The sequence below is a fragment of the Mesorhizobium sp. ORS 3428 genome (assembly GCF_001854785.1).
Lineage (GTDB): Bacteria > Pseudomonadota > Alphaproteobacteria > Rhizobiales > Rhizobiaceae > Mesorhizobium.
Window position 1 is genome coordinate 115343 of record NZ_MDFL01000057.1, and the last position, 54057, is coordinate 169399.

Below are 54057 nucleotides of genomic sequence, written 5' to 3' on the forward strand. Positions count from 1 at the left end.
TTTGCGCAGGGGATCTTGCGGGAGCTTCGCCAAAAGGCCGAGGCCGATGGCGAAAAGCTTCTGACCTATCTCATAGACATGGCTTATCTCGAGGCCAGCGACCGCATCCGAGCCCATTGGATCGGCAACCACGAGAACGAGAATCGCCGGGCCAAGGGGTGAGTCCGCTTACCAGCAATCCGGAAAGCCAGCCTGAAACGCAAAAAGCCCGCCACGCCTTGCGGCGTGGCGGGCGAATTCATGGCCAAGGACTGCGGTGCGCAGTCGCCGATTTATGACGCTGCCGCCTTTTCGCGGGCCGGAAGTTTCCAGCCCGGCCGGACGAAATGGCAGGTGTAGCCGTTGGGATAGCGCTCCAGATAATCCTGATGCTCGGGCTCGGCCTCCCAGAAGGGACCGGCTGGCGCAAGCTCGGTGACAACCTTGCCCGGCCACAGGCCGGAGGCGTCGACATCGGCGATGGTGTCCTCGGCGACGCGCTTCTGCTCGTCGCTGGCGTAGAAGATCGCCGAGCGGTAGCTCATGCCGACATCGTTGCCCTGACGGTTCCTGGTCGTCGGGTCATGGATCTGGAAGAAGAATTCGAGCAGCGTGCGGAAACTGGTCCTGGCTGGATCGAAGACGATCTCGATTGCCTCGGCATGGGTGCCGTGATTGCGGTAGGTTGCGTTCGGCATGTCGCCGCCGCTGTAGCCGACCCGGGTGGAGATCACGCCGGGGAAGCGGCGGATCAGATCCTGCATGCCCCAGAAGCAGCCGCCGGCCAGGATCGCGCGTTCGGAAGAAGCCATCTCAAACCTCCTGTGGAATTCTCCATAGGTGGGGATTGTGGCTTGCTTCGTCCAGCCGCTCAAGCGGCTGGGGTGCTTAGGAGAACCGAGTGCGGCGCCGGCCCACAGCCGATGCTCGCCGGTCGGGCAGACCGGCGAGCATCGGTATTTCCTTGGATCAGCCTCACTTGGGCCCCTTGTCGTTTCCGCCCTTGTCGCCCCTGCCGGGGTTGCCCCTGTCATGGCCATGGCTTTCGCCACCCAGGCAGTTGGCATCGCCGACGCCGCAGCAGCGGCCGGCCCAGAGCATGTTGGTCGGCGTGTTGTCGCATTCGTAGACAGCCGCCCGCTGGCCGGCCATCGCGGAGCCGGCCAGGGCCGACATGGCCACAGCGGCAAGAAGTGCATTGCGCAGGATTGCAGTCATCGGAAAATCTCCATGGTGCATAGTGTTCATTTGCACTTATGCGTCGCCCGGCAGCGCGAATTGGTTCACGGGGTTTGGAGAATCTTTGCTGCCGGTTGAGATCGCCGGCGAGCGGACCTGGATGGGCGGCGCCCGTGCCGCGCCGGCTGCTATTCCTCGGACGCCGGCTTGAACCGTCGCACCACCACCTCGAAGACGATATCCGAGATCCACATGGCCGAGACGCCGATCAGGAAGGCGGCGGCGAGCGTGGTGGTGTCGTCGGCGGCGTCGGGCATCGGCAGGCCGCTCGCCTGGATCCAGGCGACCACGGGCAGCGTCAGATAGGCGGCGGCGAGCGCCCCGCAGATCGGCGAGGCCACCATCTCGCGCAGCTTGTAGCGATGGCGCGACAGCGCCCTGAGCACGCCGCCGGCAAGACCGGCGGCCACCACCTGGCCCTTGACTCCGAGCAGATCGAAGATGTCGTGCATCAGGGCCTCCAGCCGCAGAGTTTTTCGCCCTTGCGGTTATGGGCGAGTAGCGCCCTCGCCTCCTCGTCCGAGAGCGAATCGACAGCCTTGGCGGAGAGGCGCAGCGGCGCGGAAACGGCACAGAAGCCGCCCTTGGCCGTGGCACAGCCGCCTAGCGCGGCGACGAGGACGGCCGCGATCAGTCCCTTGCCCATGATTTCAGCTCCTTCTTGACCGCATCGGCCGGCAGCGCGCCGATGTCGTTGTCGACCTGGTCGGCGAGCGCGCGGGCGGCCGCTTCTGCTTTGGCTTGCCGCTCGCGCTCGGCCCGCGCCCCGGCCTGCCGCTGGTGAAAGCCCCAGCCAAGTGCGGCGATGAAGGACGCCAGCACGCCGAGGATCGCCGGATTTCCGGAGAGGAAGGACAGCAGCGCCGTCATGACAGCCACCAGACGACGAGGGCGGCGACAAGGAGCAGCGCGCCGATGACCCAGGGCAAGGCCCGGCGGATGAGTTCGGTGAAGACCTCGACCATTTGCCCCTCCTACTTCGACCAGGGGAATTTTCGGGCGAGCGCGTACCAGGCCTCGGTGGCAAGGCTGACTGCCAGGCCGATACCGGTTTCGAGCGCCATCTGGATGTCGGGATCGGCCGAAAGCGCCGCGGCGTCGCCGGCGCCAAGCAGGCCGCGCGCCACGAGGATGCCGGCGCCGTAGCGCAAGGCGATGCGGATGATGACGGCGATCATTGGCAGCGCACTCCGAAGAGATTGCAGGGAAGATGCGCGGCCCAGGCGGCGGCCGAGCCGAGCGCCAGAGCGATGAGCACGAGCACGCCCGTCTTGCCGGACGACGCCGGCGCCGCCGGAACGGCCGGTGCGGCGCCATCGCCGTCAGCGGTGCCGGCGGCAGGCTGTTCCGTGGCGGATGCCGGCGCCTGCGACGAAGGCTGGACGATCGCATCAGGCTGGGCGGAGATGAGCAGCGCCTGTGCGCGCACGGACGCAACGCGCGCGCTCCAGCCCTTGCCGAAGGTCGGCCAAGTGGGCAGCCGCTGGAGAAAGGCGAGCCGCGCGTCGCAGAGCGCGTCGATGACGAAGCCGGCGGGCTTCGCCCGGGCCGCCACGAGAGTGACTGGGCCGATCCTGCCGTCCTCAGCCACGCCGAGCGCGGCCTGCAGGTATTTGGCCGCCCTGCCCGGCCCGCTGTTCACAGCGAAATCGAAGACGGCGTAGTCGATGCCGTCGGGAAGCCCGGCGCCTTGCACGGCGTCCCAATAGAAGCACCAGACGTGGAGCGTCGAAAAAACCTTGAAGCGGCCGGATTGCATGCGGTCGAGCATCTCCATCAGTCCGGCCTCGACCGAGACCGAGCCGTCCGCGAAGCGGGCGTGGCCCGAAAGCATGTTCAGCCCATGTGCTTCATATTGCTTGGCCAAAGCCACGCCGGCGCCTTCCAGCGTCTCGCGGCGGCCGTCGCGCGGCCAGGCGAAGGGCAGCCATTCGCCCCAGGCTTTCAGCGCCAGCGCCTGCATCGCCGGCGTCTGCTGCGCGGCGCGATGGGCCTTGGTGACGTAGACGATATCGGCTTCGGTATCCCAGGCGAGTTCGACAGCGGCGGAAGGGTGATCCCAGCCGAAATCGAGCGCGCCGATGCGCGGCCACCAGCGCGGCAGCTTGAAGGGCTCGCAGGCAATCATCTCCTCCGCCACCGGAAAGATGCGGCCGGAGCCCAGCACCGGAATGYCTTTCGCGCGCGCTTCCCGCTCATGCTCGGGATAGGCGGCGATAATCTCGGCACGCTGCTCGGGGCTATAGTGGCCGGCATCGTCGATGGTCATGAAGGTGACGTGTCGGGACATATTAGCGTGCCGTAATTATCTGCCGTGATGAGCAACTGCCATTGATAATACTGTTCATCAGTGCAAAGCTGCTGGCGGCTTGGGGGGAGATACATGATCCGCATAGCAGTCATCGTGGCCATTGCAGCCAGTGCATCGRCATGCGTCAATCAGTCGAATGTTCCGTATGATACGAGTAAAAAGACCTGCAGAATGGTCGCAAATGGATGGGCTGGATACAAACGAGAAGTTTGTATTCCTGATACTCCAAATAAGTCCTGCATGATCTATTTCAATCGGTATACAGGCGCGGAAAGTATTTTGTGTGGTCCGCTAACTCGTAAAGCAACCACTCCTGAGGGCCGGGCCAGGCAGCTCGCGGGCAGCAAATACCCCTGATCGGATCTCATCCGTCTTTTGCTCCGGTATCCTCGCCCCCTGCGCAAGTGGGTGAGAGGTGGCGCGGCGCAGCCGCGACGGAGCGGGGCAGCGCCGGCGTTTTGGTGAAAGGGCCGGAGGCTATTCGTCAAGCGAATCTCCCCACGAAGACCCCTCTCCGGCCGCTGCGCGGCCACCTCTCCCCCCGCTTCGCGCGGGGCGAGGAGTTGGAGACCTCACGTCGCGATATCATTCAACGCCGGCAGCGGCGCCGGCAGGCTGGTTTCCCCAAGCCCCCTGCGCAGCTCGATCTCGATGTCGCGGCAGATCTGCGAGATGGGCACGTCGTTGGCGCCGCCCTCGAAGGGATTGGCGCTGCTCTCGCCGACCAGGTCGAGCGACATGTAGACCCATCCCAGAAGCGCGCTGAACGGGATGGTGAGCCAGATCGAAACCGCGCCGAGCACGCCGCCCAGCTTCGCCATATCGGCAAAGACCGGGACGATGCCGAACGGCAGCAAGGTGCAGAAGATGATCATGAAGATCGAGCTGACGATCGCGTATTGCCGGGGATAGGGATTGTTCTTGATGCGGTCGCAACGCGCCTGCTGGTCGTGGAAGTCGCGAACAAGTTTCATAAGCTCGGAATAGACCTGCGTCGGAATGGCGGATCCCTTGAGCAGCCCGTTGACCTCAGCCGATTGCATCTCGAGAAGGGCTATTGCCGGCTGTGGCGATTTKAGCACGCTGTCAGCTTCCTCGCCCAGCAGAGCGCGCAGTTCGTCGGCAAGCGAAGTCTTGTCTTCCTGGATGTKATAGCGCCGCTTCCGGAACTCGATATTGGCTGCTTTCGCCAGCGATTCCCACGGCATCGGCCGCCGCAATGCGAAGCGCAGCGCCGTCAGCCAGGCAAGGTGGCGATGGATGAGCCGCCTGGCCATCGCGGCATCCATGAAATCCCGGCACAAGCCGGACCACATCCGGCTGCTCGCGGTGATCTGCGAAAAGGACTGCAGGGCCTCATTAGCGCGGGTGAACACCTGCGAATTCTTGAAGCCGGCGACGAGCGACACCGTGGTGCCGAGCACCAGCACGATCGACCATGGCACGGAAAATCCGGCGGTCGCCGGCAGGCGGTAGGCCGCGATCGCCAATCCGCTCACCACGACCATGTAGATGACGCTGCGCCGCGACCAGAGCGCGAAGTCCAGCAACTTATAGGAACGGCCTACATACATTCTCGACCCCTCACGGCAGGCAAATCACGTGCACCATAAGGGGTCGAAAGCGTTTTGACAGCCGGGCGTAGTGGCTGCCTTTTGGTCAACAAGCGGCAGAAAGCGCCAACGCCGGCGCTGCCCCTCACCTGCCTGCCGGCATCCTCTCCCCGTACAGTGACGGGGAGAGGGACGATCTCGCCGATGGTTTCGCTAATCGCCGGCGGTGCAGAAGGTGGCGCAGGCGTCGCTTCCAGCCCCTTCTCCCCGTCACCATACGGGGAGAAGGTCGCGGCATGAGGGGCGGCRCAAACGCCAGAAGCGTCGAACTCAAACCTTGGTTCTTGTCTCCACCTCTTCAGCCGACAAAAACCGCAACACCACATCCGACATGCCGAGCAGCGGCGTGAAGGTGACGATGGTGATGCCGCCCGTTGCGTTGGTGCGGGTGAGGCCCTCGGAATAGATGTCGAGCGGCGGCTCCTCGTCGAACCAGAGGCCGTGCAGCGTCTCGCCCTGCCATTTCTCGCGGCCCTTCTCGTAGGACTTGAAGGAGAGCACGCTTTCGCCCGGCTGCACGTCGCCGCCCCCGCCCCAGCGCAGGACGAGGCTGTCGATCGCACCGGGAACATTGCGGCCCATCACCGTTTCGGCGATGGCGTCGGCCGGGATCATGCCGGTTCCCCAAGCGGCCTGCTGCTGCGGCGGGCCGACCAGCACGCGCTGCGGATTGTCGCGCGTGCCTTCCCCAGTGACGCCCGCCGCCCAGAGCCGGACCGGGGTGTCGAATACCTTGCCCACCCACCAGTCGGGGTAGCGGCCGGTAAGGTGCATGGCCCATTCGGCGCCCCCTGCCCTGGTCTTGCCGAGCTGGTTGCCGGCCATGAACAGGCGCTCGCGATTTGTCGCGCCCGCGGCATGGAATTCGGCCTGCCTTTCATAAGGCGCGTAGGCGGCCAGCTGGTTACGGCGACTTCGCCGGTCCAGTTCCTCCAACAGCGCCAGATAGGTCCGCATCATCGAGGAACGGCCGGACGATCGCTTCGAGGCCGCGGATGCGGCTGCGGATCTCCTCATCGCTCAACCGCTCGAGACTGTTACTGTTGACATCGAGATCTTGTGAAAAATCCTTGGGCAGCATCGACAGCACGACCTTCAGATACTGGTCGGGCTTTTCCGCCCGCACCGCGGCGATGACGCCGGCGCCATGGGCGCGGAAATCGGCGCGAAGGGCAATGGCGAAATCGTCGCCCAGCGTCTTTTTGGAGCGCTTGGGCCGGGCAGCCGTTGCGGCGGCGGCAGGCTTCGCTCTTGCGGTCCTCGCACCGGCGCTCTTGCGCCGGGCCTTGCCTGCGCTGTCAGCCATGGTTCGCCGCTTCGGATGTTGATGCTCTTGCGGAACAGACCTTCCGCACCTTGGCGGCCTTGCGCGCCGGCTTCTTGCGCGTCTTTGCGCGGGCTGGCTTTTTGCGCGTCTTGGCGCGGGCTGGCTTTGGCAGCGCGGCCTGGTGGGATGCAGCCGTGCCTATTGCCGAGGCTGGCGGGACAGCGCCCCCCACTTGGGGGGAGATCGGCAGCTTCGGCGCTGGTGCTACTCCTGTCTTCAGCTTCGCCGTGGCGGCCGCGATCGCCGAATGGTCCGGGCCCTGGCGCGGAAAGCCGAAGCCGGCGACGGCATCGACCGGGCCGCCGCGCACCATGCCGATGCGCACGCCCGGTGGGACTTCCTCGACGCGGCCGGCACGACGCGGCAGGCCGAAAGACTCGAACTCGCCGATGGCGCTGACGATCTCCGTACCGTCGTCGCCGGCGATGATGGTGGCATAGCGTGRCATGAGGCCTCGGGCGGTGCTGGCAAATCGGAAGCGTCGCGTTGCTTCCCGCCCCCCTCTGGCCTGCCGGCCATCTCGGGAGATTGCCGGCTTCGCCGAAGGCGCCATTCCTGCAACGTTGGCGATCGGCGAAAGCCGCGCGACATCCGATCTCCCCCCAAGCGGGGGAGATGTCCGGCAGGACAGAGGGGGGCGCTGTCCCGCCGATGTCTCCTGCTTGAAAAATTGCGAATACGAAAAACCCGCCGGGGCGGCGGGTCGTCGGCGCAAATCAGCACCATAGATAAAATCATAGCAGAGCTGCCCTCACCGGGCAATAGCAATTAGGCAAATTTTCCTAGCTCGCGGCCTAGCCGGCACCTGCAACGAAAACGCCTGACCGGGACAGGTCGCCGCAGGGGCGCGGTTTTGTCGGAACCATGGCCGGCCCGAGCGGTTGGCTCTCGTCGCGCCGCGACGATCCCTTTGCGACGCGACGACCTTTCGTCAAGAAAAGGAGAAAAGCATGTTTAAAACTATCCTTGCGGCTTCGACGCTCACGATCGGTCTTGCCACGGCGGCGATGGCCCAGAGCAGCGGCCACATGGGTTCAGGCATGGGCTCAGGCGACACAAGCGGCACGTCTGGCAGCAGCCAGACGACGACCGCTCCCAATAGCGTCGATCCGAGCACGACCGGCAGCATCACCAGTGGCCCGGCCGTGAACGACGACATGAACTCGAACGCCGACCGCAACTGCGCGCCAGGCCCGCAGGGTGCTCAGCCCGATGCCWGCAACCTGTCGCCCGGAACCAGCGCGCCGACCGTCAATGACAACCATTGCGGCAAGTAGCATTCGAGTTTCGTTGGATCAGAGGGCCGTGGAGTTCGCTCCACGGCCCTTGTCTTTCGCGGTCTGGCACGCTTGCGGGAACCATGAGGGACCTCAGCCGTTGCATGAAGAAAAGGGAGAAAACCAATGGCAGACAATGATATAGGGACTGCCGGTCCCGCAAGAGGCGACGGCAAGGGCACGACGAATGCAGCGCGCAACAGAAGCGCGCCGTCTCGTAGCGCACGGTCTTCGGGCGCTTCCCAGGAGGCGATGAAGAAGCAGATCGCGGAGCTGAAGCGTGAAGTCAGCCGGCTCAACCGGATGCTGGCCGACCAGGCCGAGGAAAGGGCCTATGGCTGGTACCAAAGCGCGGCTGAGCGCGCCTCCGACATGTACCACGAGGCGGCCGACCGCGCCTCCGACTTGTACCACGGCGCTTCCAAACGCGCCTCGCGCACGGCCAAGCAGCTGCGCACCCAGGCGCAAGGCGTTTCCGAAACCGTGCAGGAGAACCCCGGCACGATTTCGAGCGCGGTGGTGATGGGTGGACTGGTCGGCGTGCTGATCGGCCTCGCCATGGCCAGAAGCGCGCGGCCGGACCCCGACTGGTTCCGCCACTGGAACCGCTGAAGCGCGAGACGGCTTGCCGTCTCGTCGCTTCCGTGTCGACGCGGCAGATAAGGCGCGAGACGGTCTGCCGTGTCGTCGCCGCCACATGGATTTGCCAGGGAGGCCAGGCCCCGCGCCCGGCGTTTTCCACAGGCTGGCCATTAGCCGAACCTTATGGAATCATTCCCGCATTGGAATCGCGGAGAGCGGGCATGGACAAACCTGCCATGGCATCCGTCTTTCGGATGCGGCATGTGCCAGCAAGCATTTCGGGCGTACGCAGCCTCGGCCGGGGCCAGGCGGATCCGATCTTCCACTCAAGGCCGCTCGGTGAGGCGATCCGCTTCATCGTAGAGGCCGACGGCCAGTATGATCTGAGCGCCCTCGCCATTTCCTATGGCGACCGCTCGACGCCGCCGCTCGGCAGCCGCGAGGTCAAGCAGCTCTGGGCCGAATACGGCCAGCGCCTGATGGAGGCGTAGGGCTGAAGCGCGCCGCGCCGAAAGGGACTCATCTGGCGCGGCTCAATCCTTGTTTGCCCCGTTAAGCCAAGACCGCTTTTGGGCGACATGCAGCAAGTTCGCCCGGATCGGAAAAGCCGCTCGCGCGTTTCACACCGGGTCAAACGGGAACCAAAGCCATGAACGTAGCCAATCTGCAACTTGAGGGCCTGCTGATGGCCGTCGCCGCCATCAACCACCAGTTGGTGCGCAAGGGCGTGCTGTCGGTCRAGGAGATCGACATCGCGCTGCGCAAGGCCGAAGCCGTCGAGACCGGGGAAGAGCGGTCCGAGGGCATGTCGGCGTCGAGCCGTGACGCCGTCAACTTCCCGATCCGCCTGCTCGAACTCGCCAACCAGTGCCAGCCGGAAGCGGACATGCCGTCCTTCTCGAAGCTGGCGCGCCTGGTCGGGCAGATGAAGGAGCCCTACAACGATCAGATGTGACGCCTCCCCTCACCCAGCCTCCGCTTCGCTCGCTGACCTCTCCCCGAGGGAGCGGAGGCTTTCAGCGCTGACGCTGCCTCTTCTCCCCGACAGGGAGAGGGGGCCGCCTAGGGGCCGGATAAGGGGCCGCCGGCGATACTCACGCCGCGCCCGGCCAGCCCTGCCGGACGGCAAGCACGCTGCCCGGGCCGTGCACGGCGGCGAAGAACAGGCCGGCGAGGAAAGTGAAATGGTCGACGAAGAAGCCGAACTCGGCCTGGTTGCCGGCCCAGTGCGACGGGCCGTGGAATGCGAAGCCGAGGAAGATCACGTAGAGCGCGGCGACAAGCGCCGCCGGCGTGAACAAGGCGCCGGTGAGGAAGGCGATGACCAGCAGCAATTCGAGGATCGCCGCGCACCAGGCGAGGAACAGCGGGAACGGAAAACCGGCGGCGGCGATGTAGCCGGCGGTGGCCCCCATACCCATGAATTTGAAGGCGACGGCCATCGCGAAGACGGCGGCGAAGATCAGGCGAGCGATGAGAATGGCGGCGGTCTGCCAGGCCGATTGATTTTCCACGATGTTCCCTCCGGGTCCGATGCAGTTGATGTGCTCCAAGGACGGAGCAAGGGCCAAGGTTCCGACAAGGGTGGGAAATTTTTCTCCTTCCCTTCTCCCCTTGCGGGAGAAGGTGGATCGGCGCGCAGCGCCGAGACGGATCAGGGGTGTTGGAAGAAATGAGGGGCGGGAGATCCGGCACCGGCAGTCAATGGGCGAAGGCGCACTCGGTCCAACACCCCTCATCCGTCCGAGCTTCGCTCGGCCACCTTCTCCCGCAAGGGGAGAAGGAGAAGTGCCGCCCCTACCCCGCCTTCGCCTGCGGCGGATGGCTGATCGAGTCCCGCACCGTGCCGTAGGCGGCGCCCCAGCGGTCGGTCATGTCGCAGCGTATGTCCCAGAGCTCGGGGAAGAAGCGGTGGCGGGCGCCGCCTTCGAGGATTTCCACCGGGCGCCCCTTGAGCGATTTCGCGCCGAGCCCGATCGAGCGGTGGATGAGATAGAGGTGGTTGGCGCGGAATTTCTGGAATAGCTCGTCGAACTCGATCAGCGCCTCGGCCACGACATAGGCGTCGCCATGATCGTAGTGGGTGTCGTAGATGTCCTCGACGGAAAGCCCGCGGCCGTCGAGGTAAGCATGCTTGAAGGCCCGCCAGAGCTCCGGCGGCAGGCGCAGGATGAGCTTGAAGCCCGGCGATTCCTGGCCGCTGCCATTGCCGAGCTCGAGGCGGATCTGCTGGTACTCCTTGGGCGACATGGTCTCCAGAAGATCGAGCTGCGCCGTCATCATGCGCACCAGCCGGTGCACGCGGCCCATCAGCGTGACGATGCGGTGCGTATCCTCTCTCTCAAGATAATCGAGGACGTCGACCAGCGTGTAGGCGATGAGCTTCATCCACAGCTCCTCGATCTGGTGYACGACCTGGAACTGCAATTCGTCGGCGTTGACCATCTCGGCCAGCGGTTTCTGGCAGGCGAGCAGTTGGTCGACTTTCAAATAGACGCCGTAGTCGCGCATTTCCGGCGTCTCGATGCGGGCGTGATAATCCGATTTGTCCATGGCTCATCCTCCTCGCGCGGGCATGGTTCGGCAGATAGCCAAGGATAGCGCTTTCGGCTTGAACATTGTTCCTTTCTGTTATCCAAATGGCGGAAAGCGGAGGACATTTKTCGTCCATTTTCGCCAAATTGGAGAACGCGCCATGCTGGACGCCCTCGACCGCAAGATCATCGCCGCCTTGGAGCGCGACGCCCGCATTTCCTTCGGCGAGCTGGCCGAGGAGGTGGGGCTGAGCAAGACGCCCTGCTGGAAACGGGTGAAGGCGCTGGAGGATGCCGGCGTCATCCGCGGCTATTCCACGCGCATCGATCCGGCCGTGATCGGTTTCGGCATCGAGGCCTTCATCCAGGTGTCGATCGACTTCGAGGTGTCGGACGCCTTCGAGGCGGCGGTGAAGAGGCACCCGCTGATCCGCCGCTGCCACGCCACCACCGGCGAGGCCGACTATCTGCTGCAGATCGTCACCGTCGACATGAGGGCGCTGGACCGGATGCTGCGCGTCGAGCTCAGCCGGCTGCCCGGCGTGCGCCGTACAGTCACTTCCATGGCGATGCGCGAGATCAAGGGCGACATCTCGTTCGCCGATGCGGCGGCGCATGCGCTGAGATAGTCACGGTGCGGAATGGCGGGGCGTCGGAGCTGCCGATCTCCCCCTTATCGGAGGTGGTCGGCAAGCCAGAGGGGGAAGGCTACGGCAGATATTCGGAGGTTACGTCTGGCCGGGCTCCACGCGGGTAGCCGGCTCGGGCTCCGGCGCCACTCCTTCCTTCTCGGCGTCGGCCCTGCGCTTCGGGCATTCCTCGAAATCATGGTCGCGGCCGCCGCAATAGGAGCAGCATTTGGCAGGCGGTTCGGGGTGGAGCATCGAGGCCATTCCCAAGAATGCACGAAAAACTTTCCGCTTGCAGCAACCGCGTGAAGCCGCCGCAGCGCCCGTTCAGCCCGATGCCCCCGTACGAAAAATCAAAAGGAGCTCGCCGCTTGCGCGGCGGGCTCCAGGTCGATCACCGCTCACGCATGCGCGTGCGGATGGCGGACGTCCCACACGGCCCAGGCGGACGCCGCGACCACGAGCACGCCGAGAACGACATGCGTGATCATTACATTCCTGTCAGCCGCGAAATGCAGCAGCCAGGGCGAGACGACCAGCCAGAGCCCGAGGACGAGATTTACCCATTCTTCCCATTCGGCGAACACCGAAAGCGTAGCCACGGCGAGCGCGGCGAGAACAACGCCCACAATCCAGGCGTTCCATGCCGGCGTCGTCACAGCGGCGAATCCGATGACCCAGGGTGAGATGAACAGGCAGATCGCGAGGACCAGGGTAATCCAGTCCTTGCTCTTCCTTTCTTCCAACAGTTTGCTTGCCATCACAACCTCCTTAGAAGCTTGACCAAAGCAACTGCATTCGCGTGCTATGCGCACACTCTATTAATTGATGTAATACACTTTTACGGCGCTGCAAGGGATGGGTGGGCTTCGCAGGCGCCTCAACCGTTGAAATCATTTCCGTTCTCGGCGCCGAGCTGCGGCACGACGATGGCCTCGATCGGCGCCGTCAGCGACCATTTGAGCTCGCCGGGCGAGCGTTCGAGGAGGGAGGCGCCACGAAGCGACTGCGGCGCCACGCGCTGCAGCACAACCGTTCCGAAGCCTTTTCGCGCGGACCCGTTCGTCTCACCCTGCTCACCGCGCGCGGGCGACGTCTCCTGCCAGACAAGATGGAACTCGCGCTGCGCTTCCAGGCCGGTTTCGACCGTCCAGGTGATCTCGACGTGGCCGCGCTCGCCAGCCAGCGCGCCATATTTCGCCGAGTTGGTGCCGAGCTCATGGAACGCCATGCCGAGATTCTGCACCGCATTGGACTGCAGCATCAGCAGCGGGCCGGAGAGCGAGATGCGCTCCTCGTGGCCGAACGGCTTCAGATGTTCCTGGATGAGGTCGAAGAGGCTGGCGCCCCCCCATTCCGACGTGACCAGAAGATCGTGCGAGCGCGACAGCGCCATGATGCGCGAGCGGATCATCTCCTCGAACTCACCGGGATTGGCCGAGCGCTTGCTGGTTTCCCTGACCATCGACAGGATCACTGCGAACTGGTTCTTCACGCGATGATTGACCTCGCGCATCAAGAGCCGAATGCGGCGCTCGCTTTCCTTGGCGGCCGTGATGTCGCGGGCTATCGTGGACGCGCCGACAATCGTGCCGGAGTGGTTCCTGATCGGCGAAACCGTGACTGAGACAGCAATCAGCGAGCCGTCCCTGCGCTTTCTGGTGGTCTCTAAGCTAGAAATGCCTTCGCCCCGGCGGATGCGGCCGATGATGTCAGCCTCCTCATCGTGCAGATGCTCGGGGACCAGCATCAGGATCGACTGGCCGATGGCCTCCTCGGCGCTGTAGCCGAACATGCGTTCGGCCGCGTGGTTCCAGTCGGTGATGATGCTGTTCACATCCTTGCCGATGATGGCGTCGAAGGAGGAATCGACAATCGCCGCCAACCGCGCGTCAGTTAGAGCGTGTTCTGATGGCTTGCCCCCGGATTTCACCTTCCCTACCCCGCGATTTGACCAGCGCCTTAGTTAGCGCAGCCGTGGATCAAGGCAAGCGCTCAAGCTTTGGAACGATCGGGACTTTCGCCAGCCGCGAAATACTCTAAAGCGCGTCGCGCGGATTCAGGCGACGCGCTTTAAGCTTTGTATTACGCGTGCCGATTCTCCAAAACCGCTGCGCTTTGGGCAACATGCGTCAGCCGCCCGTCAGTTCGCCCAGCAGCCGCAGGCCCTCCTCGTACCTGGTCGGGGCGATGCCCGCCTGGTGCGCCTGCCAGAGATTGTCCTTGAGATCTGCCACCTTGACGGGCAGCGACAGCGGATTCGAGGCTGCGCGGCAGATGAAGGTGTGCTCGCCCTCGTCCATCCTTCTGGTCAGGGCATCGACCGCCACGACCACCCGCGAACCGAAGCCGGCCGCCTCCAGCCTGCGCAGCGACCAGCCCTCGCCTTTCTCCACCACGTCGTGCAGATAGGCGACGGTCTTCTCGTCGAGCGTTTCGACAGCGTCGGCCACGCGCCTCAGATGTTCGATATAGGGTCGGCCGGTCTTGTCCCGTTGGCCGCGATGGGCCTGCTTGGCGATCTTCGCGGCCCGGTGAAGCATGCTCATCTCGATCTTTTCATCCAAAAGCCCGCCCCGGCGGGGGACGACCGAGGCGGGCTGCTCGGGCTCTGGATACCCGATACATCAGCGCGCCTTTCGCGGGGGGRAGCGGGGGTGCGCGCCTTCCTCTCCAACATCGCAGCCGCGGGAATGTTCCGACCGACTTCACATTTTCCACCGGCGGCGCACCAAGCTTTCGTCGTGAGCCTGTCGGCATGCCGCAAAGCCGATGCAAGTCGCCCAAATGCCCTCGGGCTCGACCCGGGTACGCAGTGGTTTTGGCGACGTCAGACAATACTAGGGCACGTCGCCGGAATCCGATTCGTCGCAACGCGCTTCAGTGGCCGGCGCCRCCGTCGCCGGCGGCATTGGCCCCGGGCTGCTCGCGGCCGGCCGTCAGCTTGCCTGACTCAAACTCCTCGACGGCCTTGTCCCAGCAAGCCTTCTCGCGATCGGACGCAAATCCCTCCTTTTCCCAAAGCTCRCGCGCCCGCCTGCTGATGTGCTCGATGCGTTCGTGCTGGCTGATCATGACGTGCTCCTCTCGGTCACTGAGGAGCCAACAGGGCAATGCCGGAATTGTTCCGAYGGCCGCGAAGCTCTTGAATTCRCCAGGGCGCGTCGCATCGAAACGAATTCAGGCGCTGCGGCTTTTGCCGCGATGGCTTTGCCGTGAGCGCTGCTGGTGGCCATCTCGTGGGAGTTTGGCTACCCGGCCATGCGGCGCCTTGTTACCGGTCGCCACCCCGGAAGCGAGGTCCTTCCGGCTGCCCCGCCTCACCGAATAGGCGCGGGTGATCTCGGCGCCGAAGAGAAAGATCTGGGCCGAGTAGTAGACCCAGAGCAGGATCACCATCAGCGCGCCGGCTGCGCCATAGGAGGTCGCGATGGCGCTGGTGCCGATGTACCAGCCGATCAGGGACTTGCCGATGGTGAACAGGAGCGCGGTGACCAGGGAGCCGACGGCGACGTCGCGCCATTTGAGGCTGCGGTCCGGAAGGACCTTGTAGATCGCGGCGAAGAGCAGCGCGATCAGCGCGAAGGAGACGATGGTGTTGACGGAGCTCACAATCAGTTCGCCAAACGGCAGGCGCTGGTTGAGGAACTCAGCCAGCGCCGAGATCGCGGTGCTTGCGGCGAGCGAGACTAGCAGCATGAAGCCCAGCGCGCCTACCAAGCCGAGACTTGCCGCCCTCGCCCGCACCAGGCGAGAGAGCGACATAGCGCCTCGCTCGACTTTCCAGATCTGGTTCAGCGACTGCTGCATCTCGCCGAAGACACCGGAGGCGGTGACAAACAGCGTGACTAGCCCGACGAGCGTAGCAATCGTACCCGACAACCGGCGCGAGGCGCTCTCGATCGTTGCCTTGAGCAGGTCGGCGCTCTGCGCGCCCATCGCGCCGGATATTTCGGCAGAGAGCGCGAGCCGGGCGGCGTCGTGACCGACAACGAGCCCGGCGACCGCCACGACGATCAGCAGGATCGGCGCCAGCGAGGTCGTCGCGTAGAWGGCCATCGCCGCGCCATGGCTCAGCGCATTGTCGGCGACATAGCCGGTGATGCTTTCCTTTAGCAGAACCCAGGCTTCTCGCAACCAGCGCCGCATGACCTTCACCGTCTGTTTCGAACGGCAGCCGCGGTCCCGATACCGGACGTCTTGCAAATACATCGCCCTAGTCCGGGGGATTGGAGCGGGCCGGGTGGGACAAGAGCTCGGCTGCCGTTTCGTTGGCCAGGGCGTGAAGCCGGAGAAACCAACCCTGTTCTCTTTGCCACCACGTCCGGCTGACGCGGCCCGCCTGAGCACAACCCGTCGCGGTCGGGATGGTTCCGCAGCGCGGCGGCGGCAGGCACCGGCTCTGAGCCGAGATGAAAAAAGCCCCGGTCGGGAGAACCGGGGCTGCAATTTCGGGGAAGTAGCACGAAATTTCCGGAAGCTACGCTCCGGAAACTCGCACACCCCGCAAAAGTTCCGGCAAGACGATCCGGCAAGGATCCGGCCACGCTGTTTTCGCCGACCGCGGCGGCAGCCCTGGCGGGGTCACCGTGTGAAACGACCCGACGTCGTGCGACCCGTGTGCCCCATCGGCATAATAATCAATTTTTGCATTATCAAACAAAGGCCCTACATTAGCTGACTAAGCGATTCATGGCACGGGGAAGCCGATGGCCAAGAAGAAGAAGACCAGATCCGTCCAGACCGCTGTCACAGCGACCTCTCCCGCGGAGGCGTATGAGGCGGCCTACTTTGCCCGCAAGTGCGGCCTGACCCAGGAAGAGGCGCTGCGGCTGATGCGCGAGGCGCAGGACGCGGCGGGCGGCAAGGCGGCGTCCGGCGAGAAGCCGCAGGGCTGACCAGCTTTCCGGCCAGTGYGACTGGCGGACAAATTCACCTGTCGAGGCGAGCGAGTTCCCAGCCGGTTTCCAGGCCCGTTCATCCTTTCTCGGAAACGCAGGACCGTTGCATCTCCTTGCCTGGCGCAATTCCGGACGGAAAACCGCTTCACACTTTTCCTGGAATTGCTTTGTTTCGTTTGACGCAATTCCGGACGGAAAGCCGCTTCACACTTTTCCTGGAATTGCTCTATTTCGCCGTTTGCGGCGGCTTGATGATCGGCATCGGGCTGTTGTCGGCCGGCGGCAGGGTGGCGTTCTTGTCACCGGTGGGCGGTGGCTTCAGCACGCCGCCGCAAGTGTCGAGCGTCGCCGACAGCTCATTCGTTTCCGCCTGCGACTTCTGCTTTTGCTGCTGCTGGTCGTTGGTGTCGGGCCTTGCCTGGCAGTCCTTGAGCTGCTGGTCCTTCGGCTGATCGGCAGTCTGGGCCACCGCCGGCAGCGCCGACATCAGAATGGCGGCCGCTGTGAAAAGAATTYTCTGCATGGGATCCTCCTCTAGGTCCCTTCGGGAGGACAACGCATGCCAATAGAAAAGGCTGCCGTCGTGCGGCCGCGCGACGGCAAGCGCACTGGGCCAGCACCGCTCTGCGGCRCTGAGCCGATCAATTATCTTCACGCGATATCCTTACGGAATCGCCGCGCAGTTTTCCTGGAATTGCCTGGATCAGATCCCGTAAGCCAGGGTGAGATAGATAGCCGGCGCAACGATCAGGCAGAGCGCCATCACGATGACCACGGCATTGCCAAGACGCTCGGCGCGCCTTGCAATGTCGGCGACGTCTTCATCGTCCTGGATGCAGTCGAGGATCGATGTGGTGGCGACAGCAGAGAAATGATTGTCGTTGGCGGGTCGGTTTTCGATTTCCCGCAGGTCGGGCTTTGCACTGATAAAAGTCAAAACGTCGTCTCGCTTTCGAAACCGGCAATGCGGCTTCCTTTTTCGGTTGTTTTGGTTCCGACGGTTTTGGGTGCCCGCCTTTTACGCGGAACCGACGGGCACCCAAAAGCCGGCGATAGAGGGGGGGTCTATCGACGACCGCTCACCAACTCGATGCGCGCGGTTTGGTTGCCGCCGCAGGCCCAATGCGTGGGCGGCTCGGACTTCAGTCGTAGGAACCACTGCGACCGTGGCCCGCGCGCGCGCAGCGGCCTAGGGCGGTCCTGCTGTCATGGTCCGACCGCGAGCGTGCCCGAAGCCGGCCGCAGGGCGGCCTCAAGCCGGGTTGCTCCCATAATTGGAACTTCTGCAGCTTCCACTGGTTCCTCAAAAACATCCGGTGGTTCGCCGCCAGCAGGACGTTTCGACGGAGGCGCCAATGTCTGTGCACAGACTTCACCCCGAGCACATCGACGAGGCACGCATGCATGCCTATTCGACCTTTGCTCCGCTGCTGATCCATTCGTTGGCCCAGAGGCTGGCGCGCCAACAGGGCATGAGGGAACTGGACAAGCTCGAGGCCTCGCTCCTGCGCCTGATCGAGGAAACGGACGTGGCCGCGCCGCATGGCGAGGCGATGAAGGAGTTCGCGGTCGAGCTTGTGGTGTCGACGCTGCGCAATGTGCGCGAACTTCCCGACGCCAAGCACGATGTTGAAGAAATCGACGACCGCCGCGCGCAAGGGCGCTCGGAGATTGCGGAAACGTTGGAAGAGCAACTGCAGTCCGGTCTGGAGGACACCTTCCCGGCGAGCGATCCGCCGGCGGTCGTCTCCACCGCCATCACCGGCGGGTCGAAGGAAATCGTCGGAACCGATGAGGTGCTGCGCCGCAAGAAGGAGGCCGCGCGGCGCGAGCAGGAACAGCGCTCGAAATAGCGGAGCCGCCCGACGCCCACCAGCGGCGCTGCCGAGCGCCTTCCCTGGAAATCCGTGCTCGAGAAAAACGCGCCGCTGATCCTCGGCGCCGGATGCGCCGACAGCCAAAGCGCGTCGTGCGCTGAAACGGATTCAGGCGACACGCAAAGCCGTTGTTTTGACGCGTGTCGTTCTCCCAAAAGCGCCGCGCACCCCGGGGTCACGCCAGGGCACGCTTTGGGCGACATGCATTGGCCCGCGGCCAAGGGAACAAGTCGCATGCCTGAGGGTTGGTCCAGTAGCGAAGGAGAAGATGATGGACAGGAAGGAGCTTCCGAACCGTCCGGGGGCCGGCAATTCGCCCTCGTCCGGCAGGCTGCCGGCCAGGAGCGGCGAGGATCCCGACGTGCGGTTCCTGGCCGAGAACAGCGACCTCTCGACGAGGCAGGCGCGGGTGCTGGTTGGCAAGCATGGGCATGATCGCCACAAGCTCCTGAAACTCGCACGAAGGATGAAGAAGGCCGGAACCGGCCTCGGCCACATCTGAAGATCGCGACGGGTTTTCGAGACTCGCGCAGTGAGGGCTGAGCTTGCTCGGCCGCATCCAAATCGGCCGCATCCAAAAAAGAGGCGGCGTCAGCCGCCAACCGCCAAGGAAAAAGAAGGAGAAAACAATGYCACGCGGAGACAAATCGAAATATACCGAGAGGCAGGAACGCAAGGCCGACCATATCGCCGAGGGCTACGAGAAGCGCGGCGTTTCCGAAGAGGAGGCCGAGCGTCGCGCCTGGGCGACCGTCAACAAGGATGATGCCGGCGGCAAGAAGGCCGGCGGCTCCGGCCGCGGCAGGCATACCGGCAATCCGGCGGCGCACAAGGGCGGCCGGCTAGGCGGCAAGGCTTCTGGCGAACGGTCCGCAGCCGAGCGCTCGGCTTCGGCCAAGAAGGCCGCGGCAACCCGCAAGCGCAACGCGGCGCAGCACACCCATCATTGACGGGCGCGGGCAACTGAGGTGCCGATCTCCCCGCAAGGGGCGATCGGTCCAGCGACGCGGCCTTAGCGGATCGTAGAGACCGATCGTCCGGCCGGATCGAGGCGGTTTCCCCCTCGCTCTTGTCGTGCTCGCTCGGGCAGGCAGGCTGGCAGCGGCCAGCCTCAGCCGGCAGCGCAATCCGGCGTTCGGCAGGCCCGGTTCAGCCCTGACGATCAGTCGTCGCCGCCATCATGGCCGCCGCTATCATGGCCGCCGCCGGCTCCGCCATCATGGCCGCCACTGGCCCCGCCGCTATCATGGCTGGCGCCGGCCGTGCCGCCATCGCCGTCGTCGTCGCTGTCTTGATCGCCCTCGTCGTCACCCTGGTCGCCGTGATGCGAACCGGAATCGACGGCATCGTCATTCTCGTCGCCGGCGCTGTCGTCATTCTCGGCCGCGGCCTGACCGCCCCCGGTGGCAGATGTGACGCCCTGGTCGTCATCGTCGTCCGGCACGGGCGCAGTCACCTGGCTGGCGTGGTCCGAAAACTCGGTTGCGGAGGATTGCCCTGTTGCCATGATGCCGAGCAGGCCGATCGCGGTTGCCGCCAGCAAGGGAAGTTTCTTCATCGTTCGCTCCTATCCGGCGCAGGGCCGCATTTTGTCCAGGCGGATCATTGCCTTGCCGGATTTACAGCGCTGTTAAATGCGTGATTTCAATTTTAGCGATTGCTTATTTTCTGCCGCGCGAGCCTTGTCGCCGCCTTTCGAGCTGCACCGGCGCATCGACCGCCCGCGCCACAATGCCCTCCAGCGATTCCGGCCGGTGCAGGAAATAGCCCTGGCCGTAGGCGACGCCCATGCCGGTGAGGATCTGCAGCGCGCTCCTTTGCTCGATCTTTTCGGCCACGACGGCGGCGCCCATGCTGCGGGCGATGCCGGCGATCGCCGAAACGATCTCGCGGTCGAAACGGCTGTCGGCTATGTGCTCGACGAAGGAACCGTCGATCTTGATGGCATCTATGGGAAAGCGCCTGAGATATTCGAAGGAGCTCATGCCGGCGCCGAAATCGTCGAGGCTGACGCGGCAGTGGCGCTCGCGCGCCCTGCGCACGAATTGCTCGGCGGCGTCGAAATTGGTGACGGCGGCGGTCTCGGTGATCTCGAAGCCGATACCGGAAGGCGGCGCGCCGCTCTCGGCGATGGCAGCGTCGACAAAGCCCCAAAGCAACGGATCGGAAAGCGTCTGCGCCGACAGGTTGAAGTCGAGCGAAACCGCGCCGGAGCGCATCGCCTTGCCGTGGCGCATCAGCGCCGTACGGATGATCCAACGGTCGAGCCGGGCGGCGAGGCCGAAGCGTTCGGCCACCGGCATGAACTCGCCCGGCGGGATCAGCTTGCCGTGGCGCGCTTCGAGCCGCGCCAGCACCTCTACGTGACGGTTGTCTTCCCAGGGCCTGCCAAGTCGATGGATTTCCTGCCCGAAGAGCTTCAGCCGGCTGTCCTCCATGGCGTCGACCAGGTCGGCGGCGAGCCGCGCCGCGTTGAGACCGCCGGCTGCGGAAGCCGTCTCGGCCGAGAACACCGCGAAGCGATCGCGGCCGCCGGCCTTGGCGGCGTAGCAGGCATCGTCCGCGCAGGCGAGCGCGTCGGCGACCGTGATGTTGCGGTCGCGCACGAAGGCGATGCCGACGCTGGCGGCTAGCCGACGCGAGGTGACGGCGGTGCCGAGATCGACGTGACGCACGGCGGCGAGCACCGCGCGTGCCAGCCGCTCGGCGCGGGCATCCTCGCAGTTGGGCACCAGCAGCGCGAACTCGTCGCCGCCCAGGCGCGCGGCATGCGCCGAGGGCGGCAGGCTGGCGACGATCCCGGCAGCCACGTTCTTCAGCGCGAGGTCGCCCGCGGCATGGCCGGCATAGTCGTTGAGCGCCTTGAAGTAATCGAGGTCGACATAGAACACGGCGAGCGGCAGGCACTCCGCGGCGCCGATCTTCTCGGCCAGCAGCCGGTCGAAGGCGGCGCGGTTCAGCAGCCCGGTGAGCGGATCGTGATGGGCGGCGTAAGCGAGCTCCGCGGCACGCCTCTTGTCCTCGGTGATGTCGCGCACGGTGCCGAGGATCTGGCCGGCCGAGCCGACGCCGCCGATGAAGCGCACCAGCGACTCGATATGACGGACCTCGCCGTCGCGCCGGATGATGCGATACTGCGTGGCGGTGACGCTTTCCGAACCCGGAGGCGGCCGATGCGCTCGCTCGGTGGCCTCCTTGTCGTCCGGGTGGAGATAGGTGTGCCAGAGGCCGGCCGTCACCTCGTCGGTGTCGCTGACCAGGCCGAAGATTTCCCTGGTGCGCGCGTCCCAGTAGCTCTTGTTGGTGCCGATATCGTAGTGCCAGATGCCGGTGCCGCTGGCGGCGAGCGCGAGGCGGAAGCGGACATTGACCTGCTCCAGCGCGGCCTCGGCCTCCTTCTGTTTTGTGATGTCGGTCTGCACGCCCATCAGTCGCAACGGCTTGCCGTCGGCGTCGCGCTCGACGATGCCGCCGCGGTCGAGCACCCAGACCCAGTGGCCGTCCTTGTGCCTCAGGCGCAGTTCCGTCTCGATGGAATCGACGAGGCCAGCGATGTGGCGGTCGCCGCTCGCCAGCGCCCGCTCCCGGTCGTCGGGATGGGTAAGCGTCAGCCAGAGATCGGACGTGTTGGCGAGTTCGCCTTCCGCATAGCCCAGCATGCGCGACCAGGTCGGCGAATAGTAACAATCGCCGGTCGCGAGATTCCAATCCCAGACACCGAGTTGGGCGCGATCGAGCGCCAGCGCCCAGAACCTTCCGTTGCGTGTCTTGTCGTCCRCCATACCCTGTTTTGCCTGCCCCCGTTCGAGCAATACTGCACGAAAGCTGAGAAGAAAGGGTTACCGGGGTGGAGCTGCTAATCTCCCCCTCGTGGGGGGAGATGGCCGGCGGGACAGCGCCCCCCTCTGCCCTGCCGGGCATCTCCCCCACAAGGGGGGAGATCGCTAACCATCCACCGCCAGCCTTCGCCTCACAATCGCCACGTGGAAGCGGGCGCCCTGGAGCAGGCCTTCGTCGTTGAAGTCGTAGGCCGGGTTGTGCAGCGGCGCGGAGTTGCCGTTGCCGAGGAAGGCGAAGCAGCCGGGCACCGCGTCCAGGAAGCGGGCGAAATCCTCCGAGGCCGTCATCGGCTCCGCCGCGATGCCGACGGCATCGTCGGCCAGAACGGTGCGGGCCGCCGCAAGCGCCTCGTCGACGAGCGCCGCATCGTTGATCAAGGGCACGAAATCGCGCGTGTACGTGACTTCCGCAGCGACATTATAGGCCTGCGCGGTTCCCTCGGCGATGCGGCGCATCTCCTTCTCGATCGCGGCGCTCACCTCCGGGCGGAAGCTGCGGCAGTCGCCGAGGATGCGGGCGAGGCCCGGCAGCGCGTTGCGGGTGCCGTCGGTGATGAGTTCGGTGACCGAGACGACGCCGATATCGGCGGGGCTCAAGCGCCGCGCAACGATGGTCTGCAGGTTGACGACCAGCGCACAGGCGGCCACCAGCGTCTCGCGGCCGGAATGCGGCCGCGCCGCATGACCGCCCAGACCTTTGAGCACGATCTCGAAATTGTCCTCGGCCGACATGACCGGCCCGGCGCGCGTCTCGAAACGGCCGACGCCCAGGCCCGGCATGTTGTGCAGGCCGAAAATCTCCTCGAAGGGAAAGCGCTCGATGAGCCCGTCCTCCAACATGGCGAGCGCGCCCCTGCCCCATTCCTCGGCCGGCTGGAAGATGAAGCGCACCGTGCCGTCGAAACCGCCCTCGCCGGCCAACAGCTTCGCAGCGCCGAGCAGCATGGCGGTGTGGCCGTCATGGCCGCAGGCATGCATGGTGCCGGGGTTCCGCGAGCGCCAGGCTTGCGTGCCCTGCTCGGCGATGCGCAGTGCGTCCATGTCGGCGCGCAGCGCAWTCGCGCGGTTGCCGGTGCCGCGCTTCAATGTGCCGACGACGCCGGTGCCGCCGATGCCTTCTGCAACCTCCAGCCCGAAGGCGCGGAGCTTTTCCGCCACGAAAGCGGCGGTGCGCTTCTCCTCGAAGCCGAATTCCGGATGGGCGTGGAGGTCGTGCCGCCACGACGTCATCTCGCGGTGCAGTTCCTCCTGGGCGAGCTCGGCCATCGTCTTCCCAGGTCCTTGTCTTACGCAGTCTGCATGTGCACTTCGTCCGGCGCCATCCCGACCAGTTCGGCATAGCGGCCGGGGTCGGTGGCGCCCTCGGAGTTGATGATCAGTACGCGGGAACGGACATCGAGGCCGAGGGCTGCCCGCATATCACCATCCCCGGCGGCGCGGATCAGGCCGGCGAGCCCGGCGCCGCCGCTTTCGCCGGAGACGATCGCCGGATCGCTGCCGGCAGGCCGCGCCAGCCGGTTCATCACCGAGACCGCATCCTCCTCATCGACCGTCATGAAGGCATCGCCGACACGCGCCAGCACGCGCCAGGCAACCAGCGACGGCTCGTGGCATTCGAGCATCGCCATGACGGTCGGCAGGTCATGCGCGATCTTTACCGGCCGTCCGGCCTCGGCGCTGGCGTAGATGCAGGCCGCCCTCGCCGGCTCGACCACCACCATCTTGGGACGCTGCTCGCCGAGCACGATCGCCAGATGGCCGGCGATGGCCGCCGCGAAGCCACCGACGCCCGCCTGCAGGAAGACATGGGTGGGCGGCTCCGGCAGCCGCCGCAGCGCCTCGCGCACGATCACCGTGTAGCCCTGCATCACCAGGCCGGGAATGCGCTCATAACCCAGCCATGAGGTGTCGGAGACGACCGTCCAACCGCGCTCGGCGGCGATACGGGCGGCCTCGCGGACCGAATGGTCGTAGCCGCCTTCGACCCTGACCATCTCGGCGCCGTAGCGGGCGATCGCCGCGACGCGCTCACCACTGACGCCGGCGTGGACGAACACCACGGAACGCGCGCCGACGAGGCCGGCGCCCTGCGCCACCGAGCGGCCGTGATTGCCGTCGGTGGCGCAGCAGAAGGTCATTTGCGCCGCGATGGCGCGCACTCTTGCGTCCGCGATCTCGCCGACATCGACGGCGCGGCCGAGCCGCTTGCCGGCCTCCTCCAGCACCAGGCGGATCACGGCATATGCGCCGCCCAGCGCCTTGAAGCTGCCTAGGCCAAGGCGCCTGCCCTCGTCCTTCACATGCAGCGCGCCGATGCCGAGCTCACCGGCGAGCGCCGGCAAGGCCTGCAGCGGCGTCTCGGCATGGCTGTCGCGCGCCCGCAGGAACCGCTCGGCCTGCTCCGCTCCGGCAATGCCGAGCGCTGCGGCGTCGGCCGCGACCAGCGGTTGGTTGTGTTCGGGACGGCGGTTGAGCAGCATCATGGCGTTTTCCTGTGGCATGCTGAAATCTATTGCAGGGCAGACGAGAAAGGCGCTCTGTTTTGCCCATCTGATTGCAAGTTTGTTTCGCCAGGATGTCGCGATGACCGTTCCGCCAGAACTCGACGCGTTCGACCGCGCCATTCTTTCGATCCTGCAGAAGGACAACACCACGCCGCAGCGCGTGATCGGCGAGAGGGTGAATCTGTCGGCTCCGGCCGTGCAGCGGCGCATCAAGCGCATGGAAGAGGCTGGCGTCATCCGCGCCAATGTCGCGCTGGTCGACCCGGCCAAGGTCGGCCATCCGATCACGATCTTCGTCGAGGTCGAGGTGGAGAGCGAGCGCGCCRAACTGATCGACGCCGCCAAGCGCGGCTTCGCCGCGGTGCCGGAGGTGCAGCAATGCTACTACGTGACCGGCGAGGCCGACTTCATCCTCGTCATCACCGTGGCGACCATGGCCGACTACGAGGCGCTGACAAGGCGGCTGTTCTTCGAGAACAACAACGTCAAACGGTTTCGGACCTTCGTCGCCATGGACCGGGTGAAAATGGGGCTGGAGGTGCCGGTGATATGAGCTGCCAATCTCCCCACTTGTGGGGGAGATCGGACGTCGCCGCCGCTTTCGCCAACCGCAGAAGTCAGCCCCTGCCGCCCCTCGCCTTCAGCCCCAGCCACCTTGCATAAATCTCCCCGACGATGCCACGGCGGAAGATCAAGACGCAGATCATGAAGATCAGGCCGGTGGCGATGGTTACCGGGAAGCCGGAGGTGGCGAGCGTGTTCTCGAGCGCGACGACGAGACCGGCGCCGACCACCGGGCCGACCATGGTGCCGATGCCGCCGAGCAGCGTCATCAGGATCACCTCGCCCGACATCTGCCAGGTCACGTCGGTGAGGGTGGCGAACTGGAAGACGATCGCCTTCACCGCGCCGGCAAGGCCGGCAAGCGCGGCCGACATGACGAAGGCGGCGAGCTTGTAGCGGCCGACAGAATAGCCGAGAGAGATGGCGCGGTTCTCGTTCTCTCTTATCGAGCGCAGGATCATGYCGAAGGGCGAGTTGACGATGCGCCAGATGGCGAAGACGCCGATCAGGAAGATCGCCAGCACGAAGAAATACATATTCATCGCGCCATTGAGGTCGAGGACGCCGAAGAGATGGCCGCGCGGCACGCCCTGGATGCCGTCCTCGCCTTCGGTGAAGGGCGCCTGCACGCAGAAGAAATAGAACATCTGCGCCAGCGCCAGCGTGATCATGGCGAAGTAGATGCCCTGCCGGCGGATGGCGAGGAAGCCCATGACGAGGCCCATCAGGGCCCCGCCGGCGGTGCCCAGCAGAATGCCCGCCTCCGGCGGCCAGCCCCAGGCTTTCACAGCATAGGCGCAGAAATAGGCCGCGCCGCCAAAGAAGGCGGCATGGCCGAAGGAAAGCAGGCCGGTGTAGCCCAGGAGCAGGTTGAAGGCGCAGGCAAACAGCGCGAAGCACAGCATCTTCATCACGAAGATCGGGTAGATGAGGAAGGGTGCTGCGACCAGCGCCGCTATGCCCAGCGCCACGAGCCACCTTTCCAGCCGCATGGAGGCGGCAGCGCGTTCCTGGTCAAGGGTCGCCCCGCTCATCTCAGGCATCCCTTCCGAACAGGCCGGCGGGACGCAAAAGAAGCACGACCGCCATAATGACGAAGACGACGAGGTTCGAAGCCTCGGGATAGAAGACCTTGGTGAGCCCCTCGGCGAGGCCGAGCACATAGCCGGTGACGATCGCGCCCAGGATCGAGCCCATGCCGCCGATGACGACGACGGCGAAGACGACGATGATCAGGTCCGAGCCCATCAGCGGGCTGACCTGGTAGACGGGCGCGGCGAGGATGCCGGCCAAGCCGGCAAGTCCCGCGCCCAGCCCGTAGGTCAGCGTCAGGAGCAGCGGAACGTTGACGCCGAAGGCCTGCACCAGTTGCGGGTTTTCGGTCGCGGCGCGCAAATAGGAGCCGAGCCTGGTCTTCTCGATCAATAGCCACGTGCCGATGCAGACGACGAGCGAGGCCACCACCACCCAGCCGCGATAGTTGGGCAGGAACATGAAGCCCAGATTGGTGCCGCCGGCGAGCAGCACCGGCACGGCGTATGGGTTGCCGGAAACGCCGTAGTAGTAGCGGAACACGCCTTCGATCACCAGCGCCAGCCCGAAGGTGAAAAGCAGGCCGTAGAGCGGGTCGATGCGGTAGAGCCGCGACAGCGCCACCCGCTCCACCGCCACGCCGAACAGGCCGACGGCCAAAGGCACGATGACCAGCGCYGGCCAGTAGCCGATGCCGACATGCACCAGCAGCAGGTAGCCGATGAAAGCGCCGAACATGTAGAGCGCGCCATGGGCGAAGTTGATGATGCGCAAGAGCCCGAAAATAACGGCGAGGCCGAGGCTCAGCATCGCATAGAAGGAGCCGTTGATCAGGCCGACAAGCAGCTGCCCGAGAAAGGCCTGGATGGGGATGCCGAAGATCATGGTCATGGCGCGATCACCGAGATGCTTGTGAAGATCGGCGCCTGCAATTGTCGAGGTTGGCGCCGCCCCTCATCCGCCTGCCGGCACCTTCTCCCCGTGTAGTGACGGGGAGAAGTTGCTGATCGCGGTCTCGGCGCTCTTCCTACCACGTTGGGCGAAAGCGGCGATGAGAGCCCTCCTCTCCCCGTCCCTTTACGGGGAGAGGATGCCGGCAGGCAGGTGAGGGGCGGCGCCGACGCCCGATAGCTAAGAGCCCTCCCATCGGCCATTGTCCCCATCATACTCCCAGCACCTCGTGCAGCTTGTCGGTGTGCTCGGAAAGCGCGCCCACGGCAAAGCCTTCCACCACCTTGCCATGGTCCATCAGATAGAAACGGTCGGCGATGCTGGCGGCGAAGCGGAAATTCTGCTCGACAAGAAGGATGGTCATGCCGCGCTTCTTCAGCGTCGCCAGCAACTCGCCGATGCGCTGGACGATGACCGGCGCCAGGCCTTCGGTCGGCTCGTCGAGCAGCAGCATCTCGACGCCGGTCCTCAAGATCCGGGCAATGGCCAGCATCTGCTGCTCGCCGCCGGAGAGCTTGGTGCCCTGGCTGTTGCGGCGCTCCTTGAGGTTGGGGAAGAGCTCGAAGATCTCCTCCACGCTCATGCCGCCCTTGGCCACCACCGGCGGCAGGATGAGGTTCTCGTCGACGGTAAGCGTGGCGAAGATGCCGCGCTCCTCCGGCACGAAACCGATGCCTTGATGCGCGACGCGGTGCAGCGGCAGGCGCATCAGGTCCTTGCCGTCGAAGGTGACGCTGCCGCTGCGCTTGCGGATCAGGCCCATGATGGCGCGCAGCGTCGTCGTCTTGCCGACGCCGTTGCGGCCGAGCAGCGTAACCATCTCGCCGCGGGAAACATCGAGGTTGACGCCATGCAGCGCGTGGCCTTCGCCATACCAGGCGTGCAGATCGCGCACGGAAAGCAGCGGCTCACTCATGCTCCGTCCCCATGTAGGCGACCCTGACCCGCTCGTCCCGGCTGACGGTCTCATAGTCGCCGGCGGCGAGCACCTGGCCGCGCTGCATGACGGTGATCCAGTCGCAAAGATCGGCGACGACGGTCAAGTTGTGCTCGACCATCAGCACGGCGCGGTCGCGGGCGAGCGAGCGGATGATGCCGGAGATCATGCCGACATCCTCATGCCCCATCCCGGCCATCGGCTCGTCGAGCAAAAGCACCTTCGGGTCGAGCGCCAGCGTGGTGGCGATCTCCAGCACGCGCTTCCTGCCGTAGGAGAGGTCGCCGGCAAGCCGATGCGCGCCGTCGTCGAGGCCGACGACGGCAAGCAGCTCGCGCGCCCTTGGCGTCAGATGGTCGAGCGCGGAGAGCGAGCGCCAGAACTGGTAGCCCAGACCGCCGGGACGCTGCAGCGCCACGCGCACATTGTCGAGCACGCTGAGATGCGGGAAGATCGCCGATATCTGGAAGGAGCGCACGAGGCCCATGCGCGCCACTTTGGCAGGCGGCGTGCGGGTGATGTCTGTGCCGAGCAGCTCGATCGTGCCGCTGGTCGGCTGCAGGAATTTCGTCAGCAGGTTGAAGATGGTGGTCTTGCCGGCGCCGTTCGGTCCGATCAGCGCATGGATCTTGCCGTGATGGACGTCGAGGTCAACATCCTTCACCGCGACGAAGCCGGCGAAGTCGCGCCGCAGGCCACGGGCGGAAAGCACCACCCGCGGCTTCTCTTCTGTGCCGTCCGGCCGAACGGCCGTTGCGGTTTGCATTGTCACTTGGTGACGAGCGGGCAACCGCCTTCCTCGGCCTTCATGAAGGCCTTGTCGCCGGGAATGGTCGCCAGATAGGTGTAGTAGTCCCAGTCCTTCTTGCTCTCTTCCGGTTTCTTGACCTGGTAGAGATACATGTCGTGCACCATCGAGCCGTCGGCCTGCACCTTGCCGTTGGCGGTGAAGACGTCGTTGACCGGCATCTCATGCAGTTGCTTCGCCACGGCCTCGGTCTCGTCGGTGCCGGCCTTGTCGATGGCCTTGAGATATTGCGTCACCGCCGAATAGGTGCCGGCCTGGATCATGTTCGGCATGCGGTTGGTGCGCTTGAAGAAGCGTTGGGCGAATTCGCGGCTCTTGTCGTCGCGGTCCCAGTAATAGCCTTCGGTGAGCACCACGCCCTGCGCTGCCTGCAGGCCGAGGCCATGCACTTCGGCCAGAGTGAAGAGAAGCGCCGCCAGCCGCTGGCCGCCGGCGACGATGCCGAACTCGGCCGCCTGCTTGATCGAGTTGGAGGTGTCGAGGCCGGCATTGGCCAGCCCGATGATCTTGGCGCCCGAGGACTGCGCCTGCAGGAGGAAGGAGGAATAGTCGGTGGAGCCCAGCGGATAGCGCACCTCACCCAGCACCTTGCCGCCGCTCGCCTCGACGAGCTTGGCGGTCTGGTCCTTCAGCGAATAGCCGAAGGCGTAGTCGACGGTGATGAAATACCAGCTGTCGCCGCCCTGCTGCACCAGCGCGCCGCCGGTGCCGACGGCCTGGGAATGGGTGTCATAGGCCCAGTGGAAGCCATAGGGCGAGCACTGCTTGCCGGTGAGGTCGGTGGAGGCCGCACCCGTGACGATGTCGATCTTCTTCTTTTCCTTGGAAAGCCCCTGGACGGCGAGCGCGACGGACGAGGTGGTAAGCTCCATGATCGCATCGACCTGTTGGGTGTCGTACCACTGGCGCGCGATGTTGGAGGCGATGTCCGGCTTGTTCTGGTGGTCGGCGCTGACGATCTCGATCGGTGCGCCCTGCACCTTGCCGCCGAAATCCTCGACCGCCATCTTGGCGGCCTCGACCGACCATTTGCCGCCGAAATCGGCATAGACGCCCGACTGGTCGTTGAGGATGCCGATCTTGACCTTGCCGTCGGAAATCTGGCCAGCCGCCGCCGGCAACGCGGTTGCCGCAAGCAGCGCGGCTGAGACGAAATAGGATGCTTTCACTGGTGTTTCCTCCCTGTGGCCAACCACGGGAAACGCGGCAGGCCTCGCAATGGTTCAACAGTTCCGTCCGGATTTTGGCTTCGGGCCCGATCCCGCCTGACAACCCTCCTCTTGCAGGCCTCCTCTTGCGGGATCATGCCGCCGCGTGCCTGGGGTCGCACGCAGGGCGACCCTAGCATCACATTTCGCGAGCCGAGAATGCTATTTTCGTATTATGGCGCGCCCCGTCATCCGAGCGATCGTAATCCAGCCTCGTCAAATCAGGGGCGACGCCCTTACCACGGCAGGCTTTTGCCGTCGCGGAAGAAGCCGCCGGTCGGGCCGTCATCCGGCAGGGTCGCGGCCCAGACGATGCCGGCAGCCCCTTGCGCGACGGGCCGGCCGCCGGGGYCGCCCATGTCGGTCGCCACCCAGCCGGGACAGATCGAGTTGACCAGCACGCCGGCGCCCCGCAGCTCGGCGGCCAGGATGCGGGTCAGCGCGTTGAGCGTCGCCTTGCTGGTCGAATAGGCCGGCGCGCCGGCGCCCATCGAAGCAAGCGAGCCGCCTTCCGACGAGACATTGACCAGCCTGCCGTGGCCGGAGGCGCTGAGCAGCGGTGCGAACGCGACCGCCACTCGCCAGGCGCCGAAGACATTGGTCTCGAAAGCTTCGCGGATCGCGCTCCAGTCGGGCCGCAGCGCCCGCGCGGACGGGTCGTAGTGGATGGCGGCGTTGTTGATCAGCACGTCGAGCCGGCCGAAGCGGCGCTCCACTTCCGCCGCGGCGCGGGCTGCCGCGTCGGGCGCCGCGACATCGAGCGCAACGGCTTCGACGCTGCCGCTGAGCTTGCTTGCCGCTGCCTCGCCCTTGGCAAGGTCGCGCACGCCGATGAGGACGGTGAAGCCGAGTTCGGCGAGCTGGCGGGCGGTCTCCAGCCCGATGCCGCGATTGCCGCCGGTGACGAGGGCGACCTTATTGGAGTGAATTGTGTTGGTCGCCATTGTGCGTCTCCTGTTGCAGGCCGAGTTCCCGCCCACCCCCCTCTGGCCTGCCGGACATCTCCCCCGCAAGGGGGGAGATTGGATGCCGCCTCCGYTTTCGCCAATCTCCAACGTCGCAGGAAGAGCGCCGGCGCTAAAGCTGCTGATCTCCCCCCTTGCGGGGGAGATGRCCGGCAGGCCAGAGGGGGGTGCCCAAGCGCCGGCAATTCCAATTGTCGGGGAGCGGCAAAGCTGAGAAGTGATGGCTCTCACTTCTTCTGCGGGTAGATCGTCTCGCCGCGCTTCAGCATGTCGACGAAGCTTGCGATCTTTTTCTTGCGCCCGGCCTCGGTCTTCATGTTGTGGGTGCGGAAGGYGAGCGCGAAGCGATTCTGGGCTGAGAGTTTTGCCAGCATTTCTCTGGCTTTCGGCTCGGCGTCGATTGCCGCCTGCAGGTCGGGCGGGATGGCCATGTCCTTGGATCCGCCATAGGCGCGGTCCCAGCGCCCGTCAGCCTTGGCCGCCTCGACCTGCTTGAGGCCGTGCTCGGTCATGCGACCCTCCTCGATCAGGCGCGCGACATTGTCGATGTTGATCTTGCTCCAGATGCCCTTCTTGCCGCGCGGCGTGTAGCGCTGCAGAAAACTCTTCTCATCCAGCGACTTGCGCACCGCGTCGATCCAGCCGAAGCAAAGCACGACGTCGATCGCTTCCTTCGGCGTGATCGAGGCAAGACCCGAGCCAACCTTGTGGATCTTGATCCAGACCTCGCTTTCGCCGGCGTGGTTGTCGGTGAGCCAGGCATAAAAGCTCTTGGCATCGGCGAATTCCCGGATTTTGTCCGGATCGACTTTGATCGGGGCCATCGGTGCTTCCTCCTTGCGCGGCGCCGAAGCTGCCGATCTCCCCCAGGTGGGGGAGATCGCCTTCGCCATCGGACTCTCCGATACCACTATCGGCTTCTTCCGTTTCCGCTCGGTGCTTCGGTCTGCCACATCAATGTCCATGAAAAGGAAGGTATGGACATGGACAAGAGAAAAATCCTGATCGTCGGCGGCAGCTCGGGCATGGGGCTGGCGCTTGCCAGGCGATGCCTCGCCGAAGGCGCCGCTGTCATCATCGCCGGGCGCGGCGAAGCGAAGCTGCGCGCCGCGCGCGATCAGCTTGGCAATCCGGCCGCGCTCGAAACGGCAGYGGTCGACATCAGCCGCGAGGACGAGGTGGCGGCGCTGTTTGCGGGCATCGGCCGGCTCGACCACATCGTCAGCACGGCAGCCGATATCGAAGGCGCCTACCGRCTGCTGCCCGAGATCGAGCTTTCAGCGGCGCAAAGGGTGGTCGAAAGCAAGTTTTATGGACCGCTGCTTTTAGCCAAGCATGGCGCGCCGCAGCTTGCGACCAATAGCTCGCTCACGTTCGTCTCCGGCATCGCCGCCTACCGGCCGGCGGTGCGCGGCGCGGTGGTCGCCGCTGTCAACGCCGCGCTCGAAGGGCTGGTGCGGGCCTTGGCCGTCGAGCTGGCGCCGATCCGCGTCAACGCCGTCTCGCCCGGCTGGGTCGACACGCCGATCTGGCAGCTTGTGGCCGGTGATGCGAAGGACGAGACGCTCGCCGCCATGGCCAAGCGCCTGCCGGCGGGGCGGGTCGGACGGCCGGACGACATTGCCGACGCGCTTCGCTTCCTGATGGGCAACGGCTTCACGACGGGAGAGACGCTGCATGTCGAGGGTGGGCACCGGCTGATCTGACGGCCGCGAAATTCTCGCCTACCGCTGCAAGCAGCGCCTTCAGCGCCGGGGGCTGGACGCGCCGTCGGCGCCAGATCATGACGAGGTCCGCCGAACGGACAGGACCGGGCCAGTTGAGTTCAGCGACCTCGCCGCGATCGAGCGCAGCCGCGACCGCCAGGCGCGGCACGATGCCAAAGCCTGCACCGGCCGCGACCAGACCGGCGATGGCGTCGATGCTGCCGACTTCCGCCGCAAGCCTCGGCCCGCCAAAACCCGCCTCGGCAAAGGCCCTGTCGACCATGGCGCGGTAGACGCATCCGGTTTCGGTGGCGACGAAGCGTTTTTCGGCAAGCTCCGCCAGATCGACATCGGTGTGGTTCTCGCCCGGCGGCGCGATCAGCGCCAGCGGCTCGGCCGCGACGCTGCGCCTGGCGAAGCGTTCATCCGGCTCGCTCGCGCCGGGCCGGTCGAAGCAGAAGGCGACGTCGATCTCGCCCTCCCCCAGTCTGCGCAGCAATTCGCCGCTGCCGGCGATCTTCAGCCTGATGTCGATGTCGGGATGAACGGCCTGGAAATCGGCAAGCCAGCCGCCGAGCCTTGCGGACGCGATCGTCTCCAGGGCGCCGATCGTGACACTGCCGGCCGTCTGTCCGGCCGCGGCATCGATCGCGCCGCGCGCCTCGTCCGCGAGCGACAGCATCTCCTCGGCATAGGGCTTCAGTGTCTCGCCCGCCGGCGTCAGTTCCAGCCCCTGCCGCGAACGCGTGAACAGGGTGGTGCCGAGTTCCGCCTCCAGCGCCTGGATCTGGTCGCTGACGCTCGACTGCGCGAGGTTGACCTCTTGCGCCGCACGCGTGGCGTTGCGCGTACGCGCGACCGCCAGAAATGTCTTCAGCAGCCTCGGATGCATCGGGCGGGCGTCGTTACTGCAGCTGTGGCTTCTTGAGGAAGGAGTTACGGTCGGCCGATTTTACGCGCAGCCAGGTCTCGCGGCCGTCGCGCACCACGCGCAGCGGGATCTCGGAGCCAGCCGGGTTCTGCCAGAGCTTGCGGTAGAAGTCGGCGAGACCGTCGACCTCGCCGTCGCGCACGTCGGAGATGATGTCGCCCTGGCGCAGGCCCGCCTTTGCCGCGGGACCGCCTTCGGCGACGCTCATCACCACCACCATGCCGTTCGACTCGGCCGAGAAGGCGCCGAGCCATGGGCGCGGCGGCCTGCCCACCTGGCCGCGCTTTACCAGATCGTCGAGGATCGGCGTCAGCAGGTTGATCGGCACCACCATGTTGATGTCGGCGATCTCGCCGGCGCGGCTCATCTGCAGGCGCAGCGAGCCGACGCCGAGCAGCTTGCCGTCGCTGTCGAACAGCGCGGCCCCGCCCCAGGACGGATGCGCCGGCGCCGTGAAGATCGCCTCGTCGAGCAGATATTCCCAATAGCCGGCGAATTCCTGCTTGGTGACGATATGGGCATCGACCTGCTGGCCGATGCCGTCGGCCAGTGTTACGGCGTCGCCGATATTGGCCTTCCTGGAATCGCCCAGCGCGACCGCCGGCAGTTCGAGCGGCGACAGCGACTGCACCAGGCCGAACCCGGTCTCCTGGTCATAGGCGAGCGCATGCGCCGGCAGCACGCGGCCGTCCTGGTCGGTGAGCCAGACCTCCTCGGCCTCGGTGATCAGATAGCCGATGGTAAGCACCAGCCCGTTGTCGCGGATCACCACGCCGCTGCCTTCGCGGCGCGTGCCCAGCGCATTGGCGGTGAAGGCGTCATCCGGAACCATGGCGCGCACGGCGACGACGGAGCGGGAGGCTTTTTCAAGGGTCATCGGACGATCCTGGATTGCGGGTGTTTTTCTATAAGTATGGCCAAAGGGACGCGGTGCAAGGGCTGCGCTCACTCCCCTTCTCCCCTTGCGGGAAGGTGAGGCACCGCACTGGCACAAGCATTAGTTCAACGAAATTTGAACTTTTTCCTTTGACGCCGGCGCGGCCATACCTAAGTCTATGGTAACGAACCCATATCCCAAGACTTCGCAACCACAGGGCCCTCGCAATGAAACAGTATACCCCGCCGAAAGTCTGGACCTGGAACAAGCCGAGTGGCGGYGCCTTCGCTTCGATCAACCGGCCGGTCGCCGGGCCGACGCATGAGAAGGAACTGCCGGTCGGCAAGCATCCGCTGCAGCTCTATTCGCTGGCCACTCCCAACGGCCAGAAGGTGACGATCATGCTGGAGGAGCTTCTGGCGCGCGGCCACAAGGGCGCCGAATACGACGCCTGGCTGATCCRCATCAATGAGGGCGAGCAGTTCGGCAGCGGCTTCGTCAAGGTCAACCCGAACTCCAAGATCCCGGCGCTGCTGGACCGCAGCGAGCCGAAGCCGGTGCGCGTCTTCGAATCCGGCTCGATCCTCACCTACCTGGCGGAAAAGTTCGGCGAATTCCTGCCGACGGATCGTGCCGCCCGCGCCGAAACCTTCTCCTGGCTGTTCTGGCAGATGGGCTCGGCGCCCTATCTCGGCGGCGGCTTCGGCCATTTCTACGCCTATGCGCCGGAAAAGATCGAATACGCCATCGACCGCTTCGCCATGGAGACCAAGCGGCAGATGGATGTGCTCGACCGGCGGCTGGCGGAGAGCGAATACCTGRCCGGGCCGGACTATACGATCGCCGACATGGCGGTCTGGCCCTGGTATGGCGGACTCGCCAAGGGCCGCAGCTACAACGATGCCGACCGGTTTCTCTCGGTGCATGAATACAAGCATGTGCAACGCTGGGCCGATGCGATCGACGCCCGGCCGGCGGTGAAGCGCGGCCGCATGGTCAACCGCATCTCCGGCGACCCGGCCTTCCAGCTCCACGAACGCCACGACGCCAGCGACTTCGAGACGAAGACGCAGGACAAGCTGGAAGCGGCGGAGTGATAAGCCTTACCCTCCCCCTTGTGGGGAGGGTCGCTGCGAAGCAGCGGGGCGGGGGGTGTGGCGCCGACCCCCACCCGGACCTTCGGTCCGACCTCCCCACAAGGGGGAGGTAGGGCGCCCCGCTACCTCCCATAGGTATACGTCACGCTCGCCTCGCCGAGCGCCTGGCTCTTGGCGGCGACCGAGACCATGTCCGGCGACGGATTGGCCGGGGTGCGCAGCTTCGCTTGGCCCAGCGCATAGAGCGTGAAGACGTAGTGGTGCGTACCGCTGCCGGGCGGCGGGCATGGCCCGAAATAGCCGGCGCGGCCGATGCCGCCGGTGCCGAGGACCGTGCCCTTGGGCAGGCCCTTGCCGCCCTTGGAGCCGGCGCCTTCCGGCAGGCCCTTCGCGCTTGCCGGAATGTTCCAGGCCAGCCAATGCCAGAAACCCTTGCCGCCGCCGGCGTCGGGATCGAACATGGTGAGCGCGTAGCTCTTGGTTCCGGCCGGCGGATCCTTCCAGGTCAGCGCGATCGAGACGCTCTTGCCGGTGCAGCCGCCGGCCTCGTCGCCCAGATATTTATCGTCCCATTTGCCGTTGGAGACCGACGGGCTGGAGATTTCGAAAGCGGAGGCCTGGGTGGCGAAACCGAACAGCACAAGCGCGGCAATGCAAAGGCGCGAAGTCATGGCTGCACTCCTTCTGCTTGGATTGCCCGAAGTCTAGCCGAAAGGCGGGCCGCAACCGAGCAACTTTGCGTGACGTGTTGACGGGGCCGCAACTGCCGATCTCCCCCACAACAAGGGGGGAGATCGGCTGCCTCGCCGTCGCCTTCGCTCACCTCCAACGTCGAAGCGCCCTACTCCGCAGCGCTGCATTCCTCCAGCGGCGGGGCCAGCAGATCGGCGACGGCCGCCAACCAGAGCCGGTCGATGCGGGCGAGATCGGTTCCGTCGATCTCGTCGAGGTGCTTCCAGTACATGCCGTGCTCGTAGAAATAGCCGAGCTCGCGCTCCATGGCCTCGGCCGCTTCCACCGCCTTGAAATCGATGCCGGCATGCAGATCGGCCTTCACGGCGGCAAGACGCGCGGCGGACAGTCCCCTCACCTCCTCGAAGGACAGCTTTGGGAAAACCAGCCGGCTGCGCGGCAGGTCCGACAGGTTGACGCAGAGCGTGCCACGCCGCAGCGCATGGATGAGAAGGCGCGCGGACTTGGCCTCGAGGCTCTGCAGCGTGACGTCGTTGCGCAGTGGATCGGCCTGGCCGACGCCATAGAAATGGGTGTTGCCCGGGCGGTCGTAGATCATGTCGCAGCCGAGGAAGGTGAGCGCATCGGGCCGCTGGCTGTGGACGGTCCAGTAAGCGGCGGTCATGGACATGGTGCCGCCGGCATAGACGAAGCCGCCGAACGTGTTCTGCGCCGGCACGTAATGGGCGGCGCTGAAAATCTGCTGCGCCGGATCGGGCTGGGGCATGCGTTCGAGCGGGAAATCGCCGGCGTGCACCAGCACGTCCCAGTCCGGGCGCACGCGCCAGGCGTTGTTGATGGCGACGATGGCGGCGAAGGCATGCTTCGGCCATCCGGTGCAGCGCATGACATCGGGCGCGCTGCCGAGCAGCAGGGTCACGCGGGGCGATGCATCACTCACCATGCCATCCTCTCTCACGAATTGCGGCGCACATTACCTTGCCCGGCCTCCCCGGCAAGGGCCGACCGCGCGGCCTGCGGGCCCCCAAAAGCGGCGCGATGGGGTCTTCACGATTTCTTGCAAGGCGGGAACGTCGCACGGAATGCCCCGTTGGAAACTTGTCGCAAATCAACGATGCAAACCGAAGGAGACTTCCTCATGATGAAGAAAATCCTCGCAGCTTCCGTGCTGACCGTTGCACTCGCGACCCCGGCCGCGATGGCGCAATCGGTCGGTGGCGGTGCTAGTGCGTCGGGCGGCGCGTCCGGCGGCGTATCGGGCAGCGTGTCCGGTGGTGCGCCGGCCAGCGTATCGGGCGGTGCCAGCGGCGGTGCGTCGGGCAGCGTATCCGGTGGCGCGTCAGCCGGCACGGGCGGTGCGTCGGGTAGCGTAACCGGCAGCTTAGCGGCGACAGGCACCGTGTCGAYGGACACCACCACGACGGGCTCCATCAAGGCGACCCAGCCGAGCGGCATGGAGGATCGCTGCAAGGACAGCGGTGGCAACGACACCGATAACAACACGGCCAGCGGCGCCATTACCTCCAATATGCAGGGCTGCAACAAATAGCGTCGTTCGGTCCGTCCCGCTCCCGCGGGAAAGCCCAAGAAAAAGCCCCGCCGGTGGAGGCCGTCGGGGCTCTTCTTTTCTGGCCGTGAAGGTGGGACCCCGCGGCTAGATGATCCAGGGGGTCTTGGATCGAGAGTAATTGTAGCCGAAGATCAGGCCAGACCCATAATCACGCCTGCGCGAGCGATGAGATGATAGGCGCGTTCTACCTTACGTTGGACATTGGCGAAGGCCGACGCGACGTCTGATCTCCCCACAAGAAGGAGGGAGATTGGCAGCATCAACCCCTCAACAACTTCGCCAGCCTCGGCACGCCCTCGCCCACCGCGCGGTCGTCAGCGAGCGTGAAGGACATGCGCAGCGTATTGCGGCCGGTGCCGTCGGCGAAGAACGCGTTTCCCGGCACGAAGGCGACGCGCGCCTCCTTGACCGAACGCGCCAGGAGTTCGGTGGCATCAGTGCCTTCGGGCAGCGTCAGCCAGACGAACATGCCGCCGTCCGGCCGGCTCCAGGAAATGCCTTGCGGCATGCTGGCTTCCAGCGCGGAAAGCAGCGCGTCGCGGCGACGGCGATAGGCGCCGATCAGCTTCTCCACCTGGCCGTCAAAGATGGTCTCGGCGACGCGGTGCATGACCATCTGGTTGATCGAGGGGCTGTGCAGGTCGGAGGCCTGCTTCATCAGCACCAGCTTCTCCACCACATGGCGTGCCGCGCAGACCCAGCCGACGCGCATGCCGGGCGACAGGATCTTCGAGAACGAGCCGCAATAGAGCGTGCGGGCGTTGTCGATGCCGCCGGAGCGCGCGCAGTCGAGCGCCAGGATCGGCGGCACGGCCTCGCCGTCATAGCGCAGCGCGCGATAGGCGGCATCCTCGATGACGGCGATGTCGAGTTCGCCGGCGAGGTCGAGCACCGCCTCGCGCTGCTTGACGTCGAGCGTGTTGCCCGTCGGATTGGCGAAATCTGGCACCAGATAGGCGAACTTCACCCGCCCGCCATTTGCGGCCGCTGCGGCGCGATAGGCCTGCGGCGTCATGTTGCCGCCGGCAGGGGTCAGCCGGTCGTAGCGCGGCTCATAGGCGTTGAAGGCCTGCAGCGCGCCGAGATAGGTCGGCCAGGTGACCAGGGCCGTGTCGCCGGGCGACAGGAACAGCTTGCCGAGATAGTCGAGCGCCTGCTGCGAACCGGAGGTGATGAAGATGTTGCCCTCGTCGCATTGAACGCCGAGCCTGCCCATATAGGCGGCCAGCCATTTGCGCAGCGGCAGAAAACCTTCGCTGACCTGGTACTGCAGGGCCGCCTCTGCCTCCGCCCCGCCGAGCACGGCCTGGTAGGCATCGCCGATGGCTTGCGCCGGAAACAGCGAGGGATCCGGAATGCCGCCGGCAAAGGAGATGATGTCGGGCTGGTCGAGCAGCTTCAACAGCTCGCGGATCTCCGAGGCCTTCATGCGCGAGGAGCGCGAGGCCAGAAGGTTCAAAAGGGTCAAGGGCGCGCCTCCCGAGCGGCAAACTGATATTTAGGTCAACTTGACTGACCTATTATCAGGCTTTTTAGCCAAGTTGAATAGCCCAGCCGCGGAACGCGCGCGGGCCAATCCCTCCGTCCTGCCGGATCGGCGGTCGCGGACCTGCGCGCTCACCGAAACGTGACCAGGCACAAGGATCAGCGTCCTCTAACTCAATCCGCGTTGATGGTAGTGATGGGGGTGGCTCCGCCGGGGCCACAATGATGGGAGATTATCGCCATGAAAACGAAGACTGCACTTCTGAGCCTGCTGGCTGCGTCGGTCATCGCCGGCACGGCGTTCGCCGGTATCCTCGACGAACCGAAGATGATGGCTCCCTTCTACACCGACAAGACCATGACGACGATGAAGTCGGACGCCCAGATCAAGAAGGTCTGGGCCAGGATGTCGAAGAAGAACAAAACGGCCATGATGAAGGAATGCCAGGATCCGGCGATGAGCAAGCCGCATGCCGAGTTCTGCGACAAGATCAAGGCCTTGGCCGGCCACGCCTGATATACGGCGGCGGAGAGGGCGACACCGGCGGCGCCGTGCAATGCCTGCGACGGCTGAGATACGCATAGGCCGGCGCAGGCAGCGGCCGGTGTGGTAAGGCACAGTCAATTCAAAAACATTTTAGCGGCCGCGAATAGAAATCCGTTGCGCGCCGCGTCGGGTGCATGCAACCTCATTTCCGGCGGACCGACAAGAAGAAGGACAAAGGCCCGAACGGGAGGGGGAAGTGACGCTCGAGCTTATCGGGGCCGGATTCGGCCGCACCGGCACGTGGTCCACTTTCGCCGCGCTGAACAGGCTCGGCTTTCCGAGCTACCACATGCAGGAAGTTATCATCAACAAGGCCAACAAGGGCCATCTCGACTTCTGGCGCAAGGTGGCGAACAGTCCGCCCGGCACGCAGCACGACTGGAGCCGGGTCTTCGCCAATTACCGGGCGACGGTCGACAATCCGGGCTGCTGCGTATGGCGCGAACTGATGGCCGCCTACCCTGAGGCCAAGGTGCTTTTGACGCTGCATCCGCGCGGCGCCGAAGCCTGGTATGACAGCACCATCGACACGATCTACTTCACCGAGAATGTCTGGCAGTTCCGAGTGCTGGAATGGCTGACGCCGTTCGGCCGCAAGTTCGGCGACATGTCGAGGAAGCTGGTCTGGGGCCGCACGTTGAAAGGCGTGATGAACGACMGCGACAAGGCGGTGGCGCGCTACAACGCCTATGTCGACGAGGTGAAGGCGGCAGTGTCGCCGGAAAGGCTGCTGATCTTCAAGGTGACCGACGGCTGGGGCCCGCTCTGCGATTTCCTCGGCGTCCCGCTTCCGAACGAGCCCTTCCCCAACCTCAACGATCGCGCCAGCATCAAGAAGATCATCCGCGACATGATCGTCGGCTCCTATGTGATGCTGGCCGGCGCGGGCCTGGCGATCGCGCTGGTGATCGGCGGGCTCTGGTGGTGGCTGGGATAGGAGAACGCGTCGGCCGAGCGAGAACAGCAAGGCCGACGACAGAAACTTCCGGCTCCCGGTGCGTGCGGGATTGTCGCTATATCAGAATAGGCGCATATTATCTGAAGCCGAAGCGCTGCTCCGGCTGAACCGCCCGTTGGCCATGGTTGCCCAGGCGGTCCCAGACCACGTCAAATGTCAGCGAAGGAACAAGCACCTCGGTGCTGCTCAAAGTATTGAGCAGCCGAAACAAGATATTCGGAGGAGATTCCTATGAAGGTTACCATATTGGCGAACTACGAACCCCATGCCGCTAAAGGGGTGATGCAGGGATCGAACCGGGAAGTTGCAATCCGTGCGCTCTTTGAAAGTGTCGGCGGCAGGATGAGCAGCGTGATTTTTACGCGCGGCCTCTACGACGTCGTGGTCAATGGCGAGGTGCCGGATCAGGTGGCGGGGATGGGCATGGCGCTCGCGGTGCGCGCAAGCGGTTCGGTGCGCGATCTCGTTGTCCTTGAAGAACTCGACATGAAGGCAGTGATCGAGGTGGCCAACAAGGCTGCCGCCGTCTACGAGCCCGCCGGCTGACCATCTCACCAGCAGCACGGGCGCATTCAGTCGCCCCGTGCTGCTGGTTCCAGAAACGCTCTATCTCATTGTTCTGACGCAATCCGGACGGAAAACCGTTTCGCACTTTTCCTGGAATTTCCCTAGAACGGCAGCCGAATCTCGTCGGTCTGGTCCGCCTCCGGCCAGCCGATGTCCTTGCGGATATCCGGCGGCAGGTGGTCGAGCTCGCACGTGGCTCTCCGGCGCTTGGCGGCCTGCGCAAAAGCGGCCCGGATTCGGTTAAGGCTTTTGAACATTGGAACCTCCACAAAGCGGGATCGGTGCTGCCCGCTCACCGGGCGCTTTTTGAGGTGCGTCTGTAACGAGGCGATTGCGCGCCGACGGTGAAATGCTTCACGAAGCCGGAGCGGCCTGAAACATATGCATGCAAATCAATTTCCAGAGTGGAAGGCGCACGGCCGCTCGCCGCCGCTCATCGTGCCGCCCAATTGCCCTGCACCTCGGCCGACCCGCCTTCCTTCATGATGATTTCGCGGTGCGGATAGGGGATGTTGATGCCGTTCTTTTTGAACGTGTCCCACAGCGCCAGCAGCACCTTGCCGCGCACATTGGTCAGGCCCTGCTGCGGATCGTGGATCCAGAAGCGCAGGACGAAATTGAGCGAAGAGTCGCCGAAACCCGTCAGCCAGCAGACCGGGCGCCGATCGGCCTCGACCCGGCCGACGCTGATCGCGGCCTCTATCGCCAGTTCRCTGACCTTGTGCGGATYGGCGTCGTAGGAGACGCCRAAATCCACGTCGAGCCGCACGAGGTTGTCGCTGAACGACCAGTTGATGACTCTTCGGGTGATGAAGTCTTCGTTGGGGATCAGATATTCGCGGCCGTCGCGCGTCACCACCGAGACGAAGCGTGCGCGCAATTCACGTATCCAGCCGAATGTGCCTTCGAGCGAAATGGTGTCGCCCGGCTTGATCGACTTGTCGAGCAGGATGATGATGCCGGAGACGAAATTGGAAACGACCTTCTGCAGCCCGAAAGCGAGGCCGACGCCGATCGCGCCGGAGAAGACCGTCAGCGCCGTCAGGTCGACGCCGACGGCGGAAAGGGCGAAGGCGCCGGCCACCAGCACAAGGCCGATCTTGGCCACCTTGCCGACGAGGACGCGGATCGAGGGGGTCAGTTCCTCCGAGATGCGCACACGCTCATCGACATAGTTGCCGATGACCACCGCAAGCCAGACCGTGGCGAACAGGAGCAGAACCGCCTTGAGCAGCAGCAAGGCGGACAGGCGGATCGCGCCCAGGTGGATCGCCAGGCTGTCCAGGAAGGCCGCGGTCTGGTCGCTGATGCCAAGGATGACAAGCGCCGCGTAGAGCCAGATCAGCCAGCCGAGCAGGCGGGCGGCAAGACGGTTGTGGATCGCACGCGACAGCACCGAGGCGAAAAGCCAAGCCAGCGACAGCGAAAGCACGGTATGGACGAGATAGGTGTGGCTTGGCCACACGAAAGCGCGCAGGACACTGAGCGCGGCGAGCAGGAAGATCGCGAAAAGAATCCAGTCGGTGCGCCGCAGCAGGGCGATCACGACCCTCAGCAGTCCGGGATGGCCCTTGATCTGGCGGGCGCGGTCCTCAACCAAGAGCTCGACGCGCTGCCCGGCGAGCCTGGCCGCAAGGAACAGCGCGAGAATGATGGCGGCCYGATAGAGGAGCCACGGCGAGGCGGCATAATCGAGCCATCCGCTGGACCACACCAGCGCTCGACTGATGGCGTCGCGAACGTCCATTGCCACACAACCATCTGAGGCGGGCTAGTAGATTTGAACCCGCCGTTCCGGGGCCTGTTTCAGGCGCACGTATGCTCCGGCGGCCATGCGCCGCCGCCGGCGGATCGCTACCCGGCAGGCTGCTGCTTGCCCGGCGATTCCTTCTGCCGGTCCTCTTCGTCGATCTCGCCCATTGCCATTTCCCAAAAGCGCAGGTCGTTGCCCTCGGGCTTGCCTTCCTTTTCCCAAAGCTCATAGGCTCGCTTGCGGATACGCTCTTCTCTGCTCTGGTCTGACATCGCTTCCTCCTGATCTCCGTTTCATCAGGAGGAACGTCGGCGCCARCAAAACGATCCTCGCGGGGCTCAGYCGCGGCCGACTTTCTCGGGTACCCGGCCGAGCCCTTGCCGATCACTGCGCCCCCCTCTGGCCGCCTCGCGACCATCTGCCCCTCAAGGGCAAGACCGGCGGCTTCGGCCGGTTTCGCAAACCATTCGTTAACCCTAATTCCACGCGCCGGTGATCAAGTCCGCCCGCTGCCGCCTATTCCGCTTTCGCGGAAGTTTCCGCGCGCAAAAAATATGCAATAGTACAGTCAGCGGTACGAGGCCGCCGTGGTCGACGCGGACGCCCAAGCACATCCCCAACAATGCGCCCCCAACGGCCGCGTCGACCATTGAAGAACCCACGGCGACCCGATCGGGTCGCCGTTTTGTTTTGGCGGGTCAGGCCTGCGATTTGGCGTATTCCGCCACCAGCCCCTCATATTCCTCGAAGGCCGGCAGCGCCGCGTAGCTGTGCGCTGCGGGCGTCGTCGCCCAGGGCAGCTTCTCGCTGGTCCAGGTCTCGATGAAGGGCGTGTACCAGGCTGGGTCGTCGAGCATGGTCGGGCGCAGATTGACGAACCAGTCGAGCCCTTCCGGCCGCGTGAACATCCAGGTCATGCAGTAGCCRCAGAAATAGTGCCTCGAGGCGCCATGCAGCCCGCCGATCACCGGCTCGCCTTTCGTCACCTCGAAGCCATCCRCCGGAATGGCGGCGCTCAGCGAATAGGCGCTGGACGACATCGACTGGCAGCCGGTACAGTGGCAGGCCATGGTGAGCAAGGGCTTTGCCGAAATCCGCAGGCGCACGCGGCCGCAGCGGCAGCCGCCTTCGGCGGGCAGGGAAAGATTGGGCAAGGTGGGTCTCTCCTTGGTTGGGTTAGGCGCTAAGAAGTCGCCTTTGTAAGCATCACCAGCAATACCCGAGCCGATTGGCGGGTGGCCGCTTTCGCTTCGTCATCCCAGGGCGAAGCAGGAGCAAAGCTCCGTCGCGGAGGCCCTGGGATCCATGCCGTAACATCGGCCGTGGAATGCCGCGAGATGCTCAATCTTCCATCAGCGCCGCCGTCGTCGCCAGCCGCGCGCCCTGCTTTTCGAAAGCTTCGTTGAGGCGAGCGATGATGGCGGGCGCCTTCTCCTCCTGCGAATCCAGCGTCGAATGCGCGTCGGAAACCACGGTGACGCCGAGGCCCTCGGCAAAGGCGCCCTTCACCGTGGCGGCGACGCAGAAATCGGTCTGGGCGCCGATGAGCACGACGTCCTTCGCGCCCTGCGCCGCCACCCATCGCCCAAGGGCTGCGTTGGAGAAGGCGTTGCCGACCGCCTTGCCGAAGGTCGGCTCGTCGTCGGCCTGGCCGAGCGGCGGCCATACCGGCCAGCCTGACGCGCCCGGCGCCAGCGGATCGCCCGCCGGCCCGTCATGGCGAATGAAAGCCACCTTGCGGCCGGAGCGGCGCGCCCAGTCGATCAGTGCGCGGGCGCGCTCGGCAATGGTATCCGCGTCATGGATCGGCGGATCGAAGCGGCCGTCGAACATGCCGGTCTGGAGGTCGATGACGATGAGCGGTGCGGCGGCGGAGGGAGCGTCTGGCATGACGGCGAGGATAGCGTGGGTAGGAGGTGGGTCAAGGCGTAGGGGAGCGTGATCTCCCCCCTTATGGGGGAGATGCCCGGCAGGGCAGAGGGGGGCGCGAAGGAACGCGGCCTTCCCCGTTTGCCTTGCGAAGTCTCATCCAGGCAGCGAGGTCCGAGACGCCGGCAGGACAGCGCCCCCCTCTGGCCTGCCGGCCATCCCCCCACAAGGGGGGAGATCGGCAGCTTCGGCGCCTTAGCCAATCCCGCCGGTAACCGCATAAGCTCCGGCGGTGCACCCATCCGGCAAGCGCACGGTGGCGGTGACGACGGAGCCGTAGGAGCCGCGCCAGACGCTGTGAAAGCCTTGATGTGTCACCGCCGGTACCGTCGCCCGGCCGGCGTAACGGTTGCCATCCGCCTGCATGGTGACCGGCTCGCCATTGACATGGACTTTGACGGCTGCGTCTTCCAGTCCAGCCCCGCCGGCCCCGATCTCCAGCATGATCGAAATCTCGTCAGTCTCGCCGGCGTGGGTCGTTTCGGCGGTGAGCGCCAACATAAGCGTTGCATCACCGGAGCGACCCCCGCCCTCGCCGCCCGCGAACACATCATCCGCCAACGCCGGCGTGCGCGGCGGCACGGTGCGGCGTCTTGTGGCGCGCTCGTAGTCGCCGGCGAGGCGCAGCAGTGCCACGTCGTCATAGGCCTTGCCGGCGAAGGTGAGGCCGACCGGCATGCCGATATCGGCCATGGTGCCCATCGGCACGGTCACCGTCGGGATGCCGAGATGGCGCCACACCAGATTGCCGTTGGCGACCCAGGTACCGTTGCGCCAGGCGAGCGCGGCCGAGGCCTCGTTGACGTCGGCATCGGCCAGACCGACATCGGCGACGGCCGGCAGCACCACGGCGTCGAGCCCGTTCACCGCGAGCCACCGTTCGAAGTCGACGCGGCGCGTTTCCTCCAGGCCCTTCAGCCCCGCCTCGATGGCGGGAATGGTCTCCAGCGGCGCCACGCCCTTCCTGGCGCGCTCGACATATTCGGCGAGGTCGAAGCCGTCGTCGCCATAGCGGTCGGGCAGCGTGCCCGGCGGCTGCGGGAAGATCTTCGGGCCGTCGACAGAGGCGAGATCGGGGAGCGCCGGGTCGGCGTTAGCGCGCAGAAAATCGTCCCACGACCAGATGGAGAGGTCCCAGATCTCGCGCGCGGCAAACTCCTGCGGCACCAGCCCGAGATCGACCATGGAGCGCGCGCCCGGCCGGTCGCGCTCGTAGTTGGAGACGACGGGGAAATCGACCTCGACCACTTCGGCGCCAAGCGCTTCCAGGTCGCGCGCCGCCTGTTGCCAGAGGGCAAGGACAGAGGCGCGCGTCTCGATCGGCCGCTCGGCGCCTTCATCCGTGCCGATATACATTTTCGGCACGCCGAGCCGCTTGCCCTCGAGCGCGCCTTGCAGCACGAGCCCGGTATAGCTTGGCGGCCTGAGCGCCGAGGCTTTCGGGATCGAAACCCAGGGCTGGACGCGCCAGAAATCGCCGCGCGTCTCTTCATCGTCGGCAACGATCACGTCGAGCAGCTCCAGCATATCGGGCACGCTGCGCGTATGCGGCACCACCACATCCATGGTCGGCACCAGCGGCCAGTTGCCGCGCACCGAAATCACGCCGCGCGAAGGCGTGTAGGCGACCAGCGCATTGTTGGAGGCCGGCGCGCGGCCTGACGACCAGGTCTCCTCGCCGAGCCCGAAGGCGGCGAAGCTGGCAGCGGTGGCCGTCCCCGAGCCGTTCGACGAGCCGGAGGCGAAGGCGGCGGTCAAGTAATCGGCATTGTAGGGGCTCTCGGCGCGGCCATAGACGCCGCGCTGCATGCCGCCATTGGCCATCGGCGGCATGTTGGTCAGCCCGACCAGCACCGTGCCCGCGGCGCGCAGCCTCGCGATGGTGAAGGCGTCCTCGTTTGCCGTGAGGTGCTCGAAGGCCGGCGAGCCGGCCGCGACCGTCAGCCCCTTCGCCTTGTAGCTGTCCTTGGCGGTGTAGGGAATGCCGTCGAGCGGGCCAAGGGTCTTGCCCTCGCGGCGGCGCCGGTCCGAGGCTGCCGCCTCCTCGAACATTCTTGGATTGAGGATGGGCACGGCGTTGAGCGCGATGCCGTGGCGGTCGTAACGGGCGATGCGCCTCAAGTACGCGCCGACCAGTTCGACGCTGGTGACGGTGCCGTCCTCCAGCGCGCGGCGCAGGTCGGCGATCGAGGCTTCGACGAGGTGGAGCTTGGGCATGATGGCGGCTCGGTTGGCGTTCTGTCACACCCCCTCTGCCCTGCCGGGCATCTCCCCCGCAAGGGGGGAGATTGGCTGCCGCGTACGGTTTTCGCCAATCGCGGGCGTTTGAGGTTTGGGCGCCGAGGCCGAAGCTGCCATCTCCCCCCACTTGGGGAGATCGGCTGTCACGCGGGCTTWCRCCAATYGCCGCTGCCCGCTACACCCCCAGCACCGCCTTCACGCGCTCGCGTGTATAGGGCAGGTCGTGGATGCGTTTGCCCGTCGCATTTCGAAACGCGTTGGCGATGGCGCCGGCGGTGGGGCCCTGGGCGGCTTCGGCGACGCCGAGATAGGGCGTGCCGGGATTGTCGACGACATGGACGTCGATGCTGTCCGGCACGGCGCTGAAGCGCAGGATCGGATAGGCCGACCAGTCGGGGCTCTGGATGCGCATCCTATCGAAATGGACGGCCTCGTAAAGCGTCCAGCTCATCGACTGCAGGATGCCGCCTTCGGTCTGGTTGACGATCGCATCCGGCGCGACCGCCTCGCCGCAGTCGACGGCGCAGACGACATGCGAGATGGCGATCGTGCCGCTGTCGCGGTCGACATCCGCTTCAAGCGCGACCGCCAGCCAGGCGGCGTGGTTCTTGTATTTGGCGAAAGCAAAACCCCTGCCGCGGCCTTGCGGCAACGGATCCTTCGACCAGCCGAATTTCTCCGCCGCCACCTCGATCACCTTCTTGGCGCGCGGGTCCTTCAGATGCCGCAGCCGGAATTCCACCGGATCGGCGTTTGCCGCCAGCGCCAGCTCGTCCATGAAGCTCTCGATGGAGAAGACGTTGCAATAGGCGCCGAGGCCGCGCAGCGAGGACACGCGCACCGGCATGTCGGCGATGAAGTGCCAGTTCACCCGCTGGTTGGGCACGTCGTAGAGCGGGATCGCGTTGCGGTCGCCATTGCCGAGAGGAGTGATCTCCATCTTGGCGGGATCGGGCGGGAAATGCCGCGCCATCAGCCGGCCGGCGATCAGCGCTCCGGCCGAGCCCGGCCGCGTGCCGTGGCTGTTGCTCCAAAGGTCGTAGTGCCAGTTCACGATGTTGCCGTTCTGGTCGAGCGTGGCGCTCGCCCTGGTGAGCATCGCCGGCCCGTAAGGTTCCCACAGATGCTCCTGGTCGCGCATCCATTGCACGCGCACCGGCTTGCCCGGCACTTTCTGCGCGATCAGCGCGGCGTCGGCCGCGGCGTCGTCGGCGCCGTTGTGGCCGTAGCAGCCCGAGCCTTCGGTATGGATGCAGCGCACCTTCTCGGGCGGCACGCCGAGCATCTGGGCGATCGCCTTGCGGTCCGGGTAGACGCCCTGCGTGTGCGTCCACACCGTCGTCAGGCCGTTGTCGAGCAAAGCCACCGCGCTCGACGGGCCGATCGAGCCGTGCATCTGGTAGGCGCGCGTGAACTGCGCCTTGAGCGTCTTGGCGCCGGGCGCGCTTTCGGCGCCGACGGAGGTCACTACGCCGACTTCCGAAACGGCCTTCTCCAGGAAGGCCGGCATGTCGTTCTGGTCGGGAAGCGCTGCGGCTTCCTGCCACTTCGCCGTGGCGGCCATGGCGCGCATGGCCTTCACCGCCTGGAACTCCTTCTCCGCGACCACAGCCAGGAAATCGCCGTCGCGCACCACCGCGATCACACCGGGCATCGCCTTGACGGCGGCTTCGGCGAAATTCGTGAGCTTGGCGCCGTAGCTCGGCGGCCGCACCACGCGGGCATGCACCATACCGGGCGGGCGCATGTCCTGCACATAGGCCTCGCCGCCCGTGACCTTGGCCGGGATATCGACCCGCGCGAAAGGCTTGCCGATCGCATGATAGGTTTCGGGCGCCTTCAGCTTCGTGTCGGGCGAGGCGTCGACATGCAGGAAATCGGCCGAGACCAACTCGCCATAGCTTGCCTTGGCGCCGTTCGGGCCGACGATCCTGCCGGCCTCGGCCTTGAGCGACGCGACCGGCACGCCGAGCTTCTGGCTGGCCTTGGAAATCAGGATCTGGCGCACCTGCGCCGACGCGTAACGGATCGCCGTGCCCGAATTCTGGATCGTCTGACTGCCGGCCGTGTAGCCTTCGTTGGGCGTCAGAGCGGTATCGGCGGTGATCAGCTTGATTGCCGCAGGCTCGACTTCCAGTTCCTCGGCGGCGATCTGGCGCAGCGACGTCTTGGTGCCCTGGCCCAGCTCGGCCTTGCCGGTGAAGACGGTGATGGAACCATTCGCCTCGATGCGGATCCAGGCGTCGAGCGAGGGCGTGTCGGCCAGGCTGCCGGGCAGTTTCGGCTTCGCCGCCTGGGCGCCCGGTGCTGTCGGCACCTCGCCCTGCTGCGCCTCGGCGGGGATGGCGAAGGAGACRACCAGCGCGCCGACACCRCCAAGGAAGCCGCGCCGTGTCAGGTCCGGGATCGGGTTCGGTGCGTTCATGATGCCCTCCCCGCGGATTTGGCCGGCGCCAGGCCGGCGGACTTGCCGTGCATCAGGTCGCGCGCACGCGCCACGGCGCGCAGGATGCGCATATGCGTGCCGCAGCGGCACAGGTTCGGCTCCAGCGCCTGCCGGATGTCGGCATCGCCGGCATCGGGCTTTGCCTCGAGCAGCGCCTGCGCCCGCATCATCATGCCGGCAATGCAATAGCCGCATTGCGCGGCCTGCTCCTCGATGAATGCCTTCTGCATCGGACCGGGATTGTCGAGCGTGCCGAGGCCCTCGACGGTCCTGACCTGGCGGCCCTCGACGAGCATTGCCGGCGTCAGGCAGGAGAAGACGGCCTCGCCGTCGACCATCACGGTGCAGGCGCCGCACTGGCCGAGGCCGCAGCCGAACTTGGCGCCRTTGAGCTTCAAGTCGTTGCGCAGCACATAGAGCAGCGGCGTCGCCGGATCGACGTCGACGTCGTGCTGGGCGCCGTTGACGTTGAGCTTAACCATCAGTCCTTCGCTCCTATGTTTTCCGGGCCGCGCTCGATGCCGTCGGAGGGCCGAACGCTGACCTGGTATTTCCCGCTCCTTGTGTCGGCGAGCTTCGCCGCAGCGTCCGCCCAGGCGGGCTTCGCGGCATAGGCCTCGCGCAGATAGGCGAGCAGGTCGACCACCTGGTCGTCCTTCAGCGTCGCGGCGAAGCCCGGCATGATCGGGCTCTGGCGGCCGCTGGCCGCCGGCAGGCCGAACAAGACGACATTGATTGCGTTCTGCGGATCGGGTGCGGCTATGGTGCTGGAGAGGTGGAAATCGATGCCGCCGAAGGGCTGCGGCCGGCTGCCGTCATGGCAGGTCGCGCAGGCCGCCTGGTAGATCGCGCCGCCGCGGCTGGTCGCGCTGCCGGTGGTGGCGCTCGCCGGTATCGGCGTGCCGCCCTGATCGGTCGAGAGCTTCTTGCGGACCTCCTCGCCGCTCGCGGCGCGCTCGGGCGCCGGCTCGCCCATGCGCGACATGACGTAAGTGGCGATGGCGTGGATGTCGGCATCGGGCAAACGGCCGAGATTGCCAGTGACCTCGGCCATCGGGCCGTTGGCCACGCCGTGGTCGGCCTGCCAGCCCTGGCGCAGATAGGCAAAGAGGCTGTCGCGCGTCCACGGGATCGGAGCGCCTGAAGAGGCGTCGAGCGCGAAGGCCTTCCAGCCCTCGGCCTCGCCGCCGGCGAGATGCGCTCCCCTCTTTTCCGCGCCCAGCGCGTTGCGCGGGGTGTGGCAGGCGCCGCAATGGCCGAGCCCCTCGACCAGATAGGCGCCGCGGTTCCACTCGGCGCTCTGGGAAGCATCCTCGCGGTAGGCGCCCTTATGGAAGAAAAGCAGCTTCCAGCCCGCCAGAACCAGCCGCACGTTCAGCGGAAACGGCAGCTCGTTGGCGGGAGGGCGGTTCTCCACCGGCCGGCGCGTCATCAGATAGGCGTAAAGCGCCTTGTTGTCCTCATCGGAGACAAGCGTGAAATGGTCGAACGGGAATGCCGGATAAAGATGGTCGCCGTCGCGCTCGACACCTTCGCGCATGGCCCGGCTGAAGGCGGCCTCCGACCAGCGCCCGATGCCGGTCTTGGGATCCGGCGTGATGTTGGTGGAATAGATGGTGCCGAAGGGTGTCGGCACCGCCAGCCCGCCGGCGAAGGATTTTTCGCCGGGCTTGGTGTGGCAGGCCGTGCAATTGCCGACCGAGGCGAGCACCGCGCCCTTCTCGATCAGCGCCTGGTCGAAGGATGTGCGCTGCGGCGGCTCGACCGGGTCGATGGTAGGTTTCCAGGCATAGGCTGCGAAGCCCGCCACGCAAACGACAACGAGGATGAGAACGCCGATCCAGAAGCGTTTCAAGGAGGGACTCCCTTTGCCCGAGGCGCGGCGGGCACGCTATGGAACAAGCCGTTGAGCGGCCGCGGGCGTGGCGCCGTGCGAGGAGAACTAGGTTCGAGGAGCGAGGCGTCAATGACAGCCGATCTCCCCCCTTGTGGGGGAGATCATGGGCTCAGCCGCTTTCGCCAATCTCCAACGCCGCGCTACTCCGGCGCGCCGGAGTACAGCACCACCCCGTCGCCGCCCGTTCCTGGCCAGTCGCGGATGGTGCGGTCGATGCCGCCGGTCAAAAGCGTGCCGTCGGCGGCGAAGGCGACCGAATAGATCGGGCCGGTGCCGGGGTCGAACTCGGCGATCTCGACGCCGGTGTCCATATTCCATAGCCTGGCGGTACCGTCGAGCGAGACCGAGCCGAGGCGCTTGCCGTCGGCCGACAGGGCAAGCGCGTAGACCGTGCCGGAATGGCCGTCGAAGCGGCGCACCTCCTTGAAACTGTCGAGATCCCAGAGCTTGATCGTGTAGTCGCCGCTGCCGGTCACCGCGTGGTGACCGTCGGCGGTGAAGAGCGCGCCATAGGCGCCGCGATCATGCCCGTGCCAGCTGCGCAGCTGCTTGCCGGCGACGATGTCCCAGAGCTTCAGTTCACCGTCGATGCCGGCGGTCAGCGCCCTGGTGCCGTCGGGTGAGACGGCGACGGCGCTGATTGACCAGTCATGGCCCGGCAGCACACGCAGCACGGCGCCCTTCTCCAGATCCCAGACCACCACCGAGCCGGTGTCGTGTCCGCTGACGGCAAGCCTGCCGTCCGGGCTGACGGCGAGCTGATTGACGCCGCCATTCGGGCCGGAGGAGAAGACATGCAGCACGGCGCCGTCGGACAGCCGGCGCAGCACGATCTCGCCGTCGTCGCCGGCGGTCAGCGCGGTCTTGCCGTCGGGCATGAAGAGCGCGGTGCGCGCCATGTCCTTGTGGACGCCGAGGTTGCGGATCAGCCGCTTGCCGTCGATGTCCCAGAGCTTGATCGTGCGGTCGGTGCTGGCGCTCATGATCTCGCGGCCGTCGGCCGAGACCGCCAGCCAGACGACGGCGTCGCGGTGCCCCTCGGGCGCGGTCGGCTGCGCCGGAGGCGGGGGCGGAGGCGGCGCCGCGGTCTCGGGCGGCGTGGCAGGCGCCAGCGCGGTCTGCTGGACGGGCAGAGCGGATGGCTGTGCCGGCGCGAAGGGCTGCGCAACAGACGCCGGCGAAGCAGGCTCTGGCGGCGAGGCCGCCGTCGGCGCCGGAGCGACAGGCGCCGACACGGGCGCGGCAGGTGATTCCTTCTTTGCAGCCGACTCCTGTGTAAGCGCGGGCGCAGCCGGCTTGGCCGCTTCAGCCGCGGGAGCCGGCGTCGGCTCGGCCGGCGGCTGTACCGGAACCGCGGCTACTTCCTTGGGCGGCGCAGCCGGTTCGCCGGCTGGCAACCGCCAGGGGCCAAGCTGATCGGCGACGATCGCGAGCAGGGCAATGAGCGGCACGGCAAGCGCGATGCGGCGCAGCGTCGGACGCCCGGCAGGCACGATCGCGGCGTCGCGGCCGAAGAGCGGCGCGGAGGGATCATGCCTTGCCGCGGCCGGCAGCAGGCCGGCCAGGAACAGCAGCCCGGAAAGGACCGAAAGCACGCCGGCCGCGCCGAAGAGTTCCGTCCTTGTCGTGGCCAGGAGCCGGCCGCCAAGCGCCGGATAGAGCTTGGCGAAGCAGGCTGCGCCGACCACGAGCATCGCCAGCGCCAGCAACCTGTCGGTCGATCTTTTCATCCGCCTCCCCTCCCGCCTGACCGCGTAAARCATCCCGCATCCTAGCCGAGCTTCTTGCGCAGGCTAAGTGCAGGAGATCACATGAAGAGAGACAAAATGCTTCGATAAACCATGTCTTTTGCGGGAAGCGTTGCGGATCTACTCGGCCGCCAGGGTCAATGTCCCGATAGCCGACGCCTCATTGCTGTCTTCGCATGGTGAGCGACCGAAACTGTGAGCAGAAAGCCACATTTCCCCAAGAATAGAATGGATATTCAGCCGGCTTGGTTGACAGGAAAGGGCCTTATGACATTATTCGGCGGGGATTTTTTGGGGGATTTTGGCATGAAGAAGATCTACGAGAAGCCTTGCCTGTTGAAAAAGGGCCGGCTTTCGGCAGTGACCGCGCAGGTGGCGCCGTCCACACAGCCGCCGGCGTCGGATTAACGATTTGAGACGCCAGGACGTCTCCACCGGGCAGAGCAATCGGGGGATTGATTTATGAAGAAGACTTACGAGAAGCCGATGCTTGTCAGGAAGGGCAAGCTTTCGGCGATCACGGCTGTCAACGCCC

General features: G+C 65.6%; 66 protein-coding genes (2 of these 66 only partly in view). 19 read left to right on the top strand and 47 right to left on the bottom strand.

Going from position 1 to position 54057, the window contains the following annotated elements; translation table 11 throughout:
• Positions 1 to 162, top strand: partial view of a hypothetical protein gene (locus ORS3428_RS33465; protein WP_172833651.1) — the 3' portion only. It extends 15 nt beyond the left edge of the window; the window shows 162 of its 177 coding nt (coding positions 16-177); its start codon lies beyond the left edge, outside the window; the stop codon is at positions 160 to 162.
• 110 nt (positions 163 to 272) lie between these two features.
• Here ORS3428_RS33465 and msrA read toward each other — a convergent pair whose 3' ends face one another.
• The 11 genes from msrA to ORS3428_RS07315 all read right to left on the bottom strand — a co-directional run bounded on the left by msrA (position 273) and on the right by ORS3428_RS07315 (position 6917).
• Entirely contained in the window at positions 273 to 791 is a 519-nt protein-coding gene (gene msrA / locus ORS3428_RS07265; RefSeq protein ID WP_071095939.1) for a peptide-methionine (S)-S-oxide reductase MsrA, read from the bottom strand.
• 163 nt (positions 792 to 954) lie between these two features.
• Complete coding sequence (locus tag ORS3428_RS07270) at positions 955 to 1197, bottom strand: hypothetical protein (RefSeq protein WP_071095941.1); 243 nt, start codon at positions 1195 to 1197, stop codon at positions 955 to 957.
• 149 nt (positions 1198 to 1346) lie between these two features.
• Positions 1347 to 1670, bottom strand: a complete 324-nt coding sequence (locus tag ORS3428_RS07275; RefSeq protein ID WP_071095943.1) for a hypothetical protein — start codon at positions 1668 to 1670, stop codon at positions 1347 to 1349.
• Entirely contained in the window at positions 1670 to 1864 is a 195-nt protein-coding gene (locus ORS3428_RS07280; RefSeq protein WP_071095945.1) for a hypothetical protein, read from the bottom strand. Before ORS3428_RS07280 ends, ORS3428_RS07275 begins: the two co-directional genes overlap by 1 nt.
• Positions 1849 to 2088, bottom strand: coding sequence for an ABC transporter permease (locus tag ORS3428_RS07285; RefSeq protein ID WP_071095947.1), 240 nt, complete (start codon positions 2086 to 2088; stop codon positions 1849 to 1851). The genes ORS3428_RS07280 and ORS3428_RS07285 overlap by 16 nt, the downstream gene beginning before the upstream one ends.
• Positions 2089 to 2192: 104 nt before the next feature.
• Positions 2193 to 2396: a hypothetical protein gene (locus tag ORS3428_RS07290; RefSeq protein ID WP_071095949.1), complete on the bottom strand. Its 204-nt coding sequence runs from the start codon at positions 2394 to 2396 to the stop codon at positions 2193 to 2195.
• Positions 2393 to 3508 carry a phage terminase large subunit family protein gene (locus ORS3428_RS34395; protein WP_083355038.1) on the bottom strand — a complete coding sequence of 372 codons (1116 nt, stop codon included), beginning with the start codon at positions 3506 to 3508 and terminating at the stop codon, positions 2393 to 2395. The genes ORS3428_RS07290 and ORS3428_RS34395 overlap by 4 nt, the downstream gene beginning before the upstream one ends.
• Positions 3509 to 4101: 593 nt before the next feature.
• A complete protein-coding gene (locus ORS3428_RS07300; RefSeq protein ID WP_071095954.1) occupies positions 4102 to 5103 on the bottom strand; it encodes a bestrophin family protein in 1002 nt (333 codons plus the stop codon).
• A 309-nt stretch (positions 5104 to 5412) separates the two neighbouring features.
• Entirely contained in the window at positions 5413 to 6102 is a 690-nt protein-coding gene (locus tag ORS3428_RS07305; RefSeq protein WP_244507878.1) for a terminase large subunit domain-containing protein, read from the bottom strand.
• Entirely contained in the window at positions 6047 to 6448 is a 402-nt protein-coding gene (locus tag ORS3428_RS07310) for a hypothetical protein (RefSeq protein WP_071095957.1), read from the bottom strand. The genes ORS3428_RS07305 and ORS3428_RS07310 overlap by 56 nt, the downstream gene beginning before the upstream one ends.
• Entirely contained in the window at positions 6441 to 6917 is a 477-nt protein-coding gene (locus tag ORS3428_RS07315) for a hypothetical protein (RefSeq protein ID WP_071095959.1), read from the bottom strand. Before ORS3428_RS07315 ends, ORS3428_RS07310 begins: the two co-directional genes overlap by 8 nt.
• 502 nt (positions 6918 to 7419) lie before the next feature.
• Between ORS3428_RS07315 and ORS3428_RS07320 the strand changes: the two genes are divergently transcribed.
• The 4 genes from ORS3428_RS07320 (at position 7420) to ORS3428_RS07335 (ending at position 9283) form a co-directional block, all read left to right on the top strand.
• Positions 7420 to 7746 carry a hypothetical protein gene (locus ORS3428_RS07320; protein WP_071095961.1) on the top strand — a complete coding sequence of 109 codons (327 nt, stop codon included), beginning with the start codon at positions 7420 to 7422 and terminating at the stop codon, positions 7744 to 7746.
• A gap of 126 nt (positions 7747 to 7872) precedes the next feature.
• On the top strand, positions 7873 to 8358 hold the full coding sequence (locus ORS3428_RS07325; protein ID WP_244507879.1) for a hypothetical protein: 486 nt from the start codon (positions 7873 to 7875) through the stop codon (positions 8356 to 8358).
• 191 nt (positions 8359 to 8549) lie between these two features.
• Positions 8550 to 8819 carry a hypothetical protein gene (locus ORS3428_RS07330; RefSeq protein ID WP_071095965.1) on the top strand — a complete coding sequence of 90 codons (270 nt, stop codon included), beginning with the start codon at positions 8550 to 8552 and terminating at the stop codon, positions 8817 to 8819.
• A gap of 158 nt (positions 8820 to 8977) precedes the next feature.
• Positions 8978 to 9283 carry a hypothetical protein gene (locus tag ORS3428_RS07335; RefSeq protein ID WP_071095967.1) on the top strand — a complete coding sequence of 102 codons (306 nt, stop codon included), beginning with the start codon at positions 8978 to 8980 and terminating at the stop codon, positions 9281 to 9283.
• A 139-nt stretch (positions 9284 to 9422) separates the two neighbouring features.
• Here ORS3428_RS07335 and ORS3428_RS07340 read toward each other — a convergent pair whose 3' ends face one another.
• Together ORS3428_RS07340 and ORS3428_RS07345 are read right to left on the bottom strand one after the other, a co-directional pair.
• A complete protein-coding gene (locus ORS3428_RS07340; RefSeq protein ID WP_071096105.1) occupies positions 9423 to 9842 on the bottom strand; it encodes a DoxX family protein in 420 nt (139 codons plus the stop codon).
• A gap of 283 nt (positions 9843 to 10125) precedes the next feature.
• The gene (locus ORS3428_RS07345) at positions 10126 to 10881 is read right to left on the bottom strand and encodes a tryptophan 2,3-dioxygenase family protein (RefSeq protein WP_071095969.1); all 756 of its coding nucleotides are present in this window, start codon (positions 10879 to 10881) and stop codon (positions 10126 to 10128) included.
• A gap of 142 nt (positions 10882 to 11023) precedes the next feature.
• Here ORS3428_RS07345 and ORS3428_RS07350 point away from each other — a divergent pair, with 142 nt between their 5' ends.
• Positions 11024 to 11491 (top strand): Lrp/AsnC family transcriptional regulator, encoded by a 468-nt coding sequence (locus tag ORS3428_RS07350; protein ID WP_071095971.1) that lies wholly within the window; start codon positions 11024 to 11026, stop codon positions 11489 to 11491.
• Between the two features lie 99 nt (positions 11492 to 11590).
• Here ORS3428_RS07350 and ORS3428_RS33230 read toward each other — a convergent pair whose 3' ends face one another.
• From ORS3428_RS33230 to ORS3428_RS07375, 6 genes are all read right to left on the bottom strand, one after another.
• Positions 11591 to 11746 (bottom strand): hypothetical protein, encoded by a 156-nt coding sequence (locus ORS3428_RS33230; protein ID WP_157895937.1) that lies wholly within the window; start codon positions 11744 to 11746, stop codon positions 11591 to 11593.
• Positions 11747 to 11892: 146 nt separating this feature from the next.
• A complete protein-coding gene (locus ORS3428_RS07355) occupies positions 11893 to 12252 on the bottom strand; it encodes an SPW repeat protein (RefSeq protein ID WP_071095972.1) in 360 nt (119 codons plus the stop codon).
• A gap of 119 nt (positions 12253 to 12371) precedes the next feature.
• Positions 12372 to 13376 (bottom strand): sensor histidine kinase, encoded by a 1005-nt coding sequence (locus ORS3428_RS07360; protein WP_244507880.1) that lies wholly within the window; start codon positions 13374 to 13376, stop codon positions 12372 to 12374.
• A gap of 247 nt (positions 13377 to 13623) precedes the next feature.
• Complete coding sequence (locus ORS3428_RS07365) at positions 13624 to 14040, bottom strand: HD domain-containing protein (protein WP_071096107.1); 417 nt, start codon at positions 14038 to 14040, stop codon at positions 13624 to 13626.
• 331 nt (positions 14041 to 14371) lie between these two features.
• Positions 14372 to 14566: a DUF2934 domain-containing protein gene (locus ORS3428_RS07370; protein WP_071095977.1), complete on the bottom strand. Its 195-nt coding sequence runs from the start codon at positions 14564 to 14566 to the stop codon at positions 14372 to 14374.
• A gap of 105 nt (positions 14567 to 14671) precedes the next feature.
• Entirely contained in the window at positions 14672 to 15640 is a 969-nt protein-coding gene (locus tag ORS3428_RS07375; RefSeq protein WP_083355044.1) for a YihY/virulence factor BrkB family protein, read from the bottom strand.
• A 560-nt stretch (positions 15641 to 16200) separates the two neighbouring features.
• Between ORS3428_RS07375 and ORS3428_RS07380 the strand changes: the two genes are divergently transcribed.
• Positions 16201 to 16389: a hypothetical protein gene (locus ORS3428_RS07380; RefSeq protein WP_071095979.1), complete on the top strand. Its 189-nt coding sequence runs from the start codon at positions 16201 to 16203 to the stop codon at positions 16387 to 16389.
• Between the two features lie 229 nt (positions 16390 to 16618).
• Here the strand turns inward: ORS3428_RS07380 and ORS3428_RS07385 are convergent, their stop codons facing one another.
• Together ORS3428_RS07385 and ORS3428_RS07390 are read right to left on the bottom strand one after the other, a co-directional pair.
• The gene (locus ORS3428_RS07385; protein ID WP_071095980.1) at positions 16619 to 16915 is read right to left on the bottom strand and encodes a hypothetical protein; all 297 of its coding nucleotides are present in this window, start codon (positions 16913 to 16915) and stop codon (positions 16619 to 16621) included.
• Positions 16916 to 17095: 180 nt separating this feature from the next.
• A complete protein-coding gene (locus ORS3428_RS07390) occupies positions 17096 to 17329 on the bottom strand; it encodes a hypothetical protein (RefSeq protein WP_071095983.1) in 234 nt (77 codons plus the stop codon).
• A 337-nt stretch (positions 17330 to 17666) separates the two neighbouring features.
• Between ORS3428_RS07390 and ORS3428_RS07395 the strand changes: the two genes are divergently transcribed.
• The 3 genes from ORS3428_RS07395 (at position 17667) to ORS3428_RS07405 (ending at position 19219) form a co-directional block, all read left to right on the top strand.
• Entirely contained in the window at positions 17667 to 18245 is a 579-nt protein-coding gene (locus tag ORS3428_RS07395) for a hypothetical protein (RefSeq protein ID WP_210185684.1), read from the top strand.
• Positions 18246 to 18540: 295 nt separating this feature from the next.
• Positions 18541 to 18771 (top strand): hypothetical protein, encoded by a 231-nt coding sequence (locus ORS3428_RS07400; RefSeq protein ID WP_108723008.1) that lies wholly within the window; start codon positions 18541 to 18543, stop codon positions 18769 to 18771.
• A 127-nt stretch (positions 18772 to 18898) separates the two neighbouring features.
• Positions 18899 to 19219: a plasmid stabilization protein gene (locus ORS3428_RS07405; RefSeq protein WP_071096109.1), complete on the top strand. Its 321-nt coding sequence runs from the start codon at positions 18899 to 18901 to the stop codon at positions 19217 to 19219.
• A gap of 212 nt (positions 19220 to 19431) precedes the next feature.
• Here the strand turns inward: ORS3428_RS07405 and ORS3428_RS33625 are convergent, their stop codons facing one another.
• The 4 genes from ORS3428_RS33625 to ORS3428_RS07425 all read right to left on the bottom strand — a co-directional run bounded on the left by ORS3428_RS33625 (position 19432) and on the right by ORS3428_RS07425 (position 24591).
• A complete protein-coding gene (locus ORS3428_RS33625; protein WP_071095988.1) occupies positions 19432 to 19827 on the bottom strand; it encodes a hypothetical protein in 396 nt (131 codons plus the stop codon).
• 103 nt (positions 19828 to 19930) lie between these two features.
• The gene (locus tag ORS3428_RS07415; RefSeq protein ID WP_071095990.1) at positions 19931 to 22051 is read right to left on the bottom strand and encodes an EAL domain-containing protein; all 2121 of its coding nucleotides are present in this window, start codon (positions 22049 to 22051) and stop codon (positions 19931 to 19933) included.
• Positions 22052 to 22213: 162 nt separating this feature from the next.
• The gene (locus ORS3428_RS07420; RefSeq protein WP_071095992.1) at positions 22214 to 23374 is read right to left on the bottom strand and encodes a M20 aminoacylase family protein; all 1161 of its coding nucleotides are present in this window, start codon (positions 23372 to 23374) and stop codon (positions 22214 to 22216) included.
• Between the two features lie 20 nt (positions 23375 to 23394).
• Complete coding sequence (locus ORS3428_RS07425) at positions 23395 to 24591, bottom strand: diaminopropionate ammonia-lyase (RefSeq protein ID WP_071096111.1); 1197 nt, start codon at positions 24589 to 24591, stop codon at positions 23395 to 23397.
• Positions 24592 to 24691: 100 nt separating this feature from the next.
• Here ORS3428_RS07425 and ORS3428_RS07430 point away from each other — a divergent pair, with 100 nt between their 5' ends.
• Positions 24692 to 25165, top strand: coding sequence for an Lrp/AsnC family transcriptional regulator (locus ORS3428_RS07430; RefSeq protein WP_071095994.1), 474 nt, complete (start codon positions 24692 to 24694; stop codon positions 25163 to 25165).
• Between the two features lie 64 nt (positions 25166 to 25229).
• Here ORS3428_RS07430 and ORS3428_RS07435 read toward each other — a convergent pair whose 3' ends face one another.
• The 7 genes from ORS3428_RS07435 to ORS3428_RS07465 form a co-directional block, all read right to left on the bottom strand.
• A complete protein-coding gene (locus ORS3428_RS07435) occupies positions 25230 to 26168 on the bottom strand; it encodes a branched-chain amino acid ABC transporter permease (RefSeq protein WP_443136845.1) in 939 nt (312 codons plus the stop codon).
• Positions 26169 to 26211: 43 nt separating this feature from the next.
• Entirely contained in the window at positions 26212 to 27099 is an 888-nt protein-coding gene (locus ORS3428_RS07440) for a branched-chain amino acid ABC transporter permease (RefSeq protein WP_071095999.1), read from the bottom strand.
• A gap of 271 nt (positions 27100 to 27370) precedes the next feature.
• On the bottom strand, positions 27371 to 28075 hold the full coding sequence (locus tag ORS3428_RS07445; protein ID WP_071096001.1) for an ABC transporter ATP-binding protein: 705 nt from the start codon (positions 28073 to 28075) through the stop codon (positions 27371 to 27373).
• Complete coding sequence (locus ORS3428_RS07450; RefSeq protein ID WP_071096003.1) at positions 28068 to 28862, bottom strand: ABC transporter ATP-binding protein; 795 nt, start codon at positions 28860 to 28862, stop codon at positions 28068 to 28070. The genes ORS3428_RS07445 and ORS3428_RS07450 overlap by 8 nt, the downstream gene beginning before the upstream one ends.
• A gap of 2 nt (positions 28863 to 28864) precedes the next feature.
• Entirely contained in the window at positions 28865 to 30073 is a 1209-nt protein-coding gene (locus ORS3428_RS07455) for an ABC transporter substrate-binding protein (protein ID WP_071096006.1), read from the bottom strand.
• A gap of 275 nt (positions 30074 to 30348) precedes the next feature.
• Positions 30349 to 31056, bottom strand: coding sequence for an SDR family NAD(P)-dependent oxidoreductase (locus ORS3428_RS07460; RefSeq protein ID WP_071096007.1), 708 nt, complete (start codon positions 31054 to 31056; stop codon positions 30349 to 30351).
• Positions 31057 to 31304: 248 nt separating this feature from the next.
• On the bottom strand, positions 31305 to 31901 hold the full coding sequence (locus ORS3428_RS07465) for a YdeI/OmpD-associated family protein (RefSeq protein WP_071096114.1): 597 nt from the start codon (positions 31899 to 31901) through the stop codon (positions 31305 to 31307).
• Between the two features lie 153 nt (positions 31902 to 32054).
• On the opposite strand from ORS3428_RS07465, the gene ORS3428_RS07470 reads away from it, so the two are divergent.
• The gene (locus tag ORS3428_RS07470) at positions 32055 to 32783 is read left to right on the top strand and encodes an SDR family oxidoreductase (RefSeq protein WP_071096009.1); all 729 of its coding nucleotides are present in this window, start codon (positions 32055 to 32057) and stop codon (positions 32781 to 32783) included.
• Here ORS3428_RS07470 and ORS3428_RS07475 read toward each other — a convergent pair.
• Both ORS3428_RS07475 and ORS3428_RS07480 read right to left on the bottom strand, forming a co-directional pair.
• Positions 32734 to 33675: a LysR family transcriptional regulator gene (locus ORS3428_RS07475; protein WP_071096010.1), complete on the bottom strand. Its 942-nt coding sequence runs from the start codon at positions 33673 to 33675 to the stop codon at positions 32734 to 32736. The genes ORS3428_RS07470 and ORS3428_RS07475 overlap by 50 nt on opposite strands.
• 13 nt (positions 33676 to 33688) lie before the next feature.
• Positions 33689 to 34591, bottom strand: coding sequence for a S1C family serine protease (locus ORS3428_RS07480; RefSeq protein WP_071096013.1), 903 nt, complete (start codon positions 34589 to 34591; stop codon positions 33689 to 33691).
• Positions 34592 to 34818: 227 nt separating this feature from the next.
• On the opposite strand from ORS3428_RS07480, the gene yghU reads away from it, so the two are divergent.
• A complete protein-coding gene (gene yghU / locus ORS3428_RS07485) occupies positions 34819 to 35688 on the top strand; it encodes a glutathione-dependent disulfide-bond oxidoreductase (RefSeq protein ID WP_071096015.1) in 870 nt (289 codons plus the stop codon).
• 122 nt (positions 35689 to 35810) lie between these two features.
• Here the strand turns inward: yghU and ORS3428_RS07490 are convergent, their stop codons facing one another.
• Together ORS3428_RS07490 and ORS3428_RS07495 are read right to left on the bottom strand one after the other, a co-directional pair.
• On the bottom strand, positions 35811 to 36359 hold the full coding sequence (locus ORS3428_RS07490) for a YbhB/YbcL family Raf kinase inhibitor-like protein (RefSeq protein ID WP_071096017.1): 549 nt from the start codon (positions 36357 to 36359) through the stop codon (positions 35811 to 35813).
• A gap of 170 nt (positions 36360 to 36529) precedes the next feature.
• Positions 36530 to 37324, bottom strand: coding sequence for a hypothetical protein (locus tag ORS3428_RS07495; protein WP_071096019.1), 795 nt, complete (start codon positions 37322 to 37324; stop codon positions 36530 to 36532).
• 195 nt (positions 37325 to 37519) lie between these two features.
• Here ORS3428_RS07495 and ORS3428_RS07500 point away from each other — a divergent pair, with 195 nt between their 5' ends.
• Positions 37520 to 37930, top strand: a complete 411-nt coding sequence (locus ORS3428_RS07500) for a hypothetical protein (protein ID WP_071096116.1) — start codon at positions 37520 to 37522, stop codon at positions 37928 to 37930.
• A 280-nt stretch (positions 37931 to 38210) separates the two neighbouring features.
• Here ORS3428_RS07500 and ORS3428_RS07505 read toward each other — a convergent pair whose 3' ends face one another.
• Positions 38211 to 39380, bottom strand: a complete 1170-nt coding sequence (locus ORS3428_RS07505; protein WP_071096118.1) for an aminotransferase-like domain-containing protein — start codon at positions 39378 to 39380, stop codon at positions 38211 to 38213.
• Positions 39381 to 39677: 297 nt separating this feature from the next.
• Between ORS3428_RS07505 and ORS3428_RS07510 the strand changes: the two genes are divergently transcribed.
• The 3 genes from ORS3428_RS07510 (at position 39678) to ORS3428_RS07520 (ending at position 41487) form a co-directional block, all read left to right on the top strand.
• Positions 39678 to 39953, top strand: a complete 276-nt coding sequence (locus ORS3428_RS07510; protein WP_071096021.1) for a hypothetical protein — start codon at positions 39678 to 39680, stop codon at positions 39951 to 39953.
• Positions 39954 to 40179: 226 nt separating this feature from the next.
• Positions 40180 to 40920: a sulfotransferase family protein gene (locus ORS3428_RS07515; protein ID WP_071096022.1), complete on the top strand. Its 741-nt coding sequence runs from the start codon at positions 40180 to 40182 to the stop codon at positions 40918 to 40920.
• A gap of 252 nt (positions 40921 to 41172) precedes the next feature.
• Positions 41173 to 41487 (top strand): GYD domain-containing protein, encoded by a 315-nt coding sequence (locus tag ORS3428_RS07520; RefSeq protein WP_071096024.1) that lies wholly within the window; start codon positions 41173 to 41175, stop codon positions 41485 to 41487.
• A gap of 122 nt (positions 41488 to 41609) precedes the next feature.
• Here the strand turns inward: ORS3428_RS07520 and ORS3428_RS33470 are convergent, their stop codons facing one another.
• The 10 genes from ORS3428_RS33470 to ORS3428_RS34205 all read right to left on the bottom strand — a co-directional run bounded on the left by ORS3428_RS33470 (position 41610) and on the right by ORS3428_RS34205 (position 53504).
• The gene (locus ORS3428_RS33470) at positions 41610 to 41765 is read right to left on the bottom strand and encodes a hypothetical protein (protein ID WP_172833652.1); all 156 of its coding nucleotides are present in this window, start codon (positions 41763 to 41765) and stop codon (positions 41610 to 41612) included.
• A 176-nt stretch (positions 41766 to 41941) separates the two neighbouring features.
• The gene (locus ORS3428_RS07525; protein ID WP_071096026.1) at positions 41942 to 43255 is read right to left on the bottom strand and encodes a mechanosensitive ion channel family protein; all 1314 of its coding nucleotides are present in this window, start codon (positions 43253 to 43255) and stop codon (positions 41942 to 41944) included.
• Positions 43256 to 43362: 107 nt separating this feature from the next.
• On the bottom strand, positions 43363 to 43533 hold the full coding sequence (locus ORS3428_RS31270) for a DUF2934 domain-containing protein (protein ID WP_083355040.1): 171 nt from the start codon (positions 43531 to 43533) through the stop codon (positions 43363 to 43365).
• A gap of 426 nt (positions 43534 to 43959) precedes the next feature.
• The gene (locus ORS3428_RS07530) at positions 43960 to 44415 is read right to left on the bottom strand and encodes a GFA family protein (protein WP_071096029.1); all 456 of its coding nucleotides are present in this window, start codon (positions 44413 to 44415) and stop codon (positions 43960 to 43962) included.
• A gap of 187 nt (positions 44416 to 44602) precedes the next feature.
• The gene (locus ORS3428_RS07535; protein ID WP_071096032.1) at positions 44603 to 45151 is read right to left on the bottom strand and encodes an isochorismatase family protein; all 549 of its coding nucleotides are present in this window, start codon (positions 45149 to 45151) and stop codon (positions 44603 to 44605) included.
• Positions 45152 to 45385: 234 nt separating this feature from the next.
• Entirely contained in the window at positions 45386 to 47407 is a 2022-nt protein-coding gene (locus ORS3428_RS07540) for an amidase (protein WP_071096034.1), read from the bottom strand.
• A 199-nt stretch (positions 47408 to 47606) separates the two neighbouring features.
• Complete coding sequence (locus tag ORS3428_RS07545) at positions 47607 to 49856, bottom strand: xanthine dehydrogenase family protein molybdopterin-binding subunit (protein ID WP_071096036.1); 2250 nt, start codon at positions 49854 to 49856, stop codon at positions 47607 to 47609.
• Positions 49853 to 50359: a (2Fe-2S)-binding protein gene (locus ORS3428_RS07550; RefSeq protein WP_071096038.1), complete on the bottom strand. Its 507-nt coding sequence runs from the start codon at positions 50357 to 50359 to the stop codon at positions 49853 to 49855. Before ORS3428_RS07550 ends, ORS3428_RS07545 begins: the two co-directional genes overlap by 4 nt.
• Positions 50359 to 51732 carry a c-type cytochrome gene (locus ORS3428_RS07555; protein ID WP_083355041.1) on the bottom strand — a complete coding sequence of 458 codons (1374 nt, stop codon included), beginning with the start codon at positions 51730 to 51732 and terminating at the stop codon, positions 50359 to 50361. Before ORS3428_RS07555 ends, ORS3428_RS07550 begins: the two co-directional genes overlap by 1 nt.
• Before the next feature lie 182 nt (positions 51733 to 51914).
• A complete protein-coding gene (locus tag ORS3428_RS34205) occupies positions 51915 to 53504 on the bottom strand; it encodes a WD40 repeat domain-containing protein (RefSeq protein ID WP_071096040.1) in 1590 nt (529 codons plus the stop codon).
• A gap of 324 nt (positions 53505 to 53828) precedes the next feature.
• On the opposite strand from ORS3428_RS34205, the gene ORS3428_RS32255 reads away from it, so the two are divergent.
• Positions 53829 to 53930, top strand: coding sequence for a putative RiPP precursor (locus tag ORS3428_RS32255; RefSeq protein ID WP_108723010.1), 102 nt, complete (start codon positions 53829 to 53831; stop codon positions 53928 to 53930).
• A 54-nt stretch (positions 53931 to 53984) separates the two neighbouring features.
• A protein-coding gene (locus tag ORS3428_RS32260; protein WP_108723004.1) for a putative RiPP precursor crosses the window boundary here: on the top strand, positions 53985 to 54057 show its 5' portion. 32 nt of this gene lie beyond the right edge of the window; the window shows 73 of its 105 coding nt (coding positions 1-73); the start codon lies at positions 53985 to 53987; the stop codon falls past the right edge of the window.

What these genes read in the sequence shown, in the direction of transcription:
- msrA (WP_071095939.1), bottom strand. Translation starts at nt 791, where the DNA reads ATGGCTTCTTCCGAACGCGCGATCCTGGCCGGCGGCTGCTTCTGGGGC.
- ORS3428_RS07270 (WP_071095941.1), bottom strand. Translation starts at nt 1,197, where the DNA reads ATGACTGCAATCCTGCGCAATGCACTTCTTGCCGCTGTGGCCATGTCG.
- ORS3428_RS07275 (WP_071095943.1), bottom strand. Translation starts at nt 1,670, where the DNA reads ATGCACGACATCTTCGATCTGCTCGGAGTCAAGGGCCAGGTGGTGGCC.
- ORS3428_RS07280 (WP_071095945.1), bottom strand. Translation starts at nt 1,864, where the DNA reads ATGGGCAAGGGACTGATCGCGGCCGTCCTCGTCGCCGCGCTAGGCGGC.
- ORS3428_RS07285 (WP_071095947.1), bottom strand. Translation starts at nt 2,088, where the DNA reads ATGACGGCGCTGCTGTCCTTCCTCTCCGGAAATCCGGCGATCCTCGGC.
- ORS3428_RS07290 (WP_071095949.1), bottom strand. Translation starts at nt 2,396, where the DNA reads ATGATCGCCGTCATCATCCGCATCGCCTTGCGCTACGGCGCCGGCATC.
- ORS3428_RS07305 (WP_244507878.1), bottom strand. Translation starts at nt 6,102, where the DNA reads ATGATGCGGACCTATCTGGCGCTGTTGGAGGAACTGGACCGGCGAAGT.
- ORS3428_RS07310 (WP_071095957.1), bottom strand. Translation starts at nt 6,448, where the DNA reads ATGGCTGACAGCGCAGGCAAGGCCCGGCGCAAGAGCGCCGGTGCGAGG.
- ORS3428_RS07325 (WP_244507879.1), top strand. Translation starts at nt 7,873, where the DNA reads ATGGCAGACAATGATATAGGGACTGCCGGTCCCGCAAGAGGCGACGGC.
- ORS3428_RS07330 (WP_071095965.1), top strand. Translation starts at nt 8,550, where the DNA reads ATGGACAAACCTGCCATGGCATCCGTCTTTCGGATGCGGCATGTGCCA.
- ORS3428_RS07350 (WP_071095971.1), top strand. Translation starts at nt 11,024, where the DNA reads ATGCTGGACGCCCTCGACCGCAAGATCATCGCCGCCTTGGAGCGCGAC.
- ORS3428_RS33230 (WP_157895937.1), bottom strand. Translation starts at nt 11,746, where the DNA reads ATGCTCCACCCCGAACCGCCTGCCAAATGCTGCTCCTATTGCGGCGGC.
- ORS3428_RS07355 (WP_071095972.1), bottom strand. Translation starts at nt 12,252, where the DNA reads ATGGCAAGCAAACTGTTGGAAGAAAGGAAGAGCAAGGACTGGATTACC.
- ORS3428_RS07365 (WP_071096107.1), bottom strand. Translation starts at nt 14,040, where the DNA reads ATGAGCATGCTTCACCGGGCCGCGAAGATCGCCAAGCAGGCCCATCGC.
- ORS3428_RS07380 (WP_071095979.1), top strand. Translation starts at nt 16,201, where the DNA reads ATGGCCAAGAAGAAGAAGACCAGATCCGTCCAGACCGCTGTCACAGCG.
- ORS3428_RS07400 (WP_108723008.1), top strand. Translation starts at nt 18,541, where the DNA reads ATGGACAGGAAGGAGCTTCCGAACCGTCCGGGGGCCGGCAATTCGCCC.
- ORS3428_RS33625 (WP_071095988.1), bottom strand. Translation starts at nt 19,827, where the DNA reads ATGAAGAAACTTCCCTTGCTGGCGGCAACCGCGATCGGCCTGCTCGGC.
- ORS3428_RS07425 (WP_071096111.1), bottom strand. Translation starts at nt 24,591, where the DNA reads ATGATGCTGCTCAACCGCCGTCCCGAACACAACCAACCGCTGGTCGCG.
- ORS3428_RS07445 (WP_071096001.1), bottom strand. Translation starts at nt 28,075, where the DNA reads ATGAGTGAGCCGCTGCTTTCCGTGCGCGATCTGCACGCCTGGTATGGC.
- ORS3428_RS07450 (WP_071096003.1), bottom strand. Translation starts at nt 28,862, where the DNA reads ATGCAAACCGCAACGGCCGTTCGGCCGGACGGCACAGAAGAGAAGCCG.
- ORS3428_RS07475 (WP_071096010.1), bottom strand. Translation starts at nt 33,675, where the DNA reads ATGCATCCGAGGCTGCTGAAGACATTTCTGGCGGTCGCGCGTACGCGC.
- ORS3428_RS07480 (WP_071096013.1), bottom strand. Translation starts at nt 34,591, where the DNA reads ATGACCCTTGAAAAAGCCTCCCGCTCCGTCGTCGCCGTGCGCGCCATG.
- ORS3428_RS07490 (WP_071096017.1), bottom strand. Translation starts at nt 36,359, where the DNA reads ATGACTTCGCGCCTTTGCATTGCCGCGCTTGTGCTGTTCGGTTTCGCC.
- ORS3428_RS07495 (WP_071096019.1), bottom strand. Translation starts at nt 37,324, where the DNA reads ATGGTGAGTGATGCATCGCCCCGCGTGACCCTGCTGCTCGGCAGCGCG.
- ORS3428_RS07505 (WP_071096118.1), bottom strand. Translation starts at nt 39,380, where the DNA reads ATGAAGGCCTCGGAGATCCGCGAGCTGTTGAAGCTGCTCGACCAGCCC.
- ORS3428_RS07510 (WP_071096021.1), top strand. Translation starts at nt 39,678, where the DNA reads ATGAAAACGAAGACTGCACTTCTGAGCCTGCTGGCTGCGTCGGTCATC.
- ORS3428_RS07520 (WP_071096024.1), top strand. Translation starts at nt 41,173, where the DNA reads ATGAAGGTTACCATATTGGCGAACTACGAACCCCATGCCGCTAAAGGG.
- ORS3428_RS33470 (WP_172833652.1), bottom strand. Translation starts at nt 41,765, where the DNA reads ATGTTCAAAAGCCTTAACCGAATCCGGGCCGCTTTTGCGCAGGCCGCC.
- ORS3428_RS31270 (WP_083355040.1), bottom strand. Translation starts at nt 43,533, where the DNA reads ATGTCAGACCAGAGCAGAGAAGAGCGTATCCGCAAGCGAGCCTATGAG.
- ORS3428_RS07535 (WP_071096032.1), bottom strand. Translation starts at nt 45,151, where the DNA reads ATGCCAGACGCTCCCTCCGCCGCCGCACCGCTCATCGTCATCGACCTC.
- ORS3428_RS07540 (WP_071096034.1), bottom strand. Translation starts at nt 47,407, where the DNA reads ATGCCCAAGCTCCACCTCGTCGAAGCCTCGATCGCCGACCTGCGCCGC.
- ORS3428_RS34205 (WP_071096040.1), bottom strand. Translation starts at nt 53,504, where the DNA reads ATGAAAAGATCGACCGACAGGTTGCTGGCGCTGGCGATGCTCGTGGTC.
- ORS3428_RS32255 (WP_108723010.1), top strand. Translation starts at nt 53,829, where the DNA reads ATGAAGAAGATCTACGAGAAGCCTTGCCTGTTGAAAAAGGGCCGGCTT.